The sequence below is a fragment of the Streptomyces sp. NPDC045998 genome, from assembly GCF_056430285.1.
The window spans coordinates 56496-111067 of the sequence record NZ_JBWKLJ010000010.1 but is presented as its reverse complement, the minus strand read 5'-3'; the positions used below and the strand labels follow the sequence as shown (position 1 = coordinate 111067).

Below are 54572 nucleotides of genomic sequence, written 5' to 3'. Positions count from 1 at the left end.
GGAGGGCTGCGACGCCGACCCGGAGAAGGTCGCCTGCGCGTACCCTCACACGCCGCTGCAGAAGTTCCTCAACGCCGACTTCGCCCGGAAGGGCGGGGAGGCGGCCGCCTTCCTGAAGAACTTCCGCTGGACGACGGAGGCGCAGAACGACGTCGCGCTGATGATCGCCGAGGAGAAGCTGTCGCCGGAGGAGGCCGCCGAGAAGTGGGTCAAGGCGAACGAGCCGACGTGGCGGGCGTGGCTTCCGTAACACCGGTCACCGGCGGCGCACCTCGGCCATGAAGCAGCCGAACAGCACGGCGCGGATGTGCACCAGCGCCACCGCCGGGTCGGCGAACACCTCGCGCAGCGCGTGACCCACCTCGTCGGCACGCTCCTGGGGGACCTCCAGGAGCGTGCCCCCGAGGATGTGCCCGCGCGCGTCGTACGCCCGGAGCACCCGCAGCGCGCCGTGCATCTCCACCGGATAGCCCCCGCCCGGGCGCGGCCCCGCGCACTCCTCGGCGTGGATGAACACGGGCCCGCACTCGTCGTACGCCCCCGGCTCGGCCCCGGTCTCCGCCGCCCAGCGCCGCAGGGGCGCGTACGCCACGAGCAGCAGCCGCTCGCCGGCCTCGCTGTGCCGCAGGCAGCAGCGCAGCGGGGCCCCGCCCTCCGTGTCGGTGACGGTCTCGCGCCTGATCCCGGCGTCATCCCGCACGCGCAACTCCCGCAGGACGGCGGGTGGGATGGCCCGTACTTCGTAGGTGGTGGTCATGCCGCCAGCATCGACGGCCCCGCCTCACGGCGCTGGCGGGATTCGGACGTCGCGTAACCGAGCGGAGCGGCCCTTCAGCCTTCGTCACTCTGCTGCGTTGCGGCTTCGTGGGCCGCGAGTTCCTCGGGGGTACCCACGAAGGCGGGACCGCAGCCGGCCGGCAGGCGCTCAACCACCATGGCGATCGCCTCCTGCGCGGTAGCCGCGGGACCCACCGTCTCACTGCGGAGGGGGCCGGAGACCCAGTACGTGCCGCCGAGGGCGGGCTGGATGTAGGGGATGTCCCAGGTCCACCGTTGCCCGGTGCAGCGACTGAAGTGCAGTTCCCCCATCCCGGTCCAGGGGAACGACCGGCGCAGGCGGGGTTCCGCGTACGCCGCTTCCAGCAGTTCGGGCTCCACGCGTCCGTCGTCCCGTACTTTCTGCCAGCCCGCTTCGACGAGTGCGTCGCCCGCTGCGTCCCTGTTCATGGTCCCCATCATGCGGGGGAAGGCTGATCGGTCCCAGCGGGAACGCCGGACGCGAACTACCCGGACACGGGGGCAGGGCCGTATCCCAGCCCCTCCGTGAACGCAGCCCACGCGACGGGAGCGATGCCGAGTATGGGGCCGTCGGGGGCCTTGGAGTCCCGTACGGCGACGGCGCCGGGCACGTTGAGGGCGACCTCGACGCACTCGCCACCGGCGGTGCTGTAGGACGACTTTACGAACTCGAAGCGGCTCACTTGTCTAGCTCTCCTCCATGACGCGCCTGATGAGCGACCGGGAGTCGGTCTGCGCGAGTGCCTGCCGAGCGGCTCGGTCGAAAATGACCGCGTGGTGCGCAGCGTCCTGCTCGCTCTCCAGCCACAGGCTAGAGGAGGGTGTGTCGAGGTGGACCACGTCCATCGCGCCGGAGTCGGCGAACGACATGACGCTGAACGCACCCGCCATCCCAGCGTGTGCACCGGCCAGGTACGGCAGCACCTGAAGCCGGATGTTGGGCTGCTCCGTGAGCTTCAGCAGGTGCGCCAGCTGGGCGCGCATCACCTCGCGGCCTCCCACCTGCTGGCGCACAGCTCCCTCGCTGACGAGGGCCCAGACCTGTATGGGGCGTTCGCCGGTGAGTCGCTCCTGGCGGGCAATGCGTGCTTCCACGTACCGCTCGATCTCGTCCGGGTCCTCCCAGAGGCCGGCGCCGACGTGAAGCGCACGGGCATAGTCAGGGGTCTGGAACAGTCCGGGCAGGACGGCGATCTGAAGTGTCCTGACCCTTACGGCTACGTCCTCCAGCGCGACGTACTCGACCTGTGCACGTAGCTCGGGGTACTGATCCCACCAGCCCCGGGCCTTGCGGCGGTCACGATCCGTTCTGGCAAGGTCGAGCAGGCCCTGAGTGAGCGCGGGGTCTGTGGCGGCATACAGCTCGCACAGTGCCTTGATGTCAGGGTCCCGGACCGGCACCCAGCCGCGCTCCATCTTGACGACCTTCGTCGCCGTCGCGCTCAGCGCCTCGGCGGCCTCGGCCTGCGTCTTGCCCGCCCGTTCGCGCAGGCGCAGCAATTCACCACCGAGCTTGCGCCCCAGGACGGTTGATGTTCCGCCGAGCGCGGGCTGCCGCCTCGGTGCCATGCGGTCACCTCCTTGTGTGGGGGTCAGTGTGCCGGGCGCGTTCCCTCACGGACAAGCCATTCCAATCTCAGGAATATATTCCTGAGAACTACTTGCCTGGCTACTCTCGCTCTCCGTACGGTGTGTAGCGAACCGCTCGCAGAGCGCCATCAGTTGGCGGAAGTGCACCGGCCTGCCCGCGCAGCGCACGGCATCGCCACCGCCTCCCCGACCGCACAAGGAGGTGCGCGTCTATGGATGCGTTGTCCGAGGCTCGTTACGACGTCGCCAACTACCGGCCCCGGCTGGCTTCCGTACCGACCGCCAGACGCCGTGTGGCGCGGCTCGTACGGGAATGGGGCTGCCCAGCGCTCGTCGAGGACGCCGCGCTTCTCGCCTCCGAGCTGGCGACCAATGCCCTGCTGCACGGCTGCTTGCGCGACCGGCTGTTTCGCGTGGAGCTCTTCCTCGCTGGGGCGGTCCTACGGGTCGCGGTGACAGACCCGAAGGGGGAGCGGTTGCCGACGCCGCGAACGACCTGCGCTGAGCAGCAGTTCGGACGCGGGCTGCTCATCGTCGAGTCCGTCGCGGCTCGGTGGGGCGTGGAGGAGCTTACGGTCGGCAAAACGGTATGGGCGGAGCTGGTCTCGGTGCCGGAGGGCTGAGGCTTGGCCCTCGGGGCGGGCCGACTGCGGTTGGTCGCGGTGTGGGCCGCCCTCGCTCCGAGTGTGGCGGGTTCCGTCGGCCCGTCAAGGGCGCTGCGCGTCGGCTGCGCCGATGGGCTTCGCCCACCCCTTGACGGGCCGTCTCCACCCGCCTTTTCACACTCGGTGGGCGGCCCGGGGGAGCGGGCCCGGTGCAGGTCTGTTTGTGGCGGGGCTGCGTTCCCCGGCGGCGGGTGTGTGGGTGGTGGTGCGCGGCATTGGAATGGGGCGGCCCGGGCCGGTTCGGCGACTGCCGCCAGGTGGCGGGCCGGGGCACAGGCTGGTGGCTCGGGTTGGTGAGTGGGCGGGGGCTGGGGTCACGGCACCTATGGCCAAACGCCCCCGTACAGCCGCTCGGGCCATACGGGGGGCGCTCTTTGCGCTCAGGGTCACCGGTCATACCGGCCAGCTGTCCTTGGGATCGTCCAGCCAGGTCCGGTGACCCACGGAGGTGACCGTGAGGCCGAACCGTGTGACGTCCGGCGCGCCCCGGTTAAGCCACCAGCGGTAGGCCGTTTCCACCTCATTCCAGAGCCGACGCGCGCCGGACTGCCAGACCGTGGCCTCTCCCTGGCCGTCCCGGAACATCACGCACGCCCATGACCGGTCGGTCAGCCCGTAGAACCACACGGGGCGTGCCCCGTCTCTCTTCGGGGCGACCACCTGCACGCAGTGCCGGACGCGTAGGCCGAGCACGAACGGCAGGGTCGTGTACTGCCCGGTGACGAACTCCGCCTCCGTCACGGCCGTGGTGGACTTGGCAGCCCTCTCCGTGGCGTCCTCGCCGACGTATTCGGCGTGGTGAGGGCCCGATAGCCGCTGGGTGCGGAGCTTCATGAACTCGACGTGCCGGGTGAAGTGCCCCATTGCTTGCCCGTTCGTGACCGTCAGGCGGGCCACGGCGTCACCGCTGCTGAAGTCGGTTCCCCACGGGGCGACGATCAGCCCCCCGTGCCGGGTCTGCTCGATCCAGGCAGGTGGGACCTTCCGCAGCCCGACGGTGGCGAGGATGCGGTCGTAGGGGCCACCGGCCCCGTGTCCCGCGAAGCCGTCGCCGACGACCACCTCCGGATACAGCCCCGCCCGACACAGCCGTTCCCGAGCATGGGCCGACACCATCGGGTCAACCTCGATCGTGGCCACCTGGTGTGCCCCGCAGCGGTGCGTCAGCGCGCCGGCCGTTTCACCGGTGCCCGTACCGACATCGAGCACCCGCATGCCCTCATCGGCCGCAAGGTCGCCGAGCAGGGAGTAGACGACCGAAGGCATAGAGGAGGAACTGGTCGACAGGTTGCCCGGGGCGCGGCCCGTGTGCCTGCCGTCGTCCCACTGCGTCACGATCGGGGCGTTGCTGTCCGCCGCCGCGTACCAGGAGTCTGGATCCTCCGCCTTGTGGACGGGAACGCTCGTGTGCTGTTCGGTGTCGTACGGCCACAGGAGATCTGGCAGGAACAACGCCCGGTCCACAGCCTCGAACGTCGGAACCCAGTCCGAGGCGAGCGCGCCGACGTGGAGGAGCGCACGCCCCAGCTCCTTTCGGCCGGGGCGCGTCGCCTGTACGTCGATGCCCACTGTCAGCCCTTGGGTGGATTGGGGACGCCGGGGCCGCCATCAGGGGTCGGCGGCTGATGCGGGCCGGGGTAGGGCTCGCCGGGGAGCTTGTCTCCGCCGACGGCCTTCGTGGTCACGCTGAACATGTGCTTCTCCCATCTGTCGAAGTGCTGCATCCGCCCCGCCGCTTCCGTCATAAAGTGCCCGGAGGTATTGCCTGGCGGAAGGCGCGCGGGACCTCATCCCGGTCCAAGCGGTAGAACTCCCCGCGGGCTATGGCGGCGCGGAGCTCCGACTCACCGGTCTCCAGCGGTGTGGTGGCCCTCGCCTCCTGGGTCATGCCACAGGTGTACTCCGTGGCGAACCGGTTACGGAGGGGCATGCAGGGGGGCATTATGTGGTCCATGCCCATCGGACAGCTGATCCGCGACTTAAGAGGCGCACTAGGGTGGACGCAAGCCCAACTTGCCGAAGCGCTGAACACATCAGTCGATGACTCTGGGGGCGCGCCCGGGCGTGACGCTGTCAAGCGCTGGGAATCGGGCAGGGTCATTCCCAGCAACTACTGGTTGCTGCACCTGTCCCAGGTGTTGGATGTCCCTCTTGGCAAACTAAAGACCGAAGCTACGCTCGACCGTGTGAGCCGTCGTTCTTTTTTCGGCCTAGGCGCCCTGGTGGGCGCACATGGAAAGCTGGCGTCGGAGATCGTCTCCAGCATCCCTGGGCGTGACCCGCTCCCTCTCGCCACGGTTCAGACTGGCCACGGCACTGACCTCGTCATCGCCGCCATGGCTGACAAAGCCTCCACAACTCCGCTCAGCCGATGGATGGTTGGCGGAGCCGAGCCGATCCTCCGTGTGAACGCGGCAGGCATTCTGGCCAAGATGCCAGGCGGGTGGCGGCTGCCAGGCAGGATTCCCCCGCCCGAGCCCCGACCAGCCCCAGCCACCAGCTTGGACCCCAACCGGTCAGGGGCCGCACCCGCCGGGACGGCCCCTGCCGCCCCACACCACCACCGCGCACCCACCACCCACCGAAGCGAGGTCTTGAACCTCAACCAACAGACGGTCCGCACCCGCTGAGCCAAGCCGGGACACCCCATTTCGCTGCCGCGCAGCCCACCGCACACCCGGCGCCCGGCAGCGCGCCCGCGCCGCCCACGCACGTCCGCCGCCGGCCCTCACCCCGGGCCGCCCTCCCGAGAGAGAAATCGCGGGTGGAGGCGGCCAGTCAAGGGTGGGCGAAGCCCATCGGCGCAGCCGACGCGACCAACGGGAGCGCCCTTGACGGGGCGGCGGAGGCCGCGACTCTCGGGAAGGAGGGCGGCCACACCTCGCCCCCGCGCGGGCGTCCCTCCCCCGGGGGCCCAGCCCGCCCCCGTACCACGCCACCGACGTCGGCCGCAGGGGCGGATTCCTCCGCCTACGAGGGCGATCCGGTGCCGGGCCGGCGTGCCCGGATCTTCGCCGCCGCGTCGCGGAGCAGGCCGGGTGCCAGCCGGCGGTGGAGGGCGGAAGACGGCGTCCAGATGATCCGGCCGAGGAGTCGTTCATGGCGCAGGACCGTCACCAGGGACACCCGCCCATCGACCGCCCGGATGACGAGGTTGCCGCTGAGAAACCACGACGCCGCCTCGAGCCTGACCCAGTCTTCGCCACGCTCGGCGAGCCGCCAGCCGGCCACGGTGTCCGGCGATCGCCCCCGGCTGAGCCGCAGACCGAGCAGGCCGCGCCAGATCACTCGTGCCGGGAGGCTGGGCACGTCGCCGAACATCGCCCGGGCCCACTCCTCCGGGCTCGCCTCGGCGTCCGCGGTGAGGGTGAACATGTCGACGTAGTCGGCGTCGGGCAACGAACCGAGGGCGAGCACCGACGCCGGGACCGACGCCGGGACGTTGTCCTTCCACACGGCGCTTTCGACGGCTTCCGGGCTGCCGCCTTCCTGAACCGGGCCCCCGCGCTCCCGCCAGGCGCGTTCCCATTGCCGGGTCAGCGCCGGGTAGACGATGAGATGGCGGAACGGCGCGATGGCGGCCATGTACAGCCGGCCCATCAGGCCGTTGGGCTTCACGAGGACCGCCATGCGCAGCTCGTGCTCGCCGCTCGCGGTCGGAACCCATCCGAGATGCATGATCGTGTGAACGGTCTTGTTCGCCAGTTCGCGGGCGCACTCGTCGTCGAGCCCGTACACCGGGGTGAACGGACCGAATGCCGAGCCGGCAGGCACCGCGCGGAGGTCACGCGGCAGGCGGTCGCGCAGCGACGGAACCCGCGCCGCGATACCCGCTTCGGGCTTGTCCAGGCCGAAGAGGGCGCCGAGCTTCCAGCGCACCGCGAAGAGGAACCGGACCACAGGGGACTGGCTCGCGGTTCCGTCGGCCGCCTCCATCGCGGCGAGCATCATGGGGAAGTCATCGGGCCCGGCGCCGGGCGTGCGGTAGGCCCACACGTCCTCCAGCCGGAAGTCTCGGGTGAGTTCGTGGATCCGCCACGGCTGATCGGTGTGGGCTGATTCCGGGAGCCTCATGGCCACTGCCGCCTTCCCTGTCATGGGACATATACGGGTGCGTATAAGTGAGCCTAGTAGAGTTGTACGGCACCGTATATCTCTGGAGTGGTGAGGTGGGACACGTCGTGGGAGCTCCTCGCACGCCGCGTGGCAGGTGGATCGAGGAAGGGCTGCAGGTCCTGGCCGAAGGCGGCCCGGATGCCGTCCGCGTCGAGGCGCTGGCCAAGCGGATCGGCGTGACGAAGGGCGGTTTCTACGGGTACTTCGCCGACCGCGGCGCGCTGCTCGAGGCGATGCTGGACGCCTGGGAGCGGGAGAGTGTCGACGAGGTGCTCGACCGCGTCGAGCGCGAGGGCGGCGACCCCAAAACCAAGATCCAGCGGGCGGGCGCACTCACCTTCTCCAACGACCGTCTGCTGCCCATCGATCTGGCGATCCGCGACTGGGCCCGGCGCGACGAGGCGGTCGCCGAGCGCCTGCGAAGGGTCGACAACGCGCGCATGGCGCTGCTGCGCCAGATGATCGGCACCTTCTGCTCCGACGCGGACGAGGTCGAGGCCCGCAGCCTGCTCGCCTTCTGCGTGGCGATCGGTGAGAACTTCCTCGCCGCCGACCACGGCGGGCGCACCCGGGCCGAGGTCCTCGCCCGCGCCGCCGACCTGCTGCTCAACCGGCCCGCGCCAGGTCGCGCGTGAGCGTGCGGGCGCGCTGGCGGCGCCCAGTGCCCGTCGAGCGCTGGGCTGCGTAAGTCCACGCCGCTCAGGAGAAGTCGCCGACGGCCGGATCCTGCGCAAGGCGCCCCGGCCGTCCGTCGCATCGCCGTCGAATTCCCGTCGAATTCCCCGGTCGCATGCCTGTACGCGCGTCGCCGCGCCGGTGTACCGTCCGGGCCGATGGGTTTTGGGAGCGCTCCCATCGTGCTCGTATCCGCTTCGCACGAGGAGGAACGCGATGAAACGCTTTGTGGCCTTACTCGCCACCTGCGCGACGGCTCTGGGCCTCACCGCACTGGCCGGCTCCCCGGCCGCGGCCGCCACCGGCTGCAAGGTCGACTACACGATCACCAACCAGTGGCAGGGCGGCTTCCAGGCCGGGGTGAAGGTGACCAACCTGGGCGACCCCGTCACCGGCTGGACCCTCACGTTCACCCTGCCGGACGCCGGACAGAAGGTCGTCCAGGGCTGGAACGCCACCTGGTCGCAGACCGGTTCCACCGTCAGCGCCGCCGCCGTCGACTGGAACCGCACCCTGGCCACCGGCGCGGCCACCGACCTGGGGTTCACGGGCTCGTTCACCGGCGCCAACCCCAAGCCCACGGCGTTCGCGCTCAACGGCGTGGCCTGCACGGGCTCCGTCGGAGGCGACGAACCCCCGCCGGACCCGGGCCCGGGCCCCAACCCGGGCACCGGCACCCCCGTGGGCGTCAACGGACAGCTCCACGTCTGCGGTGTGAACCTCTGCAACCAGTACAACCGCCCCATCCAGCTGCGGGGCATGAGCACCCACGGCATCCAGTGGTTCGCCAAGTGCTACAACAACGCGTCCCTGGACGCGCTGGCGAAGGACTGGAAGTCGGACCTGCTCCGCATCGCCATGTACGTCCAGGAGCAGGGGTACGAGACCGACCCGGCGGGCTTCACCGCCCGCGTCAACAGCCTCGTCGACATGGCCGAGGCGCGCGGCATGTACGCCATGATCGACTTCCACACCCTGACGCCGGGCGACCCCAACTACAACCTGGAGCGCGCGAAGACGTTCTTCAAGTCCGTCGCCACCCGCAACGCCGCCAAGAAGAACGTCATCTACGAGATCGCCAACGAGCCCAACGGCGTGAGCTGGGCCGCCATCAAGAGCTACGCCGAGCAGGTCATCCCGGTGATCCGGGCCGCCGACCCGGACGCCGTCGTCATCGTCGGCACCCGCGGCTGGTCCTCGCTCGGTGTCTCGGACGGCTCCAACGAGACCGAGGTCGTCAACAACCCGGTCAACGCCACCAACATCATGTACGCGTTCCACTTCTACGCGGCGAGCCACCAGGACCCCTACCGCGCCGCGGTGAGCCGGGCCGCCACGAAGCTGCCGCTCTTCGTCACGGAGTTCGGCACGGTGACCTACACCGGCGGCGGCGCGGTGGACCAGGCCAGCAGCAAGGCATGGCTGGACCTGCTCGACCAGCACAAGATCGGCTACGCGAACTGGACGTACTCCGACGCCAACGAGGGCAGCGCGGCCTTCAAGCCGGGCACCTGCAACGGCACGGACTACAGCAGCAGCGGCGTACTGACCGAGTCCGGGGCGCTGATGAAGAGCCGCATCAGCACCCCCGACGCCTTCCCGACCAGCTGACCAGCTGACCGGAGGCACGAGAGGAGGGGCTCCGGCCGACCGCCGGGGCCCCGTCCGGCAGCGGTGCGGACCGCTCACGCCCCCGTCGCCCGCAGCAGCATCAGCGCGATGTCGTCGGTGCGGTGGTGCGTGGGCCGGGCGTGGTGGAGGAGCGCGGCCATGACCTGCTCGAGGTCCTCCTCCGCGGCCCGTTCGTCGAGGTGGGCGGCGACCTCGGTGATGGCCTCCTCGATGTCCGTACCGGTGGTTTCGACCAGGCCGTCGGTGTAGAGGGCCAGCAGGGTGCCGGGGTGCAGCGGGATGTCCGTCACCGGGTACGCGGCGTCCGGCGCGACGCCGAGGACCGGACCCGGTGGGACGTCCAGGGGGTGGGCGGCGCCGTCCGGCCGGCGCAGCAGTGGCGGCGGGTGGCCCGCGTTGACGAGGTGGGCGCGGCGGTTCCCGAGGTCGAGGTGGGCGTACAGGCAGGTGGTGAAGAGGCCCGGGTCGAGGTCGAGGAGCAGGCGGTTGGTGCGGGCCAGTACCTCGTCGGGTGCCGCGCCGGCGGTCGCGTGGGTGTGGACGGCCGTACGGACCTGGCCCATGAGCGCGGCGGCGGAGACGTTGTGGCCCTGGACGTCGCCGATGACGGCCGCCGCCGTGGTGGAGTCGAGGCGGATCAGGTCGTAGAAGTCGCCGCCGATGTCCATGCCCCGGGTGGCGGGGAGGTAGCGGGCGGCGACGCTCAGGCCCGTGACGGCGGGCAGCGTGTGGGGCAGCAGGGCCTGCTGGAGGCCGTGGGCGAGCTGGTGCTTGGCGTCGTACAGCCGCGCCCGGTCCAGCGCCTGCGCGATCAGCCCCGCGAGGGAGGTGAGGACGGCGCGCTCCTCGGCGGGGAAGGGCCTCGGGTGGTCGTACGTCAGGACGCAGATGCCGACCGGGCGGCCGGAGATGATCAGCGGCAGGAACGCCCACGCCTGCTTGCCGCTGATCAGCGGCGCCTTCGGGTAGATGCGCGCCATGTCGTCGGGGTGCGTGAAGAACGACGGCACCCCGGTGGCGAGGGCCCGTCCCGCCGGAGTGAGGCGCGTGTCGAGGGGGAGGCCGTCGAGGCGTTCGATGACGTGCCGCGGATACCCGCGCGAGCCGGTGATCCGCAGGCGCCCGGAGTCGGCGGTGGACAGCACCAGACCGTGCGCGCCGAAGGCCGGCATGATCTGGTCGGCGACCAGGTCCACCACGTCCTGCACCCCGACGGCCTCGGTGAGCGTGGCCGCCAGGTGCATCAGCTGGTACAGCTGCCCCGCCCGCGCCGGTGCCGCCGCCGGGAGCGGCTGGTCGGGCTCCGGGCCGGGCTCCGGGCCGGGCTCCGAGCCGGGCTCCCGGCCCGGCGTGGTCTCGGGCGTGGTGTCGGGCGTGGGGCCGGCCGCCGGACGGGGACCGGTGCTCGACGGGGTGATGCGTACGCTGATGCCGCTCGCGTCCGGGTACAGCCGGAAGTCCAGCCACCGGTCGGGCGGGCGGCACGCCGTGAACGACACGGGCCGGCGGCTCAGGACCGCCGCGCGGTAGCGGTCCTCGTACACCGGGTCGTCGAGCCACGGCAGCGACTGCCACGGCATGGTGCCCAGCAGGCTTTCGGCGCCGCGCCCGAGCAGCTCGGCGCCCCGGGTGCTCAGGTACGTCACCCGCCCCTGGAGGTCCAGCCCGCAGCAGCCTTCGGGCAGCCGCTCCGCGAAGTCGGCTGCGGGGAGGGCGGGTTGGGGCGCCACCGGTTCCGGTGCGGCCAGGACGCGCGGCCGCTCGGGTGGCGTCACCGGGCGGCCGGCGTCCGCGGCCTCGTCCAGCAGCCGGGCCAGCCGGCGGCTGCTGGAGGCGATGTGGCCGCGTTCGCGCCGCGTCGTGCGCGGCGGATGGTTCCCCGGCCACATCAGCAGCAGCGTGCCCCAGCAGCGGTCGCCGGTGACGGGCACGGCGGCCAGCGCCAGCGGGTACGGCAGCGCCACCGCGGTCCGCGGATACGTACGGGCCATCTCCTCCTGGCCGCCGACCCAGACGAGGCGGTTCTCCCGGACCGCGTCCGCCACCGGAGCCGGGGCGGCCGTCGCGACCCGCGTCCACGGCCCGACCAGCTCGGCCGGCACACCGCCCACCACGACCAGGCGCAGCACCTGCTCCTGCGGCCGCAGGAGGTAGAAGGCGCCGATGGACGCGCCGGTACGGCGCATGGTCTCGCCGAGCGCCGCGTCCAGCACCGCGTCCGCCCCGGCGGGGTCCATGGCCGGGGCCCGATCTGCGGCCGGGTCCGCGTTCACGGGGTCCTCCCGGCGCTGTCCGGGCCCGCCCAGGGCTCAGCCCAGGTCGTCGAACATGTCCAGCAGCGCATGCTCGTCCGCCTCTGCCTCCGGCGTCGCCCGCCGTTCGGTGTGCGCGACCTGCTCCGCCCACACCGTCTTCCCCTGCGGCATGTAGCGGGCGCCCCAGCTCTTGGTGAACTGCGCCACCAGGAACAGTCCGCGTCCGCCCTCCTCGGTGGTGGCGGCGCGCCGGATGCGCGGGGAGGAGTTGCTGTGGTCGGACACCTCGCAGATCAGCGTCCCGTCGCGCAGCAGCCGCAGCGCCACCGGCCCCGCACCGCCGTACCGCACGGCGTTGGTCACCAGCTCGCTCACCACCAGTCCCGTGGTGAACTCCAGGTGTGCCAGGTCCCAGTCGATGAGTTTGTGGCGTACGAGCGAACGGGCCTCGGCCACCACCGACGGGTCGGCGGGCAGCTCCCAGCAGGCCACCCGGTCCTCGGGGAGCGCGCGTACCCGCGCCAGCAGCAGGGCCACGTCGTCGCGGGGCCCGTCGGGCAGCAGGATGTCCGTGATCCGGTCGCAGGTCCGGTCCAGCGAGCCGTCCCGGTCGCCCAGCGCGGCCAGCAGCCGGTCCGTGCGCGCGTCGGAGACCTCGTACCCGCGCTCCTCCTTGAGCAGGCCGTCGGTGTACAGCGCCAGCAGGCTGTCCGGCGCGAGGTCGACGGAGGCGGACTCGTACGGCTGGAGCCCGCCGAGTCCGAGCGGCGGGCCGGCCGGCAGGTCGATCAGGCGGGCCGTGCCGTCCGGCGTCACCACGGCGGGCGGCGGATGCCCGGCCCTGGCGGCCGTGCAGCGGCACGACACCGGGTCGTACACCGCGTACAGGCAGGTCGCCGCCATGGCGGGGTCCGGCTCCGGGTCGTCCGCCGAGCCGGGGTCCGCCGGTGTGTCCGACGGCGTCCCGGAGGCGCGGCCGACCAGTTCGTCCAGGTGGGCGAGGACCTCCTCGGGCGGCAGGTCCAGCCCGGCCAGGGTGCGTACGGCGGTACGCAGGCGGCCCATGGTCGCCGCCGCCTGCAGGCCGTGCCCGGCCACGTCCCCGACGACCAGCGCCACCCGCATCCCTGACAGCGGGATCGCGTCGAACCAGTCACCGCCCACCCCCACCCCGGTGCCGGTGTCGGCGGGCAGGTAGCGGAAGGCGAGCTCGGCGGCGGTCAGCCGGGGCAGGTCGCGGGGGAGCAGGCTGCGCTGGAGGGTGAGGGAGGCGGTGCGCTCGCGGCTGAAGCGGCGGGCGTTGTCCACGCTGATCGCGGCGCGGGCCGCGAGCTCGCCCGCCAGGGTGAGGTCGTCCTCCTCGTACGGCCTGTCCCGGCCGCGACGGTAGAAGCCCGCCAGCCCGAGGATGGCGCCCCGGGCGCACAGCGGGGCGCCCAGGTAGGAGTGCACGCCCTCGCCGAGGAGCTCGACGGGGTGGGCGCCGCCCACGGAGGCGGCCGCCGCGGCCGCCGCGGGTACCGAGTCGGCGACCGGCCGCCCGGTGCGCAGGCAGCGGGCCTGCGGGGTGCCGGGCGCATAGTGGACGGGCCGGCCGACGCCCCGGGCGGAGTCGTGGCCCCCGGTCCCGGTGGCCCGCACGGCGTCCCCGGCGTCTCCGGCGGCCCCGGCGGCGTCCTCGGCCGACCAGGCGGCGGTACGGGACAGCCCCGCGCCCGGGGCCAGCGGGCCCGGCGGGGGCTCCTCGCCCGCCAGGACGCCGTCGACGAGGTCCACCACGACCAGGTCGGCGAAGCGCGGCACCGCGATCTCGGCCAGTTCCTCGGCGGTGCGCCGCATGTCGAGCGTGGTGCCGACGCGTACGCCGGCTTCGTTGAGGAGGCCCAGCCGCCCGCGGGCCTCGGCGGCGAGGCGGCCGACGCCCGGGTCGCCCACGAGCAGGAGCCACGCGTCCGGACGGCCTCCCGCGGCAGCGCCGGACGGCTCGTGCGGCTCCTTCGGCTCCTGCGGCTCCTGCGGCGGGGGCGGCCCCTGCGGCTCCGGTGGACCGGCGGGGGCGGGCGGCCGGTGGAGCAGCGGCACCTCCCGCCCGTCGGGAGCGGTCGCCATGGGCGTACGGGTGGCCGTGGCGGTCGTACCGGTGGAGCCCGTCGTCGCTGTCGCTGTCGCAGTCGCCGTCGCCGCAGTCGTCGTCGTCATCGGCAGCGACGTACGCCGTACGTCGGGGAGGAAGCTGACCTCGACCGCCGCGCCCTCGGCGTCGCCGTGGCGCAGCTGCCTGCGGCGCAGCGCGGCGATGCGGCCGCCCGCCAGGGTGACCTCGGCGAAGGACTCGTCGTTCGAGGAGATCAGCTGGACCGCGGCCTCCAGCAGGGCGAGCCGCTCCCGGCGGGCCAGCCGGGGCGCCTCACCGCCGGGTCCGGCCAGCTCGCCGGAGTGCAGGTCGAGGCGGGCGTGCCCGCCGCGCTCCCGCTCCCGGAGGAAGGAGCGCATGAGGTCGCGCTCCTTCGCGGAGCTCAGCTCCAGCAGCCGCTCGGCGATGCGTTCGGTGGCGTCCTGGAGCAGGACGGCCATGCCCGGCTCGGCGAGCGACTCGGGGACGGAGAGGTTGACGGCGCCCTGGACCGTACCGCCCACGGGGTCGAACACCGGGGCCGCCATGCAGGTCAGGGACTTGAGGTTGTGCAGGAAGTGCTCGTGGCCGACGACCACGAACGGCGAGCGGGTGCTCAGCACCATGCTGACGCTGCTGGTGCCCATGAAGCGCTCGTCGACGTTGGCGCCGGTGACCAGGGAGGCCTCGTTCATGAGCTCCAGCCCCACGGGGTCGCCCCACCGCTCCACGATGTTCGCGCGGGCGTCCGCCAGCGCCACGGTGACCGGAAGCCCGGCGAACCGGCGGCACAGCCTCTCCAGCACCGGCGTGGCGGCCCTGATCAACCGCGAGTCGGGATCCAGGTCGCCCTCGACGGGCAGTGCCACGCCCTCGGTGTCGATGCCCAGCGACTGCGAGCGCTCCCAGGAGGCGAGGATCTCCGCGCGCACTCCGCCACTGCGGGTCGGATACGAGTCCACAAAACTAGGTTAATCGGGCAAATGGTGCAGTGCTAACGTCGGGCCAAAGCCATGATCACGGGGAAGCCGTGGAACACCCGACGAACCAGCCGCGTCCGGTCACCGTCGTCACCGTCGTCACCGGCGGCAGCCGCGGCATCGGCGCGGCCACCTGCGTCCGGCTGGCGCGCGACGGACACGACCTCCTTCTGGGATACGTCGCCGACGCCGGCGCCGCCGAACGGACCGCGGCCGCCGTACGGGCGGCCGGGGCGCGGTGCGTCACCGTACGGGCCGACACCTCCGTCGAGGCGGACGTGGAGAGGCTGTTCGACACCGCCGCGGCCGCGCTGGGCCCGGTCACCGGCCTGGTGAACAACGCGGGCGTGACCGGCCCGCTGGGCAGGCTCGCCGACGCCCGCACCGAGGACCTGCGGCGGGTCGTCGAGGTGAACCTCCTCGGCTACCTGCTGTGCTGCCGCCGAGCCGCCCGCGACATGGCGGGGCCCGGGCGGTCCGGCGGCGCCATCGTCAACCTCTCGTCGGCCGCCGCCACGCTCGGCGCCCCCGGCGACTACGTCCACTACGCCGCCACCAAGGCGGCCACTGACGCCCTGACCATCGGCCTGTCCAAGGAGCTGGGCCCGGCCGGCATCCGGGTCAACGCGGTCGCCCCCGGCATCATCGACACCGACATGCACGCCGCCATGGGCGACCCCGACCGACCGGCCAAGGCCGCCGCCGCGATCCCCCTCGGCCGCCCCGGCGAGCCCTCCGAGGTGGCCGCCGCCATCGCCTGGCTGCTGTCGCCGGACGCCTCGTACACCACCGGCACGGTCCTGCGGGTCTCCGGCGGCCGGTGAGCGCTCCCTACCCCCGTACCTCCTCCGCGATCCGCCGCACCTCCGCCAGCGTGCGGTGCAGCAGCCCCGGGCCGAAGGTGACGCGGGTGGCGCCCAGGCGGCCGAGCTCCGCGGGGGGCGGGCCGTCCGGCTTGGACAGGGCGTTGACCGGTGCGGTGATCTCGGCGCTCAGCGACCGGAGGTGCTCGGGCGGGATGAGGATCGGGTAGACGCAGTCGGCGCCCGCCTCGGCGTACAGGCGGCTGCGGGTGATCGCGTCCGCCAGGGCCGCCGCGCCCGTCAGGCCGCGTACGTACGTGTCGACGCGGGCGTTGAGGAAGAGCGCGTCGGCCGCCTCCGCCCGTACCTCCGCGAGCCACTCGGCGTGCCGGTGCGGGTCCTTGAGCGCGCCCGCCTCGCTGTCCTCCAGGTTCACGCCGACCGCGCCCGTCTCCAGGGCGCGTGCCACGAGCTCCTTAGGCGGCAGGCCGTAGCCGCCCTCGATGTCCGCCGAGACCGGGACGGACACCGACCGGGCGATCCGGGACACCGCGGCGAACATCTGGTCCGCGGGCGTGGCCCCGTCCTCGTACCCGAGCGACGCCGCGACCCCCGCGCTCGGCGTCGCCAGGGCCGGGAAGCCGGCCGCCTCGAAGGCGCGGGCGCTCGCCGCGTCCCAGGGCCCCGGCAGGACCAGCGGGTCGCCGGGGGCGCGGTCGTGGTGCAGGGCGCGGAACGCGGCGACGGGTGACTGCGGGGACGGCTGCGACGGTGTCAGAGCCATGCGGGGCCTCCAGGCGGGACGCGGCGGGCGACCATCAGACGGTTCCAGCTGTTGATGACGGTGATCAGGGCGATCAGGTGGGCCAGTTCGGCCTCGCCGAACAGCGCGGCGGCCGGCTCGTACACCACGTCCGGTACGAAGCCGTCCGACAGGACGGTCATCGCCTCCGTGAGCGCCAGCGCAGCCCGCTTGCGCGGTGTGAAGAGGCCCTCGGCCTCCTCCCAGGCGGCGACGAGGTCGAGGCGCCGCGCGCTCTCCCCGCCCTTGCGGGCGAGCTCCAGGTGCATGTCGAGGCAGAAGGCGCAGTGGTTGAGCTGCGAGGCGCGGATCATCACGAGCTCGGCGAGGAGGGGATCGCCGAGGCCCTTCTTCGCCGCCGCGCTCGCCGCCGACAGGGACGCGCGGACGTCGGGGTCCAGCTGCCGGGTGCGGAGGGACTCGAGGGAAGATGTCACGGGTCGTCGTCCTCAGCGGTCCTCAGTGGCTGAACTGGCCGGGGGTGTAGTGGCCCGGGACCTGGCGGGTGGCCACGCCGAAGCGGTTCCAGGCGTTGATGACCGTGATCGCCGCGATGAGCTGCGCCAGTTCGGCCTCCTCGAAGTGCTTGGCCGCCTTCTCGTAGACCTCGTCCGGCACGAAGCCGTCCGTCAGGACCGTGACCGCCTCGGTCAGTTCGAGCGCGGCCAGCTCCTTCTCGGTGTAGAAGTGCCGCGACTCCTCCCAGGCGGCGAGCTGGACGATCCGCTCCACCGACTCGCCGGCCGCCAGCGCGTCCTTCGCGTGCATGTCGAGGCAGAGGGCGCAGCGGTTGAGCTGCGAGGCGCGGATCTTGACCAGCTCCAGGAGGTCCGCGTCGAGGCCCCGGCGAGCCGCCGCGTCCAGCCTGATCATGGCCTTGTAGACCTCGGGCGCGTGCGTGGCCCAGTCCAGGCGCGGGGTGTGTTCGGGGGCGTAGTCCTTGGCGTCGTTCGTCGTCATGACAGTGACCGTACGGGCCCGATGGCGCGGGGGTATGGTCCATTTCCATGACGGATCCCTGGGCCAATGCGGCGGCAGCCGCCCGTGTCACCGTCGGCGCCGACCTGCACCTGGAGCTGCGCGGCCCCCGGCTGCGCGCCGGACTCATGGACGCGCTGCGCGACGCCGTGCGCACCGGGCGCCTCGCCCCCGGCACCCGGCTGCCGTCGTCCCGCTCGCTCGCCGCCGACCTGGGCATCGCCCGCAACACGGTCGCCGACGCGTACGCCGAACTCGTCGCCGAGGGCTGGCTGACCGCCCGCCAGGGCTCCGGCACACGCGTCGCCCGCCGCGCCGCCCCGCGCCGGCTGCCCGCGCCCGCACCCGCGCCGGCGGGCGGCAACCAGGGCCGCGCACCGGCGCCGCGCACGGCCGCCCGGCCGCCGGCCCGGCCCCGGCGGGGCCCCCTCCACAGCCTCCACCCCGGCACGCCCGACCTCGGCTCCTTCCCGCGCGGCGAGTGGCTCAAGGCGGCGCGCCGCGCGCTGACGGCCGCCCCGCACGAAGCCTTCGGTTACGGCGACCCGCGCGGCCGGCCCGAGCTGCGTACCGTCCTCGCCGACTACCTCGCCCGGGCGCGCGGGGTCCACGCCCACCCGGACCGGATCGTGATCTGCTCCGGCTTCGTCCACGGGCTGATGCTGATGGCCAAGGTGCTGCGCGGGCGCCGCGTACGGGACGTCGCGGTCGAGTCGTACGGCCTCGACGTCCACTGGAGCCTCCTCACCGACGCCGGACTGCGCACCTCCGTGCTGTCCCTCGACGAACAGGGCACCCGTACCGACACCTTGGGCGCCCAGGGCGCGGTCCTCATCACGCCCGCCCACCAGTTCCCGCTGGGCGGCGCCCTGTCGCCCGCGCGGCGCGCGGCGGCCGTCGACTGGGCGCGGCGCGCCGGCGCGCTGATCCTGGAGGACGACTACGACGGCGAGTTCCGGTACGACCGGCAACCGGTCGGGGCCCTGCAGGGGCTCGACCCGGAGCGGGTGGTCTACTTCGGCACGGCGAGCAAGTCGCTGACGCCGGGGCTGCGCCTGGCGTGGATGGTGCTGCCCGAAGCGCTGGTGGGCGAGGTGGCGGAGGCGAAGGGCCCCATCGACTGGGCGTCCGGCGCGCTGGACCAGCTCACCCTCGCGGAGTTCGTCTCCTCGGGCGCGTACGACCGGCACGTGCGGTCCATGCGGCTGCGCTACCGGCGCCGGCGCGACCAGCTCGTGGCTGCGCTCGCCGAACGGGCCCCGCACATCCGCGTCAGCGGCATCGCCGCCGGGCTCCACGCCGTGCTCGAACTACCGCCGGGCACGGAGCGGTCCGTCGTCCAGGCCGCCGCCTGGCAGGGCCTCGCCCTCCAGGGCCTCGACGGTTTCCGGCACCCGGGGGTCGAGCGCACCCGGGACGGGCTGGTCGTCGGATACGGGACGCCGACCGACAGCGCGTGGGCCGGCGCGCTGGACGCGCTGTGCCGCGTGCTGCCGTGAGCACCGTTCCCGGACCCGCCCTCCCCGGCGCGGGAACCGCCCTCTAATCTGTGCCGTCCATGGTCGTGTTGACGGACGACGAAAACGGACGACGAGAGGGTGGGCGCATGCGCAGGCTGAGGTCGAGCACGGTCGTGCTCGGCGGCATGGGGGTGCTCGCGGCGACGCTGACGTCCTGCGGCTCCGAGCCGGACAAGCGCTGCGCTGACCCCGTCACGCGCGAAAAGCTCCCCAGCTACGAGTGCGAGGACAGCACCCGTACGGGCCAGTACTACTACGGCGGCTCCGTCAACAACGGCAAGGTCTCCGGCGGCAGCTTCGACAAGTCGGCCGTCGAGCGCGGCGGCTTCGGCTGCTCGGGCTCCGGCGGCGGCTGAGCCCCGGGGCACGAGGGCACGAGGTCACCGATGAAGCGTTTCACCATCGAGCCGCGCCCCGACTGGCAGCGGACGGTCGAGGAGCAGGGGCTCGTCTACCCCCTCACCCGCTTCCCCGACGGCTCCCTGCGCCCGTACTGGGACGAGAGCGCCTACTACGTCTTCACGCTGCCCGAGGTGGAGGCGCTGGAGGAGGTCGTCGAGGAGCTGCACGCCATGTGCCTCGCGGCGGCCGCCCACATCGTGGACCAGGACCGCTTCGCCGACCTCGGCATCACCGACCCGCGCCTCGCCGGGCTCGTCGCCGAGTCCTGGCGCCGACGCGCCGAACTCCCCTCCCTCTACGGCCGGTTCGACCTGCGTTACGACGGTACGGGCCCGGCCAAGATGCTGGAGTACAACGCCGACACGCCCACCTCGCTCGTGGAGGCCGCCAGCCCCCAGTGGTTCTGGATGGAGGACCGCTTCCCCGGCGCCGACCAGTGGAACTCCCTCCACGAACGGCTCGTCGACGCCTGGAAGCGGCAGTCCGCCCTGCTGCCGCCGGGCCCGGTCCACTTCGTCCACTCGGACGGCGACGAGCTCGGCGAGGACCTGATGACCGTCGCGTACCTGCGCGAGACGGCCCAGCAGGCCGGGCTCGACACCGAGGCGCTGTCGGTCGAGCGGATCGGCTGGGACCGGCTCTCCGGTCGCTTCGTGGACGACCGGCTGCGCTTCATCCGCAGCTGCTTCAAGCTCTACCCGTGGGAGTGGCTGACGACCGACCCCTTCGGCGGGCACGTCCTCGACACCCTCGACAACGGCGGCGGCACCGGCACCACCTGCTGGATCGAGCCCGCCTGGAAGATGCTCCTCTCCAACAAGGCGCTGCTGGCCATCCTCTGGGAGCTGTACCCGGGCCACCCGAACCTGCTCCCGGCCTACCTCGACGGCCCGCGCGAACTGGCCGCCCCCTCCGGGCCCGGTTACGTCGCCAAGCCGCTCCTCGGCCGGGAGGGCGCCGGGGTCACGCTCCACGGGCCCGGCGCCGAGCCCGTGGTGCGCGAGGAGCCGTGCTGCTACCAGGAGCTCGCCCCGCTGCCCGAGTTCGACGGCAACCGCGTGGTGCTCGGCGCGTGGGTCGTCGAGGACGAGGCGGCGGGGCTCGGCATCCGGGAGTCGTCCGGGCTGGTCACGGACGAGTACGCCCGCTTCCTGCCGCACGTCATCCTGTAGGGGCGGCCGGGGCGCCGGTCAGCGCAGCACCGCGCGCAGCTGCTCCAGCGCCCAGTCCAGGTCCTCCTTGCCGATCACCAGCGGCGGGGCGATCCGGATCGTCGACCCGTGGGTGTCCTTCACCAGGACCCCGCGCTCCATCAGCTTCTCGGAGATCTCCCGCCCGGTGCCGAGCCGCGGCGCGATGTCGACGCCCGCCCACAGGCCCCGCCCGCGGACGGCCTCGACGGCGCCGCCGCCCACCAGCAGGCCCAGCTCGTGGTGGAGGTGGTCGCCCAGCTCGGCCGCCCGCTGCTGGTACTCGCCGGTGCGCAGCATCGCGATCACCTCCAGCGCCACGGCGCACGCCAGCGGGTTGCCGCCGAACGTCGAGCCGTGCTCGCCCGGGCGGTGCACCCCGAGCACCGCCGCGCTCGACACCACCGCCGACACCGGCACCACGCCGCCGCCGAGCGCCTTGCCGAGCACGTACATGTCGGGGACCACGCCCTCGTGCTCGCACGCGAAGGTCCGGCCCGTGCGCCCGAGGCCCGACTGGATCTCGTCCGCGATGAACAGCACGTTCCGCTCGCGGGTCAGCTCGCGGACCCGGGCCAGATAGCCGGGCGGCGGCACCAGCACCCCGGCCTCGCCCTGGATCGGCTCCAGGAGCACGGCCACGGTGTTGTCGGTCATCGCCTCCTCGAGCGCGGTCGCGTCGCCGTACGGGACGATCTCGAACCCCGGCGTGTACGGGCCGTAGTCCGCGCGCGCCTCCGGGTCGGTCGAGAAGCTGACGATGGTGGTCGTCCGGCCGTGGAAGTTGTCCGCCGCCACGATGATCTTCGCGGTGCCGTCGGGGACGCCCTTCACCCGGTAGCCCCACTTGCGGGCGGTCTTCACGGCGGTCTCCACCGCCTCCGCGCCCGTGTTCATCGGCAGCACCATCTCCATGCCGCACAGGTCGGCGAGCTGCTCGCAGAAGTCCGCGAACCGGTCGTGGTGGAAGGCGCGGGAGGTCAGCGTCACCCGCTCCAGCTGGGCCTTGGCGGCGTCGAGCAGCCGTCGGTTGCCATGGCCGAAGTTGAGCGCCGAGTAACCGGCGAGCATGTCGAGGAAGCGGCGCCCCTCGACATCGGTCATCCACGCCCCCTCCGCCGAGGCGATGACGACCGGCAACGGGTGGTAGTTGTGCGCGCTGCGCGCCTCCGCGGAAGCGATCGCGTCCTGCGTTCTCGACACGGGGTCTCCGTTCGTCCTGCGGCTGGGGGCCTGGGTACACCCACATCTATCGTCGCTCGCGATGTGGGCCGGGAAACCTCCGTGCGACGCGCCCGCTAAGGTGGGCCGTACGCACGGCGACTGGCGTACGGGGAAGCGACCCCGGGGGAGTCGTGCGCGGCAGACCGCTCGAGGTGCCGCCCGCCTGGGGACCTCGTGGGATGTGACTGCTGCCGACCCTCCCAGGAGGACGCCATGACCGACGTTTCCCTTCCCCCGCACCACCCGGCCCTGTCCGCCGCCGATCCCGAACTGGCCGCGCTGGTCGGTGCCGAGGAGCGGCTGCAGGCCGAGACCCTGCGCCTGATCCCCAGCGAGAACTACGTCTCCGACGCGGTGCTGGAGGCCTCCGGCACCGTCCTGCAGAACAAGTACAGCGAGGGCTACGCCGGGCGCCGCTACTACGAGGGCCAGCAGAACATCGACCAGGTCGAGCGGCTCGCCGTCGGCCGCGCCAAGGCCCTGTTCGGCGTCGAGCACGCCAACGTCCAGCCCTACTCCGGCTCGCCCGCGAACCTCGCCGTGTACCTCGCCTTCGCCCAGCCCGGCGACACCGTGATGGGCATGGCCCTCCCGATGGGCGGCCACCTCACCCACGGGTGGGGCGTCTCCGCGACCGGCACCTGGTTCCGCGGGGTGCAGTACGGCGTACGCCAGGACACCGGTCTCATCGACTTCGACGAGGTGCGCGACCTCGCCCTCAAGGAGCGGCCGAAGATCATCTTCTGTGGCGGCACCGCGCTGCCCCGGACCATCGACTTCGCCGCCTTCGCGGAGATCGCCCGGGAGGCCGGCTCCGTGCTCGTCGCCGACGTCGCGCACATCGCCGGCCTGATCGCGGGCGGCGCCCACCCCTCACCCGTGCCCCACGCGGACGTGATCTCCACGACCACGCACAAGACCCTGCGTGGGCCGCGCGGCGCGATGCTGATGTCGCGCGAGGAGCACGCCAAGGCCATCGACAAGGCGGTCTTCCCGGGCCTCCAGGGCGGTCCCCACAACCAGACCACCGCGGCCATCGCCGTCGCCCTCCACGAGGCCGCCCAGCCCTCCTTCCGGGACTACGCCCACGCGGTCGTCGCCAACGCCAAGGCCCTCGCGGCCGAGCTGCTCGCCCGTGGCTTCGACCTGGTCTCCGGCGGCACGGACAACCACCTGATCCTCATGGACCTCACGCCCAAGGACGTCCCGGGCAAGGTCGCCGCGAAGGCCCTCGACCGGGCCGGGATCGTCGTGAACTACAACACCGTCCCCTACGACCCCCGCAAGCCCTTCGACCCCTCCGGCATCCGCATCGGCACCCCGTCGCTGACCTCGCGCGGGCTGGGCACCGCGCACATGGCGGCCGTCGCCGACTGGATCGACCGGGGCGTCACCGCGGCCCGGACCGGGGACGAGGACTCCCTGGCCAAGATCCGTGCCGAGGTCGCCGACCTGATGGCCGCCCACCCGGCGCCGGGCCTGCCCGTCTGACGCGTACGAGCCCGCCTGCCTGCCCGCCCGCTCCCTGTGTTCTTCGTCGCAGGGGGCGGGCGGGATCCGTTCCCCGGCTGTCGGCGGCACCTGCGAGAATGAGGGGCATGGCCTCTGAACGTCCTCGTGTGCTCTCCGGAATCCAGCCCACCGCCGGCTCGTTCCACCTCGGCAACTACCTCGGCGCGGTCCGTCAGTGGGTCGCGCTGCAGGAGTCGCACGACGCCTTCTACATGGTCGTCGACCTGCACGCGATCACCGTTCCGCAGGACCCGGCCGAGCTGCGCGCCAACACCCGGCTCGCCGCCGCCCAGCTGCTCGCGGCCGGTCTCGACCCCGAGCGCTGCACCCTCTTCGTCCAGAGCCACGTGCCCGAGCACGCTCAGCTCGGCTGGGTCATGAACTGCCTCACCGGCTTCGGCGAGGCCGGCCGCATGACGCAGTTCAAGGACAAGGCCGCCAAGCAGGGCGCCGACCGCGCCACCGTGGGCCTGTTCACGTACCCGATCCTCCAGGTCGCGGACATCCTGCTCTACCAGGCCCACCAGGTCCCGGTCGGCGAGGACCAGCGCCAGCACATCGAGCTCACCCGGGACCTCGCCGAGCGGTTCAACGCCCGCTTCGGTGAGACGTTCACCATCCCGGCGCCGTACATCCTGAAGGAAACGGCGAAGATCTACGACCTGCAGGACCCGACCGCCAAGATGAGCAAGTCGGCGTCCACCCCGAAGGGCCTGATCAACCTGCTCGACGAACCGAAGACGACGGCGAAGAAGGTGAAGAGCGCGGTCACGGACACCGACACCGTGATCCGCTTCGACCCGGAGGAGAAGCCGGGCGTCAGCAACCTCCTGACGATCATGTCCACCCTCACCGGCACCTCCGTCCCCGACCTGGAGCGGTCGTACGAGGGCAAGCTGTACGGAGCCCTGAAGACCGACCTCGCCGAGGTCGTCGTGGACTTCGTCACCCCCTTCCGGACCCGTACGCAGGAATACCTGGACGACCCGGAGACGCTGGACTCGATCCTGGCCAAGGGCGCGGAGAAGGCCCGGACGGTCGCCGGCGAGACGCTGGCCCGGACGTACGACCGGATCGGCTTCCTGCCCGCGAAGCACTGAGCAAGCCTGAGCAAGCACCGAGCAAGCAGTCGGCGAGCACGGAGCGCGCTCGCGCGGTGGCCCGACGGCTCTGGCCACGCGGCGGGTGCAGCCGCCACACTGGCGCTGCGCCCGCACCGACCGGACGACTGGACTGAGGAGTGAGGAGAACGACGTGGGGACCGTAACGCTCGGCGTTTCGATCGCGGTCCCGGAGCCCTACGGCAGCCTGCTCCAGGAGCGGCGCGCGGGCTTCGGGGATCCCGCCGCGCACGGCATCCCCACCCACGTCACGCTCCTGCCCCCGACCGAGGTCGACGCGGCGCGGCTGCCCGAGGTCCGGGCGCACCTCGCCGCCGTCGCGGCGGCCGGCCGCTCCTTCCCGATGCGCCTCAGCGGCACGGGCACGTTCCGGCCGCTGTCGCCGGTCGTCTTCGTCCAGGTCGTGGAGGGCGCGTCGGCGTGCTCCTGGCTCCAGCAGCAGGTCCGCGACCCCTCCGGGCCGCTGGCGCGCGAGCTGGCGTTCCCGTACCACCCGCACGTCACCGTGGCGCACGGCATCCCCGACGAGGCGATGGACCGGGCGTACGACGAGCTCGCCGGCTTCGAGGCGGCGTGGACCGTCGGCTCCTTCGCGCTCTACGAACAGGGCGCGGACGGGGTGTGGCGGAAGCTGCACGCGTACGAGTTCGGCGCCGGCCGCCCGACGAAGGGCGGCGTGCCCGCGCAGGGCGCACCCGTGGACGAGCCGGCCCCGACGCGCGGCTGACCCGTCCTGCCGGCGGGCCCCTCAGAACGGCAGCCGGCGGAAGACCGGGCGCGGCAGGTGCCGCAGGACCGACATGACCGGCCGCAGCGCGCCCGGCACCCACACCGTCTCCGCGCGCCGCCGCAGACCCTGCTCGACGGCGTGGGCGACCGCCTCCGGGGTCGTCGCGAGCGGCGGCTCGGCGAGCCCGGCCGTCATCCGCGTCCGTACGAACCCGGGCCTGACCACCATGACGTGCACGCCGGTGCCGTGCATCGCGTCGCCCAGGCCCTGGGCGAAGGCGTCGAGGCCCGCCTTGCTGGAGCCGTAGACGAAGTTGGCGCGGCGGGCCCGCTCGGCGGCCACGGAGGAGAGCACGACCAGCGAGCCGTGGCCCTGTGCGCGCAGGGCGTTGGCGCAGGCCAGCGCCGAGGAGACGCCCCCGGTGTAGTTGGTCTGGGCGACCTGCGCGGCGGCCGCCGGGGCGGCCTCGTCACGGGCTTGGTCCCCCAGGACGCCGAAGGCCAGCAGCACCATGTCGACGTCGCCCTCCGCGAAGACCTTGCCGAGCGTCTCCTCGTGCGCGGCGGTGTCGAGGGCGTCGAACGGCACCGTGTGCGCCACGGCCCCGAGCTCCCGCAGCGACGCGGCGGCCGCGTCCAGGGCGGGGGAGGGGCGCCCGGCGAGCCACACGGTCCGGGTGCGCCCGGCGATCAGGCGGCGGGCGGTGGCCAGGGCGATCTCCGACGTACCGCCGAGGATCAGGAGGGACTGGGGGGCGCCGAAGGCGTCCTTCATGGCGGCGTACTCCTTACAGGCCGAGGCGGCGGGCGAGGTCCGAGGTGAAGACGGAGCCGGGGTCCAGGCGGCCCCGCAGGGCGAGGAAGTCGGGCAGCCGGGGGTACATGGCGCGCAGCGTCTCCGGGCGCATCCGGGAGTCCTTGGCGAGGTAGACCCGGCCGCCCGCCCCCGCCACCTCCTCGTCGAGTTCGTCGAGGAACGCGCCGAGGCCCGGCAGCCCGGCCGGGATGTCCAGCGCCAGCGTCCAGCCCGGCATCGGGAAGGAGAGCCACCCGGAGCCGGCCTCGCCGAAGCGCTTCAGCACGGCGAGGAAGGACGGGCAGCGGCGGCGCGCGATCCGGTGCACGATGCGGCGCAGGGCGTCCTCGCGGCCGTACGGGACGACGAACTGGTACTGGACGAATCCGGCGCGGCCGTAGACCCGGTTCCAGTGCGGCACGCCGTCGAGCGGGTGGAAGAAGGCCGGGATCGGCTGGAGCTGCCCGGTGCGGGGGCGGCGCGGGGCCTTGCGGTACCAGAGCGCGTTGAAGGCGCGGACGCCGGTGCGGCTCAGCAGCCCGTCGCGGGAGGGCAGGTGGGGCGGTGGGGGCAGTTGCCCGGTGCGGAAGGCGAGCGGGCGGCGCCGCGCGCGGGCCGGGAGCGCGTCGTACGGGGCGTGGTCGCCGCGCGTGAGGACGGCGCGGCCGGTCGCGGCGCCGCGCGCGAGGAGGTCGATCCAGGCGACGGAGTAGCGGTAGCGGTGGTCGGTCGCGGTCAGACGGGCCATCAGGTCGTCGAGGTCGGCGGCGCGTTCGGTGTCCACGGACATCAGGGACGTCTCGACGGGCAGCAGCCGGACCGTGGCGGCGAGGATCACGCCGGTGAGGCCCATGCCGCCGGCGGTGGCGTCGAACAGCTCGGTGCCGGGCGCCACGGTGCGGATCTCGCCGTCGGCGGTGAGGAGTTCGAGGGCGCGGACGTGGTGGGTGAAGGAGCCGGAGACGTGGTGGTTCTTGCCGTGGATGTCGGCGGCGACGGCTCCGCCGACCGTGACGTGGCGGGTTCCGGGGGTGACGGGGACGAACCAGCCGAGCGGGAGCAGCACCTCCATCAGGTGGTGGAGGCTGACCCCCGCGTCGCAGACGACGACGCCCGCGTCGGCGTCGAGGGAGCGGACGCGGGCGAGGCCGGTCATGTCGAGGACGGCGCCCCCGGCGTTCTGCGCGGCGTCGCCGTAGGCCCGGCCGAGGCCGCGGGCGAGGGCCCCCCGGGCACCGCACGCGCGGACGGCGGCGGCTGCCTCCTCGTACGTGCGGGGCCGTACGACGCGGGCGACGGTGGGGGCGGTGCGGCCCCAGCCGGTGAGGGCCTCCGTGACGGACCCGGTGGCGGGCTCGGCGCGGGACTCCGTGACGGACTCGGTGGCGGGCTCGGTGGGCATGGGGCGACGGTAAGCCGTTCCATGCCGCTTCCAGATGATTTCGAGCGGAATGTACCGCTTATCGCCTGACTCCCCGAAACGGGTGATTAAACGAGTGTCAGGAAAGATGTCCGTGCGATGAGACGCCCGGCGGGCGACAGTCGCCTCCGATGCAGAGGGGTGCAGAAAGGGGTGGCAGATGCGATACGTCGACCACCGGCTGCTCGCCGCCGCACGCGACGCCGGGCGCCGCAGGCCCGCCGTGGCGGTGGCCGCGCGGGTGCTGTCGGCCGGCGGCGAGCACGCGGCGCTGTGGCTGGCCGCGGGCCTCGCGGGCGCGGCGGCCGACCGGGAACGGCGCGCGGCCTGGCTGCGGGCCACCGCGCTCGTCGGTGCGGCGCACGGGGTGAGCATGGGCGCGAAGCGGGTGGTGCGCCGGCCGCGCCCGAGCGACGCGCCCGCGCTGGTCCGCACCGCCGGACGGCACTCCTTCCCCAGCTCCCACGCCACCTCCGCCACGGCCGCGGCGCTCCTCTTCGCCGCCCTCCGCCCCCGCTTCGGCCGGGTGACCGCGCCGCTGGCCGCCGCGATGTGCCTGTCCCGCCTGGTGGTGGGCGTCCACTACCCGACGGACGTGGCGGCGGGCGCGCTGCTCGGCGCCGCGACCGGCCTCGCGGGCGCGGGCTGGGCGAGGGACGGGCGGGCGGTGCGCGATGCGTGAGGCCCGCGGCGGGCTGACACCCCCCGCCCCGCCCCCGCCCCGCACGGCCCACGGCGTCACCGACCCGCCCGGACCGCGCGCGACGGCCCCCCGCCCGGTGCGGCGCCCCGCGCTGCCCACCGTGGGGCTCGGGGTGCTGCGGGCGGCGCGCCCGCGCCAGTGGGTGAAGAACGTGCTCGTCGTCGCCGCGCCCGCCGCCGCGGGCGAGCTCGTCTCACGGCACACCGCGCTCCAGCTCGGCGTGGTCTTCCTGCTGTTCACGGCCGCCGCCTCGGGCGTCTACCTCGTCAACGACGCCCGCGACGCCGACGCCGACCGGGCGCACCCCGCCAAGTGCCGCCGCCCGGTCGCCGCGGGCGAGGTGCCCGTACCCGTGGCGTACGCGGCGGGCGTCGCGCTCGCGGTGGGCGCGCTCCTCGGCGGGGCCGTGCTCTGCAACGCCATGACGGCCGCCCTCCTCGCCGCCTACCTGCTCATGCAGTTCGCCTACTGCCTGCGCCTCAAGCACGTCCTCGTCGTCGACCTCGCCGTCGTCACGACCGGCTTCGTCCTGCGCGCCATGATCGGCGGTGTCGCGCTCGCCATCCCGCTCTCGCGCTGGTTCCTCATCACCACCGCCTTCGGCGCCCTGTTCATGGTGGCGGCCAAGCGGTACTCGGAAGCCGTGCAGATGGCCGGCCGGAACGGCACCACGCGCGCGCTGCTCACCGAGTACACCACCGGCTACCTCCGCTTCGTCTGGCAGCTCGCCGCCGGGGTCGCCGTCCTCGGCTACTGCCTCTGGGCCCTGGAGAACAGCGGCACCTGGCGCCAGCTGTCGATGATCGCCTTCATCCTCGCGGTCCTCCGCTACGCCGTCTTCGCCGACCGCGGCGCCGCCGGCGCGCCCGAGGACGTCGTCCTGCGCGACCGGCCCCTCGCCGTCATCGGCCTCGTGTGGACGGCGATGTACGGGATGGCGGTCGCCGACCTTTGACCCGGACGCGACGACGGGAAGTCCTGGGCTTCCTCGGTGTGGGCGGCGTCGCGTACGCGGCCGACCTCGCCGTCTTCCTCCTGCTGCGCCGCACGGCCCTCGACCCGCTCGCCGCGAAGGCGCTCTCCTTCCTCGCCGGCTGCACGGTCGCCTACCTGGGCAACGCCCTCGGCACCTACCGCCGCAGGGCCCTCGACCTCCGCCGGTACGCGGTCTTCTTCGGCGTCAACCTCGCGGGCGCCGCCGTGCAGGTGGCCTGCCTCGGCGTCTCGCGCCACGGCCTCGGGCTCACCTCCCCGCTCGCCGACACGGTCTCCGGCCTCGGCGTCGGCATGGTTCTCGCCACCTTCCTGCGTTTCTGGGGGACGAGGACCCTGGTCTTCGGGGTACGGGGGTAGGCGGACCCCATGGACTGGCTGACCAAACTTCCCCTCATCGGCCCGTGGGCCGCGCGTCTCATGCGGACGCACGCGTGGCGTTCGTACGAGACCCTCGACCGCGTCCACTGGACGCGCCTCGCCGCCGCGATCACCTTCGTCAGCTTCGTCGCCCTCTTCCCGCTGATCGCCGTCTCCGCCACCGTCGGCGCGGCGCTCCTCAGCGACGAGCAGGTGCGCCGCCTGGAGGGCAGGCTCGCCGAGCAGGTCCCCGGCATCTCCGACCAGCTCGACCTGAACGCCCTCATCTCGAACGCCGGTACCGTCGGGCTGGTCGCCGGCGCCGTGCTGCTGTTCACCGGCATCAACTGGGTCGGTGCCATGCGCGACTGCCTGCGCGCGGTGTGGCGCGTCGACGACTGCGACGAGGGCAACCCCTTCGTCCGCAAGGGCAAGGACGCCGTCATCCTCGTCGGCCTCGGCGCGACCGGCCTCGCCTCGCTCGCCGCCTCCGCCTTCGGTTCCACCGCCGTCGGCTGGACCGCCGAGCGGCTCGGCATCCCCGAGAGCGGCGCCGGCGGCGTCCTCCTCCAGGCCGGCGCCCTCGCGGTCGCCGTCCTCGCCGACTTCCTGATCCTGCTCTACGTCCTGACCCTGCTGCCCGGCGTGGAGCCCCCGCGCCGCCGCCTCGTCGTCGCGGGGCTGATCGGCGCGGTCGGCTTCGAGGCGCTGAAGCTGCTGCTCGGCGGCTACATGAGCGGCGTGGCGGCGAAGTCGATGTACGGCGCCTTCGGCGTGCCGGTCGCGCTGCTGCTGTGGATCAACTTCACCGCCAAGCTGCTGCTGTACTGCGCCGCCTGGACGGCTACCGGCTCCCTGAGTGAGGCGGACGACGACGGCGTACGAGCTCCGGAAGCGGCCAGCGGCGGTTGACCAGGAACACCGCGCCCGCCAGCAGCACCAGCGCCCCGCCGGCCACCGCCAGCGCCGTCCCGGCGCCACCGCCGCCGGTCTGCGACGCGGTGACCGGGGCCTTCGTCGCCGCCTCACCGTTGCCCGTCTCGATCTGCCGCGTGTCCGAGCTGCCCGTACGCGCCGACTTCGGCGGCACCAGCTCACCGACCGGCCGGACCTTCCCGGCCGCCGCGAAACCCCAGTCCAGCAGCCGCGCCGCCTCCTTGTAGACGGCGTGGCTCTCCTTCGCGGACGGGTTCATGACCGTCACCAGCAGCACCTTGCCGTTGCGTTCGGCCACCCCGGTGAAGGTCGCGCCGGCGTGCGTCGTACTGCCGTTCTTCACGCCCGCGATGCCCTTGTACGGCAGGATGCCGAGGTCACCGGTGAGCAGCCGGTTGGTGTTCTGGATCTCGAACGTCCCGCGCTTCTTGTCCCCGGGCTTCAGCTCCCCGGGGAACTGCGCGCGCGGTGTCGAGCAGTACTCCCTGAAGTCCTTCTTCTGCATGCCGCTGCGCGCGATGAGGGTGAGGTCGTACGCGGACGAGACCTGGCCCTCGGCGTCGTAACCGTCCGGTGAGACGACGTGGGTGTCGAGCGCCTGGAGCTCGTCGGCGCGGGCGTTCATGTCCTTGACGGTCTGGGCGATGCCGCCGTTCATCTCGGACAGGACGTGGACGGCGTCGTTGCCGGAGCGCAGGAAGACGCCGAGCCACAGGTCGTGGACGGTGTACGTCTGCTTCTCCTTGACCCCCACCAGGCTGGAGCCCTCGCCCACCTTCGCCAGGTCCTGCTGCGTCACCAGGTGCGACTTCGTCTTGTCGAGCTTGGGGAGCAGCGTGTCCGCGAAGAGCATCTTGAGCGTCGAGGCGGGGGGCAGCCGCCAGTGCGCGTTGTGCGCGGCCAGCACGTCGCCGCTCTCCGCGTCCGCGACGACCCAGGAGCGCCCCGTGACCTCCTTGGGGAGGACCGGTACGCCGGGCGCCAGGTTGACCTGGGTGCCCGGACGGCCGAGCGCCTTGCCGCCGACCGTCGACATGATCGCGGGCGGCTTGGGCTGCTTGTCCTCCTTGGTGTCCGCCGACGCGGGGACAGCCGTGAGGGCGGGGAGCAGCGCGGCGGCGGTGACCGTCAACGCGGTCTTTTTCAGAGCTGACACGATCGAGAACGTACAGGGCACGTTCGCGGTTGGCGCCACCACCCACACCCGCCCCGGCGCACGGCACGCCTTCGGGGGTGGCGATACTGGCTCCATGAAGCTCAGCCGCTCCGCCTCCTGGTTCCTGCTCGCGTTCGGGGTGTGGAGCTGGGTCATCTGGATCACTTTCATCAAGAACCTGTGGAAGGACGCGAGCGGACTCGCCTTCGACGACGCGGGCGACCCGACGGCGTACTTCTGGGTTCATCTGCTGCTCGCCGTGACGTCCTTTGTTCTGGGGACGGTGGTCGGGGTCATCGGGTTGCGCGGCGTCCGCGCACTGCGTCGCGGCTCACGCCGCGCCTAGGGGGTGGGGGCCGTGTCCGTGCTGCTCGTCGTGGTGTCGATCGTCGTGGTGCTCTCTCTGCTGGGCGCGGTGCACTGGTACGTATGGCGGCGCCTGGTGCGCGACGTGACGCGGCCAGGGAGCCTGGCGCGGCGTGCGGGCACGGTCGCCTTGGTGGTGCTGCCGCTGCTGTCGCTCGGAGCCCTGACGGCGGGCCGGGCCGGCGCGCCGTTCTGGCTCCAGCGCGTGCTGGCCTGGCCGGGCTTCCTGTGGCTCGCGCTGCTGCTGTACGTGGTGCTGGCGCTGGTGGTGGGCGAGGCGGTGCGGCCGCTGCTGCGGCGGTGGCTGGAGCGGCGGGGTGCCGCGGCCGCCGAGCCCCCGGTCCGGCCGGAGCCCGCGCCGGCGGAGGCGGCGGGAGCGGCTCTGCCCCGGGTCTGCGGGACCGCCATGGCCGCCGGAGCCGCTCTGGCCGCGGGCGGTGCCGGGGGTGCCCGGCCGACGGACTCCGCCGGAGCCCCGGCGGCCGCCGGAGTCGCGGCACCCGCGCCCGAAGCACCGCCGGCGCCCGCCGAAGCCCTCGCGCCCGCCGCGCCTGCCGCGTCCGGAGCGGGAGGCCCCGGGCCCTCCGCGGCCCTCTCCCGCCGGCTCTTCGTCTCGCGTGTCGTCGGCGGCACGGCGGCCGGCGTCGCGCTGGGCACCGTCGGATACGGCGCCTACGGCGTGCTGCGCGGGCCGCGCGTCAAGCGGGTGACGGTCCCGCTCGCCAAGCTGGGGCGGAGCGCGCACGGGTACCGGATCGCGGTGGTGAGCGACATCCACCTCGGGCCCATCCTGGGACGCGCCCACACCCAGCGGATCGTCGACGCCATCAACGCCACCCAGCCCGACCTCGTCGCCGTCGTCGGCGACCTCGTCGACGGCAGCGTGGAGAACCTCGGCCCCGCCGCCGAGCCGCTGGCGCGGCTCCGCGCCCGCGACGGCTCCTTCTTCGTGACGGGCAACCACGAGTACTTCTCCGGCGCCGAGGAGTGGGTCGACCACGTCCGCGAGCTCGGGCTGCGCCCGCTGCGCAACGAGCGCGTCGAGATCGCGGGCTTCGACCTGGCCGGGGTCAACGACGTGGCCGGCGAGAACTACGGCGACGGCCCCGACTTCGTACGGGCCCTCGGCGACCGCGACCGGGCCCGCGCCGCCGTGCTGCTGGCGCACCAGCCGGTCGTCATCCACGACGCCGTACGGCACGGGGTCGACCTCCAGCTGTCCGGCCACACGCACGGCGGTCAGCTCTGGCCCGGCAACGTCCTCGCGGACCTCGCCAACCCCACCCTCGCCGGGCTCGAACAGTACGGCGACACGCAGCTGTACGTGTCGCGCGGCGCCGGGGCCTGGGGGCCGCCGGTCCGGGTCGGCGCACCCTCGGACATCACGCTGGTGGAGCTGGCTTCGAAGCAGGCGTGACACCGCCCGGCAGGAACTCCTCCAGCACCTCGTGCGCCTGACGCACCAGGGGCCGCAGCAGCCGGAAGCGCGAGAGCGCGATGGCGCGGGCGGCGATGGGCGCGGTGCGCTCGACGAGGCGGCGGCTGCGCTCGGCGCGGTCCGAGCGGTCGTACACCCAGTACAGCACCAGGCCCATGTGCATCAGCCACATCAGGTGGGGGAGGAACTCCTCCAGCTCGGGCGCGGTCTTGGTGTCGGAGCCGGAGAGCACCCGCCGGTGGATGGAGATCACGGCCTCGCGCGCGGCGACCGACTCGGGGGAGAAGGGGCTGAGGGGGCTCTCGGGGTCGGCGGCGTTCTTGAAGAACTGGGCGGCGAAGCGGTGGTACTGCTCCGCGACGTCCAGCCAGGTCAGCAGGGAGTCGCGGATGCGGACGGCCAGCTCCCGGTCGCCCGCGAGGACCGGCTGGACCGCCACTTCGTGCTCGGCGGCCAGCCGGTCGTAGAAGCCCTGGACGAGGTGCTCCTTGGACGAGAAGTAGTAGTACGCGTTGCCGACGGAGACGCCCGCCTCCTGGGCGATGGCCCGCATCGTCGTCTTGTCGTAACCGCGCTCCTGGAAGAGCCGGAGCGCGGTCTCGAGGATGAGGGTGCGCGTCTGCTCACTGCGCGGAGCCTTCGCCTTCGGCGCCTTCGGCGCCTTGGCCGCCTGGCCCGCCTTCGCGCCCCTGGCTTCCGGTGCGCTGGCCTCGGCCGTCACGTCGGTCCCGTCCTTCTTGCGCTTCTCGTCCTTCTCGTCCATCACGGTGACCGAGCCTAACCGGGCGTCCCCGGCACCCCGCACCGCCCGCCCTCGCAGCCGCTCCCGGCCGTCGACGCACGCCACTTGGCGGCGGCGAGGACGGTGGCCCGGGCGAACGGCAGGCCGGCCGGGGTGGCGAGCCAGTGGGCCTTCGGCCGGTGCTCCGCCAGCGCCCAGAGGCAGACGATGAACGCGGCGGTGGAGCGGTAGACCTGCCCGGCGTCCCCGACGACGGTGATCTCGTTCAGGGTCGACCGGTGGTCCAGCCCCGGGAACCGGCGCCGCGCCTCCTCGGAGGCGGCGGGCACCAGGTCCAGCGGGACGAGCTGCGGCTGGCGCAGCAGCCAGTGCCGCAGGTGGACGCAGAGCGGGCACTGCGCGTCGTACAGCACGGTCAGCCGCTTCACGGGGGTGGGCGGTGCCACCCGGTCGGTCGCCACGGCCGGCTCACCAGCGCGCAGTCGGCGCGGTCCAGCCCTGCGGCGGCACCGGCGGCACCGTCTGGCGCTCCATGGTCCCGCGCCGGCGGATCTTGTTGAGCACGTACACATTGCCCAGGTGCATCACGCCGAGCACGAGCAGCACGACCCCGAGCTTGACCGAGAGCGCCTCGAACAGGTGCCGGGCGTCGGTGACGGCCTCGTCCTGGCCGAGGTAGAGGGCGACGAAGCCGAAGTTGACCAGGTAGAAGCCGACCACCAGCAGGTGGTTGACGGCCTCGGCGAGCTTCTCGTCGCCCTTCAGCACATCAGCGAGGAAGATCCGCCCGTTTCGGCTGAGGGTGCGCGCCACCCAGATGGTGAGCGCGACGCTGATCAGCAGGTAGACGACATACGCGACGACAGTGAGGTCCATGCCCCACCCTCCCTTGAACGCGTTCAAAAGCTGGCAGGACTGACTCTAGACCTCTGTTTGAACGCGTTCAACGCGGGGGTCGGTGACCCTCGTCACGCGCCGCACCCCCGGCACCAGAGCCGTGCCGGCGCACAGGGCCGCCACGATCAACGCCGCGGCGACGAGCGGCACTCCGGGCCCCCACAGCGCGGCGGCGGGCGGCGCGAGCGCGTACCCGAGCGGCATGGCGGCGAGCGAGAGCAGCCAGTCGTACGACGTGACGCGGGCCAGCGCGTGCGGCGGTACAGCCCGCTGGACGGTGGTCTCCCATATCGGCGTCAGGAAGCCGAGCCCCATCTGTGCGACGCCGTACGCGGCGATGGTCAGCGGAGCGGGTGCGGCCACGGCCAGCGCCACCAGGGGGACGGCGTACGTGGCGAGGCCGAGGTTCGCCATCAGGACCGGGCGGCGGGGGCGGGCGCGCCCCGCCAGCAGGGAGCCCACGAGCAGGCCGACCGCGCCGGCCTGGAGGAACGCCACCCAGGTGCCGGCGCCGCCCAGCCGGGTCAGCGCGACGGCCGGGCCCAGGGTCGTCAGCACGGCGGCGGCGCCGTTCCAGGCGGCGTGCGCGATCAGGCTGCTCCAGTACCAGTCGCGGCACCGGACCTCCCGCCACCCCTCCCGTAGATCGGTGAGGAAGGGCCGCCGCTCCACCGGTGTGCGGGTGACGCGTACGGCGGCGAGCAGCGCGGCACCGGCCGCGAAGGTCGCGGCGTCCAGGACGAACGCCCAGCCGGGCCCGGCGGTCACGACGAGCAGCCCGGCGAGGGCGGGCCCGCCCAGCCGGGCGGCGCTCTCCGCCGCGCCCATGGCGGCGTTGGCGCGGCCCAGGCCGTCCGGTGCGACGGTCCCCGTGATCAGCGGCGAGATCGTCGGCAGCGCGAACGCCCCGGCCGCACCGCCCACCGCTTGGGCGGTGGCGACGACCCATAGGCTCGGCTGGCCGCCGAGGAGCTGGACGCCGGCGAGGAGCTGGGTGGCGCAGCGTACGAGGTCGGTGGCGAGCGCGACGGTACGCACGTCGAACCGGTCGCCCACCACGCCGCCCAGCGGCAGCAGGAGCAGCTTGGGCAGCATCGCGCAGGCGAGCACGAGCGCGAGCGCGGAGGTCGAGCCGGTCGCCTGGTGGACGGCGATGGCGAGCGCGGCCGGGATGACGGCGTCACCCGTGAGGGACAGGGCCCGTCCGGCGAACAGGAGTTGAAAGGGGCGCGTGCGCAGGGGATGAGGTGGCGGTGGAGAGGGTGGCATGATCGGGAAAGTACTTCGGTGCCGAATAATTCGCCACCGAAATACATGCCGCGTCGTACGATCACCGCATGGAGCCGACGAACCGCGATGACGTCCCGGACCCCGGCCCCGGCCTCGCCCCCGGCCGTGACTGGACCGACGAGCACGTGGCGCGGTGGCTGCCCGTCCTCCCCGGTCTGGACCCGGACATCGAGGGGGCCGTCACACGGATGGCGAAGCTCTCCGTCCACCTGCGCCGCGTGCGCGAGCAGTCGCTCGTCGACTTCGGCCTGGAGCGCCACGAGTTCGACACCCTCCACAAGCTCGCCGGCCGTGGCGGCAGCGCCGCGCCCTCGGAGCTCGCCGCCGACCTGGACCTCGCGCCCGCCTCCGTCACCGGCCGCCTGGACACCCTGGAACGCCGGGGCCTCGTGCGGCGAACCCCGTCCGTCGTCGACCGCCGACGCGTCATCGCCGAGCTCACCGCCGAAGGCCGGGCGACCTGGCGGGGCGCGATGGACGCGGTGGGCCACGAGGAGTACCGGCTGCTCGGCGTGCTCAGCGAGAGCGAACGGGGAAGCCTCAACGACATGCTGCGCCGGATCATGCTGCTCGCCGAGCGGCCCCGCCCCGGGGAGGACGGGACCGCTCCGGCCTCACGGGATCAGTGCTCGCAGAGGGAGAATTCCCGCTCGTAGACCTGGTCGTTGTGCTCGGCCACGAAGAACTTGCGCTCCCGCATGAGCTCTTCGCGGTACGCCTTCGCCTGCTCGAGCGTCATCGTGGAGGTGGCGGACCACGGTTGCTGCGGCGGGACGTCGGAGGTCGAGGCGATCGTCGTCGAGGGGTCGACCAGGAAGAACGCGAGGATCTTGCGGTGCCCCGGGCGGGTGGGGTCCGCGAGGCGGAACGAGCCGACGCGGTGCTGCAGGATGTTCGGGAACGCCAGGCAGCGGCCCGCCGGCGTCGCCGCCGACCCCAGCACCTGGTTGAGCGCGTCCTCGTTCTCCAGGCCGTAGACCTCGCGCACCCCCGCGTCGTCGTTCTGTTCGTAGTACGGGTCGTCGAGCGCCGCGCGGAAACTCAGCCGGCTCTCGGTGATGTTCTCGCTGTCCCAGTAGTAGATGCCGGTCGAGACGATCCGCTCGTTCAGCATCCCCTCGACGTGCCAGGAGCCGCCCGCGTACTCGGGCTTCTCCGGGGTGAGGTGGATGGTGGCGAGCTTGACGATGACCTGGAGGCGGCGGCCGCGCAGGTCGACCCGGTCGGCTTCGCCGGGCGGCTCGGGCGGGGTGAAGTCCGGCGCGTCCGGGACGACCGGGCGACGGTTCTCCCACCAGTCGTCCTGGGCCTTTTCCCACGCGCGTACGGCTTCGGCACGGGCCGCGGCGTCACTGTGGGAAGACGGGTCCGGAAACTCCGGTTCCGAGTCGTACCACCCGTAAGGATCGGCCTCGATCCGCAAGGGCCGCGGACGGCGCAGATCGGTGAGCACGTTCTCCCACAGCGGCAGCATGCGCGCGAAGACGTCCGGCAGGACGGCGGCGAGTGCGTGATGGGCCTCGGGGTGGACGTTGTTGACGTACGAACGGAAGGCGACGTCGCCCTCGTCACTGACGTCGACGTCCGTGGGCAGCCACTGGAACCTCTCCGAGAACTCGTGCTTCGAGTAGTGGTCCGTCGGGTTCTTCCAGGCCCACTCGGGCCCCCCGCTCACCTCCCGCACCAGGCAGAACAGCGAGGGGTGCACCAGGTCCAGCACCTGCCCGTCCGAACCCGGATGCCAGTCGCGTTCCGACTCGGGCACCTCTTCCAGGACCCGGACCGCCTCGCGCAGCCGGGACGTGAGCTCGTCGTCGACCAGCGTGTCCGACTGCCACACCCCGTCGACGGCGGACACCTCGATGCCGGTCCGCCCGTCCCGCAGCGCGGCGTAGTGCCCGAGTTCCGCGAGCACGTACCGGACCTGAGCTTCGGTGAGCCCCTGGGCGACCGCCTCCCGCGTCCACCGCGCGACGATGCCGGCGTCGTGCATCTTGTCGAACCACCCCGGCTTCGCCCGGATGTGGGCGCTGCACTCCATCATCTGCAGCTCCCGCAGCGTGCGGGGTGTCGCGAAGGCTATGGAACGCGAGGCTTGGAAGGGCAGCGGAAAGGCGGAGAGGCCGGACAACTCTGGTCATCCCTACGGTCGGTGAGCGGTCCGGGAAGGATAGCCCGGCGCACCGACACCACAACCGCGGGGCACGGCCGTCCGGCCCGCCGGCCGGGGCCGCTGGGGGCGGGCCCCGGCCGACGGGCCGGTGAGCACGGACGAGCGCGGACGAGCGCGGGCGGACTAGTCCGCGACGGTGATCGCCTGCACCGGGCAGGCGCGGGCCGCTTCGCGGACCAGGGGTTCGCCGGCGCCGTCCTCGGCGCCCGGCATCAGCTCGCCGAAGCCGTCGTCGTCCTGGGTGAAGACGCGGGGCACCGTCAGCGCGCACTGGCCCGCTCCGATGCAGACGTCCTTGTCGATGGAGATTCGCATACCGGACATCAACTCACCAGGTCACGGGGAGTTCCAGCATCCCCTGGATCGTGTCGCCCGGCTTGAACGGGATCTCCTCCGCCGGTGCCGCCAGCCGCAGCCCCGGCAGCCGGTCGAAGAGGGAGGTGAGCGCGATCTCCATCTCCGCGCGCGCCAGGTTCTGCCCCAGGCACTGGTGGATGCCGAAGCCGAAGGCGACGTGATGGCGGGCCGAGCGGTGCCAGTCCAGCGTGTCGGGGTCGGCGTACGCGGCCGTGTCGCGGTTGATGACCGACGTGGAGAAGACGACACCGTCGTTCGCCCGGATGGTCACCCCGTCGACATCGATGTCCTCCGTGGCCACCCGCAGCATCCCGTCCGCGATCGACAGGAACCGCAGCAGCTCCTCCACGGCCGCCGGCATCAGCCCCGGGTCGGCCTTCAGCTCGGCCAGCTGCTCCGGGTGCCGGAGCAGGGTGTACGTACCCAGCGAGATCATGTTCGCCGTGGTCTCGTGACCGGCGACGAGCAGGATCACGGCCAGGTCCACGACCTGCTGCCGGTCGAGGTGCCCCGCCGCGAGCTGCTGCGCCACGAGGTCGTCGATGACGCCGTCCCCGGGATTGGCGCGTTTGCGGTCAACCAGCTCGCCGAGGTAGCCCTCCAGCAGATCGCGGGCCTCCGTGGTGTCCTCGGCCGTCGGGCCCCGCAGCAGCCGGCGCGACTGCGCCTCGAAGAAGTCGTGGTCGGCGTACGGCACACCGAGCAGGTCGCATATGACGATGGACGGCACCGGCAGCGCGAACGCCGACACCAGCTCGGCCGGCGGCCCCTGCTCGACCATCGCGTCGAGCAGCTCGTCCACGGTCGCCTGGATGCGCGGCCGCAGCTCCGCCGTCCGCCGGAGCGTGAAGCCGGGGATGAGCATGCGCCGCTGGGCGTTGTGCTCCGGGTCGTCGTACCCCAGCAGTGCGGCGCGGCGCTGGTCGCGTACGGCGGCGAAGCGCTCCGAGGGGAGGGGGAACGCCTTGTGCGTGGTGTCGGTCGACAGGCGCTGGTCGGTCAGCAGCGTGCGCGCGGCCGCGTGTCCGGTGACGACCCACACCGAGCGGCCGTCGTAGAGCGTGACCCGGGACAGCGGCCGCGCCTCGCGCAGCGGTGCGTAGGCGGTGGGCGGGTGGTAGGGGCAGGTGCGGTCCTGAGGGAACGAGACGGTTTCCGTCATGGTGGCCTCACAAGGTGTATCGGCGACGGAGCGGTCGTGCTCCGTACCGATCTCCACTACATGCCCGAGGCACCTAATCGGTCTACGCGCAGTTCGGCCAAACCACCGGAACGGACGAAGACACCCTCTAGACGCTGAGCGAGCGCGCGTAGTTGAGCTGGCCCATCACGAAGGGGAACGTCTCGGGGCCCGTCGCCGGGATCATCGTGGAGTGGTACCGCCCGCCGCTGCTGACCGTGACCTGGATGAAGCCGACCGTCTGCTTCTCCTTCATCAGCAGGAACAGCAGCCCCAGCAGGCAGAACACGGCGAAGACGACCGCCAGCACGACCGCGTGCGTCGGGATCTTCTCCTCGGTGCGCGACATGTCGGTGGCGTTCCACACCGCGCCCTTGAGCGGCATGGTCCCGGCGGGCGTCACGATCGAGTCCGGCAGGACGGTGATGTCACCGATGGACAGCAGGGGCGCCCCCGCGCCGCCGACCGGGACCGGCGGGTACGGGTGCTGCGGGTAGCCGTACCCCGGAGCGCCGGGGTATCCGTACCCGGGTGCCCCCGGGGGATGCGCCGGGCCCCACGTGTACTCCCCGTCCCTGTACTCCCCGCCCGCGTACGGATTCGGCTCGCTCATCTGTCCCCGTTCCTGACAACCACGAAGGCCCGTTCCTGTACGGAAGAGCGTACAGAAACGGGCCCTCTGACGGTGCGTCAGGCGTGGCGGAGGGTCAGAAGCGACGCGTGATCAGCGCGCGCTTGACTTCCTGGATCGCCTTGGTGATCTCGATACCGCGCGGGCAGGCCTCCGTGCAGTTGAACGTGGTGCGGCAGCGCCACACGCCGTCCTTGTCGTTGAGGATCTCCAGCCGCTGCTCCCCGGCCTCGTCACGCGAGTCGAAGATGAAGCGGTGCGCGTTGACGATCGCGGCCGGACCGAAGTACTGGCCGTCGTTCCAGAACACCGGGCAGGACGACGTGCACGCGGCGCACAGGATGCACTTGGTCGTGTCGTCGAACCGCTCGCGGTCCTCGGCGGACTGGATCCGCTCACGCGTCGGCTCGTTGCCCTTGGTGACCAGGAACGGCATCACGTCGCGGTACGCCTGGAAGAACGGCTCCATGTCCACGACCAGGTCCTTGAGGACCGTCAGGCCCTTGATGGCCTCGATCGTGATGGGCTTCTCCGGGTTGATGTCCTTGATCAGCGTCTTGCAGGCGAGCCTGTTCTTGCCGTTGATCCGCATCGCGTCGGAGCCGCAGATGCCGTGCGCGCAGGAGCGCCGGAAGGTGAGCGAGCCGTCGACGTCCCACTTGATCTTGTGGAGACCGTCGAGCACGCGCTCCTTCGGGTCGATCTCGATCTGGAAGTCCTGCCACTGCGCCTCGTCGGAGATCTCCGGGTTGAAGCGGCGGATCCGGAAAGTGACCGTGATGTACGGCGAGGCGGCCGACTTGGCCACCGCCTCGTCCTTGTCCATGACGGGGGTAGCCATCAGTACTTACGCTCCATCGGCTGGTAGCGGGTCTGGACGACCGGCTTGTAGTCGAGGCGGACGGTCTCGGTGCCGTCGTCGCCGACCTCGCGGTACGCCATGGTGTGGCGCATGAAGTTGACGTCGTCGCGGTTCGGGTAGTCCTCGCGGTAGTGACCGCCGCGCGACTCCTTGCGGGCCAGGGCGGACACGGCCATGACCTCGGCCAGGTCGAGCAGGTTGCCCAGCTCGATGGCCTCCAGCAGGTCGGTGTTGTACCGCTTGCCCTTGTCCTGGATCGCCACGTTCCGGTACCGCTCGCGCAGCTCCGCGATCTTCTCGACCGCGGTCTTGATCGTCTGCTCGGTGCGGAACACCATCACGTTGGCGTCCATCGTCTCCTGGAGCTCCTTGCGGAGTACGGAGACCCGCTCGGTGCCGGTGGAGTTGCGCAGCCGCTCGACCTGCTCCTGGACGAAGGAGGCGGGGTCGTCCGGCAGCTCGACGTAGTCGGCCTTCGCCGAGTACTCGGCGGCGGCGATGCCCGCCCGCTTGCCGAAGACGTTGATGTCGAGCAGCGAGTTGGTGCCCAGGCGGTTGGCGCCGTGCACCGACACGCACGCGACCTCGCCGGCCGCGTACAGGCCCGGCACGACGGTGGTGTTGTCGCTGAGGACCTCACCCATCACGTTGGTCGGGATGCCGCCCATGGCGTAGTGCGCGGTGGGCTGGATCGGGATCGGGTCCGTGTACGGCTCGATGCCGAGGTACGTACGCGCGAACTCGGTGATGTCCGGGAGCTTGGCGTCCAGCTGCTCCGGCGGCAGGTGCGTCAGGTCCAGGTAGACGTGGTCGCCCTCGGGGCCGCAGCCGCGGCCCTCGCGGATCTCCGTGTAGATGGACCGGGACACGACGTCACGCGACGCCAGGTCCTTCATGACGGGCGCGTACTTCTCCATGAAGCGCTCGCCGTCCTTGTTGCGCAGGATGCCGCCCTCACCGCGGGCGCCCTCCGTGAGCAGGATGCCCATGCGCCAGATGCCCGTCGGGTGGAACTGGAAGAACTCCATGTCCTCCAGCGGGATGCCACGGCGGTAGCAGGCGGCCTGGCCGTCACCGGTCAGGGTGTGCGCGTTGGACGTCACCTTGAAGAACTTGCCGGTGCCGCCGGACGCGTAGATCACGGCCTTCGCCTGGAAGACGTGGATCTCGCCGGTGGCCAGCTCGTAGGCGACCACACCGGCGGACTTCTTGACGCCGTCGACCTCGGTGATCAGCTGGTCCAGGACGTAGAACTCGTTGAAGAACTCCACGCCCTCCTTGACGCAGTTCTGGTACAGCGTCTGGAGGATCATGTGGCCGGTGCGGTCCGCGGCGTAGCAGGACCGGCGGACCGGGGCCTCGCCGTGGTTGCGGGAGTGGCCGCCGAAGCGGCGCTGGTCGATGGTGCCGTCCGGGGTGCGGTTGAACGGCAGGCCCATCTTCTCCAGGTCGAGGACGGCGTCGATGGCCTCCTTCGCCAGGATCTCGGCGGCGTCCTGGTCGACCAGGTAGTCACCGCCCTTGACCGTGTCGAAGGTGTGCCACTCCCAGTTGTCCTCCTCCACGTTCGCCAGCGCGGCGGCCATGCCGCCCTGCGCGGCGCCCGTGTGGGAGCGGGTCGGGTAGAGCTTCGTCAGCACGGCGGTACGGCTGCGCTTCGTCGCCTCGATGGCGGCGCGCATGCCCGCGCCGCCGGCGCCGACGATGACGGTGTCGTACTTGTGGATCTTCATGCGGATTTCCTCAGCCCCGTGCCTAGCGGATGTTCGGGTCGAAGGTGAAGATCACCAGCGTGCCCAGAAGGATGGTGAACACCGTGGCGGTGTACAGCAGGCCCTTGAGCCACAGGCGCGTGTTCGGGCGCTCGGCGTAGTCGTTGATCACGGTACGCAGGCCGTTGGCGCCGTGCAGCATCGCCAGCCACAGCATCAGCAGGTCCCAGACCTGCCAGAACGGGGACGCCCAGCGGCCGGCCACGAAGGCGAAGCCGATCTTGGAGACGCCGCCGTCCAGCACCAGCTGGATCAGCAGGTGGCCGATGACGAGGACGACGAGGACCACGCCGGACAGGCGCATGAAGAGCCACGCGGCCATCTCGAAGTTGCCGCGCGTCGACTTCGGCGTCTTCGTGGTGCGCTTGCGCGGCGGCTCGATGAGCGGGGCGGGGTGGTCGACGTCGTAGAGGCTCACGCCCTCGACGGGACCGACCGCGGACTTGGTCAGATCAGTGGACATCTCTGGCGTCAGCTCCCGAACAGTTCACGTGCGGCGTGGCCGAGGACGGGGTAGATGGCGCCCGCCATCAGCACCACCCAGACGACCATCACGGTCCAGAGCATGTGCTTCTGGTAGCGGGTGCCCTTGGACCAGAAGTCCACGGCGATGACGCGGAGACCATTGAGCGCGTGGAAGAGGATGGCCGCGACGAGGCCGTACTCCAGCAGCGCGACGAGCGGCGTCTTGTACGTGGCGACGACATCGTCGTAGGCCTCGGGCGAGACGCGGACGAGAGCGGTGTCCAGTACGTGTACGAACAGGAAGAAGAAGATGAGGACGCCGGTGACTCGATGAGCCACCCACGACCACATGCCTTCCCGGCCGCGGTACAGCGTTCCAGCCGGCACGGAAAAACCCTCCGGGAGCGGGATTGGGGCCGGCCGGCTTCTCTGTCGGTCTGGCCCGGCCGGGTACGGTCCACCGGCCCCGGTCATCGTAGCGACGCTTTGTCGGTTCGCTCGCGCGGGGTCCGCCAGTGTGATCAAACAGGCAATCAAACGAGCACGTACGGGCTACCCGGGCGCCCACAATCCGCCACAAGGCGGGACAATCTGGCGCGAGCCAGACGGCGCAGCTCGTCGGCGGCGACGGCGCGCTCCTCGTCGGGCGCGTGGCCCAGCCGGCAGCGGATTCCGGCCAGCACCTGGTCGACGTGCTCCTCGGGGCGGTAGCCGTCCAGGCAGATCACGAAGGCGTGCCCGAAACGCTGCTCGTACGCGGCGTGGGCGGCCTCCAGGGCGGTGTGCGCGGCCGCGGGCGTGCCGGGCGGCAGCACGGGCGGGGCCTCGTCGGCGAGCGCCTCGACCAGGTCGGCGGCCGACAGGTCGTACCCAGCCTCGTCCGCGGCGGCGAGCAGCGCGTCGAGCGTGGGGTACGGCCGGTGCGCCGCGACCCGCCGCCCCCAGCGGGGGCTGCCGCAGCAGGCGAGCAGCGCGGCCTCGGCGTCCCGGCGCGGGGCGGCGTTGAACCGGGCGAGCCCGTCGGCCGCGGGGCGTGCGCCGGGTATGGCGAGCGGCCGTTTCGGGGTGCCTGCGGTGGATTCGGCGGCCATCGTGGGCTCCTCGAACGGGGCAGGTGTGAGGGGTGGTCACAACGTTACACAGGGTGAGCGGGAGGTGTCCGAGAGATGCAAGAACTTCACCCGGACGGGAGAGTTTCCGTGGAGATGCTGGACGAATGCGACAGGAGATGGTCGCGTGAGCGGCGTGACTCGGCACCTGACGTGGCCCTCGACGGACGCTTCCGGCGGCGGCGCGGCCGCTGACCTGACGGCCCCCGCCGGCAGGGGCGGGACCCGGCGTCCGCCCGGCGCCCCGCCCGCCGTCGCGGGCGCGTCCCGCCGCGGCGCGGCAGCCGGCCCGGCGCACGGTGCGCCGCCCGGCAGCTCGGCCGGCTCCCGACGCGTGTCGGGCGGGGACCGGGGCGGCGCGGGCGGCGACCCGGGCGGTTCGGGCGGCCACCCGGGCGGTTCGGGCGGTCGCGGTGGCTCCGGCGGTTCCGGTACTCCCGGTGGCTCCGGTGGCTCCGGTGGTCGCGGTGGCCTTGGTGGTCGCGGTGGCTCCGGTGGTCGCGGTGGCTTTGGTGGTCCCGGTGGTCGCGGTGGCTCCGGCGGTTCCGGAACTACCGGTGGCTCCGGCGGTTCCGGCGGTTCCGGTGGTCCCGGTGGTCGCGGTGGCTCGGGTGGCTCTGGTCCTTCCGGTGGTTCCCGTACTCCAGGTACGGCCCTCGGGCGTGGCGCGCGCCGTGACGGGCGGGTGCCGCGCTGGGGGGCGGGGCTGGTCGGGGTGGTCGTCGTGGCGCTCGCCCTCGGGGGGTGCGCGGACGGCGACGGCGGGGCCGCCAGCACCACCGGGGCCACCCGGGCGCAGCCCGGGACCCCGACACCCCCGAAGTCGAGGACCCCGTCGCCCTCACCCACCCCCACGCGGAGCTACCCGCTCTCCTCCGAGCCCCGCACCATCCCCGCCGTACGCGACCACGAGCCCGCGCGCGGCCCCGGCTGGAAGCCCCGGGCCGGGAGCGCGGTCGTCGTCGCGCGCGGCAGCGGCGTCCTCGCCGACGAGGCGCGGCTCCTCGCCGGCGAGCTCAAGGTGGAGTACCGGGGCGAGGTGGCGGCCCGCGCCGGGGACGTCGAGCTGGCGCTGCGTTCCGGGCAGAGCGGCGGCGCCGAGTCGTACACGCTCACCGCGCGCGACGACCGCGTACGGATCAGCGGGCCCGACGAGGCGGGTGTCTTCTACGGCACGCGGACCCTGAAGCAGGCGCTGCGTTCCGGCGGGTCCGTGCCGGAGGGCGTCATCCGCGACCGGCCCGGCAAGCCGCAGCGCGGCCTCATGGTCGACATCGCCCGCAAGCACTTCAGCGCCGCGTGGATCGAGGCGCGGCTGCGCGAGATGGCGGACCTCAAGCTGAACCAGCTGGGCCTGCACTTCTCCGACGACCAGGCGTTCCGCATCGAGTCGTCCTCGCACCCCGAGGTGGTCGCCCGCGAGCACCTCACCAAGGCCGAGGTGCGGCGTATCGTTTCGCTCGCCCGGAGCCTGCACATCGAGGTCGTGCCCGAGATCGACTCGCCCGGCCACCTCGGCGCGGTCATCGCCGCCCACCCCTCGCTCCAACTGCGCAGCGCGCAGGGCTCGACGCCGCGCGGCGCGGTCGACATCGCCAACCCGGCCGCCGCCCGCATCGTCGACGAGCTGCTGCGCGAGTACGCGGGGCTGTTCCCGGGCGCGTACTGGCACCTCGGCGCCGACGAGTACGTGGCGCTGATGGCGCGGAACCCCGAGGCGTCCTACCCGGGCCTCGCCGCCGAGGCCCGCCGCAAGTACGGCGCGAACGCGCGCGTGCGGGACCTCGCCACCGGCTGGCTCAACGACCGGGCGGCGGTGGTGCGGCCCACCGGCAAGCGGATGCGTGCCTGGAACGACGGCTTCTTCCCCGGCGGCACGGTGACGCCCGCCAAGGACGTCGACGTCGCCTACTGGACGGGCAAGGAGATCGGCGCACGCCCGCCGGTCGAGTACCTCCAGGAGGGCCGCCGGCTGATCAACTACAACGACGAGTACCTCTATTACGTCCTCGGCGAGCCGAACCAGTTCACGTACCCCACCGGCAGCCGCATCTACCAGGAGTGGACCCCGCTCGTCGTCCGCGGCACCACCCCCGTCCCGGCGCGCTACGCCGGCCAGATCCTCGGCGGCAGCTTCGCCGTCTGGTGCGACCTCGCGAACGCGCAGACCGCCGACCAGGTGGCGGCCGGCATCCGCATGCCGCTGCGCGCGACCGCCCAGAAGCTCTGGGACCCCGACAAACCCCCGCTGACCTGGGAGGCTTTCAGGACCCTGGCGGGCAGGCTGGGCTGACGGACGCTTAAGGTGCGGTGCGCCCCCGGATCGGGGGCGCGCGTTCCGTACCCCGGGGGTCCGCGTGTCCGTCCTTCGTTCGCCCATCGGCCTGAGCCGGGCCGTCGTCGCACTGCTCGGCGTGGTGATCGCCGTCGACTGCTACGCCCTGTACGCCGATCTCGAAGTGCGCCGCCTGATGCAGGGGCAGGTGGCCGCCGGGCAACCGCGCGCCACCGTGGAGGGCGTGGGGGCCGACGTCCTGATGAGCGGGGCGGGTGTGCTGGAGTCGCTGTCCTTCCTCGCCACCGCCGTGGTCTTCATCCTCTGGTTCCACCGGGTGCGGGTGAACGCCGGTGCGTTCGCGCCGGACATGTTCGGCAGCGGCCCCGGCTGGGCGATCGGTGCCTGGTTCATCCCCATCGCCCACGTCGTCATTCCCTGCAAGATCGCCCGCCAGACCTGGCGGGCGAGCCGTCGCGACCCGTACGCCGCGTACGGGAAGGGCGAGCGGCCCACCATTGTCATGGGGTGGTGGCTGGTGTGGCTGTTCTCGGGGTTCGTCGACGCCCTCGCGACCAGGGCGTACGACGACGCCGACCGGGCCTCGGAGTTCGTGACCGCGTGCGAGGCGCTGGCCGTCTCCGAGGTCACGGACGCCGTGGCGGCGGTCCTCGCCATCGTCGTCGTACGCCGCCTGACGGCGATGCAGGACGCGAAGGCGCAGTACGGACCCGTGCTCGCGCCGGCCGCCGTGTAGCCGTATGGGTGCGGTTGCGGAAACGATCTTTCGCGTACACCGCGAGTGACGATTTCCGGACGGGCGGCGCAGTAAGGGGAGTACCGCGACCGCGACGGGAGACGACCCCCATGAGTACTCACCCGAGCACGAACACGAGCACGACCCCCTCCCTGGTGGAGCTGATGGCGCGCGCCGACGAGCGCGCGCTCGCCGGGTCCGCGCTGGCCTGCCTCGACCGCTGCCTCCCCCTCCTCGCCCCGGCGCCCTCCGCCGAGGTCCTCCGCTCCCTGTGGGCCGCCGTCGCGCGCGGTGAGGACGGCTGGGACCGCCGGCTCGCCGAGGCCCGGCAGGCCGTGGCGGAGGGCGGCGCCCCCACGGACGCGACCGGAGCGCTCGTACGGACGATGCTCGACGACGCGCCCTCGGAGTGGTCGCGGACACCGCTCCACGCGTGGGCCGACGCCTGCTCCCGCACGGCGCTCGCCCTCCACCAGGACCTGGAACCCGCCTCCACCGGCGCGCCGGAGCGCTACCGCGCGGGCGAGACCGACGGTGCGGGACCCCTGGTCAGCGGCGAACTGCGGCGGCAAGCCCGGGTGTTGGAGACGATCGCGGCCGGTGGTCCGGGCGGGCTGCGCCTCGCCCGGGACATGTCGGCCGAGGGGCAGCGGGTGCTGCGTGCGGTCGTCTCCCGCCGCGCGCGGACCGCGTAGAAATCGGTTGAACGGGGCAACTCTTTGGCCGCATGGTGAGTCTTCTGGGTGATCACAGGGTGATCGCACTGACGAGGAGTTCATCATTTCAGTCATACGCAAGTCCCTGACCGTCACGGCCGTGGCCACCGCCGTGCTGGCGGGCGTCACCGCCTGCGGCACGGTGGAGCAGCTCTCCGCCGGACAGAAGCTCGACAAGGCCTTCGAGAAGCTCGGCAAGGAGAAGTCGCTCTCCTTCGAACTCGACCTGGACGCCGACGTCGCCACCCTGAAGGCGCTGGACGAGTCCTCCGACCCCGAGCCCGGTGAGGAGCCGCTGCCCGACGAGGCGGCGAAGCTGTTCAGCGGCGCGAAGGTCTCCTTCACCGTGGAGTCGAAGAAGCCGCTGGCCGAGTCCGCCGACGAGAAGGACCTCGTCGGCATGGCCATGAAGGTCAGCAACCCGGACGGCGACCTCGTCGAGTACCGGCTCGTCGGCGACTACGCCTACGTCCGCAGCGACACGAAGGCCCTCTCCAAGGCCTTCGGCGCGCCCATGCCGACCGTCGACGAGCTGCCCCCGGACGCTCCGGAGGCGCTCAAGCACGTGCTCGAAGGCAAGTGGGTGAAGATCAGCGCCAAGGAGATGAAGGAGGCGCAGTCCGAGCTGAACCCGGACACGGCCGGCAAGCCCTCCCCGCAGCCCTCCCTCGACGCCAAGACGGAGGAGAAGCTCCTGGAGGCCCTGCGCGGCGTCTTCGCCCGCGACGTGGACTTCAAGTCCTCCGGCGACAAGGACGGCACCGAGCACATCACCGCCGTGGCGCCCTTCCGCACGCTGGTGACCGACCTGGTCAACCAGGTCCGCAAGTTCGAGAAGGACCTGCCGCCGGGCATGCAGGAGCTGCCGACGGACAAGGAGCTCAAGGAACTTCCCAACGAGAAGGCCTCGGCCGACTTCACGCTCAAGAACGGCGAGCTGACCGAGGTGTACGTCGACCTCGCCAAGCTCGCGGAGAACGCCAAGGTCAAGAAGTTCGGCCTGGTGGTCAAGATGAGCTCGGGCGAGAAGCCGACGGCTCCCGCCGGAGCCACCGAGCTCAACGTCGACGAGGCGATGAGCGGCCTCCTCGGCGCCATGATGCAGGACGAGGAGTTCTCGGAGGAGGAGTTCCCCGAGGACTTCCCGGAGGAGGGCTTCACGGCGGAGGAGCTGCCCGAGGGCGGCACCGCGTAGGCCCGCTGATGCGGGGGACCCGTCGTACAGGTGGGACAGGCCCTGTACGGCGGGAGGTGCGACGCGCATGGCGCGGCGGCGGCGACTGGACCCCGTGGAGATCGTCGTCCGGGTCGGCGACACCGACCCCGACACGGGCGGGAACGAAGAGGCGTACCAGGAGTGGGTGTACCGCGCCCGCGAAGCCGGCTGGGACGTGGCCGAGTCCACCGGCTTCCGCGAGCCGCACGACGGCGGCACGGAATGCGGCCTCGTCGACGTGGAGGGACTCGCCTACCGCATCCACTACGGGCTGAGGGTGCGCGTGGACCTCGCCGAAGGGGAGCAGCCGGTGCTGGGGTACGCGGCGTGGGCCGAGCCCGTACGGGGCGACGACTGACCCGTACAGTCCGTGACTGTACGGGCGCGAAGAGTGGACGGGGTACGTCACGGTCTGTGAACATGGGTGACTCGCCACGGGGGTGGACACCGCGCGAACGACCCGGGGGTCACCGGATGACAGAGAGCACCACCGAACCCGAACCGTCCGAGAGTCTCAAGACCTTCGGCGCCGTACTCCAGGCCTTCCGCGAGAACAGGGGCCACACCCAGGAGTCGCTGGCGCCCCTCCTGGGCTACTCGGCGCACTACCTGGCCTCCGTCGAGCAGGGCAGACGCTTCCCGACCCGGCAGTTCGTGGACAAGGCCGAGGAGGTCCTCGAAGCCTTCGGCGCGCTGCGCAAGGCGTACCGGCACCTCACCCGGAAGCCGGGCCTCGCGGTCTGGTTCCGCAAGTGGGCGCTGCTGGAGGCGTCGGCGCTGAGCCTGGACACGTACGAACCGAGGGTCGTGCCGGGGCTGTTGCAGACGGAGGCGTACGCGCGGGTGCTGTTCCGCGGGCAGCTGCCGCCGCTGAGCGACGAGCAGATCGAGGCGCAGCTCGCGGCCCGGCTGGAGCGCCAGGCCCTGCTGCGGGACCGGCCGAACACGGCGTACAGCTTCATCATCGAGGAGCACCTCTTCCGCCACGAGGTGGGCGGGGCGGAGGTGACGCGGGAGCTGCTGGACCATGTGCTGGAGGTGACGGAGCTTCGGAACGTGGACCTGCAGGTGCTGCCGCTGGCGCGGGGGCATCACGTGGGGTTGGATGGGCCGATAAGGCTTGCAGAGACGCCTGAGCACCAGTGGCTGGCGTACTGCGAAGGGCAGCGAACCGGGCAGTTCATCGCCGACCCGAAAGAAATCAGCGTGCTGCAGATGCGCTATGGGAAACTGCGGTCGCAGGCCCTCACCCCTGAGGATTCCAGGGGCCTGTTGACGCGACTGCGAGGAGCGCTATGAGCACCAACGAACTCGTCTGGTTCAAGAGCAGCTACAGCGGCGGTGACGGCGACGACTGCGTCGAGGTCGCCCTCTCCTGGCACAAGTCCAGCTACAGCGGCGGTAACGGCGACAGCTGCGTCGAGGTCGCCGCCTGCCCCTCCACCATCCACGTCCGCGACTCCAAGGTCCCCTCCGGCCCCCAGCTCGCCCTGACGCCCGGCGCCTGGTCCTCCTTCGTCTCGTACGCGACCACGCGCTGACGTCCGGCCCGTCGCCCACCGCCGTCCACCCGCCGGGTGGGCGGCGGTGGTGCGTGCTGCCCGTGTGACGCTTCCGCCCCCGCCGTCGCTTGGTCTCACATGCAGGGAGACTTCAGCACACTGCCCGGCGCCCAGGACATCCGCGCCCACGTGGCGGGTTTCGTCGCGCGGCTGACCGCGCGCAACCGGCAGCTGCCGCTCGACTACAGCGTCGCCAGCCTGCGGCTCGTCGACTTCATGGTGGACGGGCTGCGGCGGGACCGGCCGGAGCGGGAGCGGGTCGAGGCGGTGCTGCGGGGGCTCGGGGCGTACACCGGCGAGGTCATCGTGCGCCGGGCCGGGGCGCGGTGGGTCGACTTCGACGCGCACCAGCGCGCGTACTTCGGGCAGCCCCTCGGCATCCGCATGCCCGACGGTCGGGTCTGGAACCCGCTCGGCAAGGTGGTGAACCGGTTCGAGGCCGGGCCGGAGGAGTCCGTGCAGCGGTTCTACCTGATGCTGCACGGCCGCCGGGCGGGCCGGAAGGTGGCCGCTGTGACACTTCCGGGCGCGCGCACGCAGAGCTAGGAGGGGGAACGGTCGGCACGAAGAGGGAAGTGTGGGGGCGTACGACGCGTACGACGCGGAGCTCGGTGCTGCCGTCGAGCGCGCCCAGCGCGGCGACGAGGACGCCTTCGCCCGGGCGTACCGGCTGGTCCACCCGGGACTGCTCGGTTACGTGCGCGGGCTCGTCGGCGACGACGCCGAGGACGTGGCCGCCGAGGCGTGGCTGGAGATCGCCCGCGACCTCGGGCGGTTCCGTGGCGACGGCGCCGGTTTCCGGGGCTGGACCGCGACGATCGCCCGTCACCGGGCGCTCGACCACCTGCGCAAGCAGCGGCGCAGCCCTCGCACGACGCTGATCGAGCAGGACGTACTGGACATGCCGGGCGGCCAGGACACGGCCGCCTCGGCGCTGGAGACCCTGTCGACCGAGCAGGCGCTCGCGCTGATCCGCGGCTTGCCGCGCGACCAGGCCGAAGCGGTCCTGCTGCGGGTCGTCGTGGGGCTCGACGGGCCCGCGACCGCGCGGGTCCTGGGCAAACGGCCGGGAGCGGTGCGCACCGCCGCGTACCGAGGACTGCGGAGACTCGCCGGGCGACTGGCGCAGGGCGGAGCAAGGCGATGAGACGGGAACCGGACGAGCCGCCGGAGGCGGCGGCAGCGCTGTGGGCGGCCGCCATGAGAGGCGACGACGCCGTCGATCCGGTCCGCGAGGAGCAGGCGCTTGCGGCCTTCCGTGCCGCGCGTGCCGCGGGTGGCCACGCACACGCACACGCCCACGGCGTCCGCGGGGCCCGGCGGCGTGACGACTGGCGGCCGGGCCGCACCGAGGTGCGGCGCCGCCGTTCGCTGCGGGCGGCGGCCATGGGCCTGGCGGCGACGGTGCTGCTGGGCGGGGTCGCGGTGGCCGCGCAGACGGGCGCGATCCGCGCGCCGTTCGGCGACGGCGACGGGGACGGCGGCCGTGGCGGCTCGGTGCCCCGGCCCTCGTCGGTGCCGACGGCCCCGCGCGAGGTGCCCGCGCCGCCGCTCACGGAGCAGAAGCCCGGGCGGTCGGGCGCGTCGCCCACACCGACGGTGGGTACGCCGGAGGCGACGCGCCCCGGCAAGACCCAGGAGGCCGGGGAGGACGGGGACCGGCCGACGACGGGCGACGACGAGCGGAAGGCGGGGCAGCCGCAGACCGAATCCGGGTCTGGAGCCGGGGCTGCGGCCGGGTCCGGGTCCGGGTCCGGAGCCGATACCGGGCCTGCGGCGAAGCCCGCCAAGGGCGCGGCGAGCGGCGGCGAGGGTACGGCCACCGGCGGCGACACCGGCGGCGAGAGCCGGAGCGGTGGGAAGCCGGCGAGCGGCGGCGGCAAGCGGTCGTGACGGCGGGCCGGCGGTGTGCGGTGCGGCGGATGAGCGACATGCCGCCGCCGCGGGCCCTCTCGCGGCCGTACGGTCCACGCGAGCACCGCCAATAGGCCGCGCACGCCGGGGTATTGGGGAGTGGCGGCGGTAAGCCGCTCATCCCTGAGGAGGTAGGTGCCGTGCACGCCTTCAAGCGCTGGCTCGACCGAAGCCTGATCGCGCAGGCGTTATTGATCTTTCTGGTGGGGGTGGGGATCCGGGCCGCGATGGACCGGGGCGAGCATCCGGTCTGGTGGGTGGTGCACGGCGTGCTGTACACCGCCATCGCGGTCGCGATCCTCGCCGTGCAGCGGCGCAAGACCGCCCGGGCGGTCGGCGCCGACCCGGGCGGGCTGGCCGAGCTCAACCGCAAGATCAGGCACCGGGAGGTGCCGACGGACCCCGGGGAGCGGGCGGCCATGCGCCGGCTGGTCGCCCAGCAACTGGGGCGGATGGAGCGCGCGGGCAGGTGGCTGCCGTACTGGCTGGGCTTCATGGGCCTGTTCGCGGTGGGCATGCTGGTTCTCGGCGCGGTCGGCGGTTCATGGGCATGGCCGCTGGTCTTCGCGATCGGCGTGATCGCGTTCTGCTGCTGGGTCCCCTGGATGCGCCGCCGGTCTCTCGGTGACCATCGCCACATGCGCTCCGCACTGCAGGACTAGGAAGAGCCCGAGAGCCGGAGAGCCGGAAAGACGGAGCGACGACCGGGGCCGCCACCCCCCACAGGAGAGGCCCCGGTCGCCGTCCACGGGTCCGCGGTACGGCCCCGTACTCCTATCAGCGCCACGCGTGCGGTTTCTGTCACACCCCGGTCTGTCAGTGTGATGTTGCAGGCTGTACAAGACATGGACGTAAAGCCGCAGGACCACGTAGCGTGCTGCTTCGCGCTGGGCGGAGCGGCGGTGGTGGCCGGCCGCGAAGACGAACGGGTTGTGGGAGTGCTGGGGGACGACGCGGAGCTGACCGCCGCGGTGCTCGCGGCGCAGGACGGGGACGAAGACGCCTTCCGGACTGTGTACCGCGCCGTGCACCCGCGGCTGCTCGGCTATATACGCACGCTGGTCGGAGACGCGGACGCGGAGGATGTGGCCTCCGAGTCCTGGCTCCAGATCGCGCGTGACCTCGACCGGTTCAGCGGCGACGCCGACCGCTTCCGCGGCTGGGCGGCGCGCATCGCCCGCAACCGCGCGCTCGACCACCTGCGGATGCGGGGGCGGCGCCCCGCCGTCGGCGGCGACGAAACGGAACTCACCGACAAACCGGCCGAGTCCGACACGGCGGATGAGGCCATGGAATCCCTGGCCACGGGCCACACCATGAACCTGATCTCCCAACTCCCGCAGGACCAGGCCGAGGCCGTCATCCTGCGTGTCGTCGTCGG

At 72.6% G+C, this 54572-nt stretch carries 59 protein-coding genes, 1 pseudogene and 1 riboswitch (2 of these 61 cut by a window edge); of the genes and pseudogenes, 31 read left to right on the top strand and 29 right to left on the bottom strand.

Features of this window, described 5'->3' with window-relative positions:
- Positions 1-250, top strand: the end of a protein-coding gene (locus AC07FJ_RS27300; protein ID WP_479051959.1) for an ABC transporter substrate-binding protein. The gene continues 710 nt to the left of window position 1, outside the view; only the last 250 of its 960 coding nucleotides appear in the window; the start codon falls outside the window, past its left edge; the stop codon is at positions 248-250.
- A 6-nt stretch (positions 251-256) separates the two neighbouring features.
- Here the strand turns inward: AC07FJ_RS27300 and AC07FJ_RS27295 are convergent, their stop codons facing one another.
- From AC07FJ_RS27295 to AC07FJ_RS27280, 4 genes are all read right to left on the bottom strand, one after another.
- On the bottom strand, positions 257-757 hold the full coding sequence (locus AC07FJ_RS27295; protein ID WP_479051957.1) for a DUF1203 domain-containing protein: 501 nt from the start codon (positions 755-757) through the stop codon (positions 257-259).
- 74 nt (positions 758-831) lie between these two features.
- A complete protein-coding gene (locus AC07FJ_RS27290; protein WP_479051955.1) occupies positions 832-1227 on the bottom strand; it encodes a DUF6193 family natural product biosynthesis protein in 396 nt (131 codons plus the stop codon).
- 56 nt (positions 1228-1283) lie between these two features.
- Positions 1284-1481: a DUF397 domain-containing protein gene (locus AC07FJ_RS27285; RefSeq protein WP_479051954.1), complete on the bottom strand. Its 198-nt coding sequence runs from the start codon at positions 1479-1481 to the stop codon at positions 1284-1286.
- Between the two features lie 4 nt (positions 1482-1485).
- Positions 1486-2367, bottom strand: a complete 882-nt coding sequence (locus AC07FJ_RS27280) for a helix-turn-helix domain-containing protein (protein ID WP_479051953.1) — start codon at positions 2365-2367, stop codon at positions 1486-1488.
- 233 nt (positions 2368-2600) lie between these two features.
- Here AC07FJ_RS27280 and AC07FJ_RS27275 point away from each other — a divergent pair, with 233 nt between their 5' ends.
- A complete protein-coding gene (locus AC07FJ_RS27275; protein ID WP_479051951.1) occupies positions 2601-3011 on the top strand; it encodes an ATP-binding protein in 411 nt (136 codons plus the stop codon).
- 435 nt (positions 3012-3446) lie between these two features.
- Here the strand turns inward: AC07FJ_RS27275 and AC07FJ_RS27270 are convergent, their stop codons facing one another.
- On the bottom strand, positions 3447-4622 hold the full coding sequence (locus AC07FJ_RS27270) for a protein-L-isoaspartate O-methyltransferase family protein (protein WP_479051950.1): 1176 nt from the start codon (positions 4620-4622) through the stop codon (positions 3447-3449).
- Between the two features lie 2 nt (positions 4623-4624).
- On the bottom strand, positions 4625-4747 hold the full coding sequence (locus tag AC07FJ_RS27265; protein WP_479051948.1) for a hypothetical protein: 123 nt from the start codon (positions 4745-4747) through the stop codon (positions 4625-4627).
- A gap of 129 nt (positions 4748-4876) precedes the next feature.
- On the opposite strand from AC07FJ_RS27265, the gene AC07FJ_RS27260 reads away from it, so the two are divergent.
- The gene (locus tag AC07FJ_RS27260) at positions 4877-5683 is read left to right on the top strand and encodes a helix-turn-helix domain-containing protein (RefSeq protein WP_479051947.1); all 807 of its coding nucleotides are present in this window, start codon (positions 4877-4879) and stop codon (positions 5681-5683) included.
- A gap of 865 nt (positions 5684-6548) precedes the next feature.
- On the opposite strand, the pseudogene AC07FJ_RS27255 reads toward AC07FJ_RS27260, so the two are convergent.
- Positions 6549-7127, bottom strand: a pseudogene (locus tag AC07FJ_RS27255) (DUF2867 domain-containing protein); the annotation flags it as partial.
- Between the two features lie 107 nt (positions 7128-7234).
- On the opposite strand from AC07FJ_RS27255, the gene AC07FJ_RS27250 reads away from it, so the two are divergent.
- Positions 7235-7804, top strand: a complete 570-nt coding sequence (locus tag AC07FJ_RS27250) for a TetR/AcrR family transcriptional regulator (RefSeq protein WP_479051946.1) — start codon at positions 7235-7237, stop codon at positions 7802-7804.
- 256 nt (positions 7805-8060) lie between these two features.
- Entirely contained in the window at positions 8061-9455 is a 1395-nt protein-coding gene (locus AC07FJ_RS27245; protein WP_479051945.1) for a cellulase family glycosylhydrolase, read from the top strand.
- Between the two features lie 74 nt (positions 9456-9529).
- On the opposite strand, the gene AC07FJ_RS27240 is transcribed toward AC07FJ_RS27245, so the two are convergent.
- A complete protein-coding gene (locus tag AC07FJ_RS27240) occupies positions 9530-11713 on the bottom strand; it encodes a SpoIIE family protein phosphatase (RefSeq protein ID WP_479052132.1) in 2184 nt (727 codons plus the stop codon).
- A 72-nt stretch (positions 11714-11785) separates the two neighbouring features.
- A complete protein-coding gene (locus AC07FJ_RS27235; RefSeq protein WP_479051944.1) occupies positions 11786-14806 on the bottom strand; it encodes a SpoIIE family protein phosphatase in 3021 nt (1006 codons plus the stop codon).
- A gap of 68 nt (positions 14807-14874) precedes the next feature.
- Here AC07FJ_RS27235 and AC07FJ_RS27230 point away from each other — a divergent pair, with 68 nt between their 5' ends.
- Positions 14875-15648, top strand: a complete 774-nt coding sequence (locus AC07FJ_RS27230) for an SDR family oxidoreductase (RefSeq protein ID WP_479051942.1) — start codon at positions 14875-14877, stop codon at positions 15646-15648.
- Positions 15649-15655: 7 nt separating this feature from the next.
- On the opposite strand, the gene AC07FJ_RS27225 is transcribed toward AC07FJ_RS27230, so the two are convergent.
- Genes AC07FJ_RS27225 through AC07FJ_RS27215 form a run of 3 tightly spaced genes read right to left on the bottom strand, consistent with a single transcriptional unit; the run spans position 15656 to position 17389 of the window.
- Positions 15656-16411, bottom strand: coding sequence for an isocitrate lyase/PEP mutase family protein (locus tag AC07FJ_RS27225; protein WP_479051940.1), 756 nt, complete (start codon positions 16409-16411; stop codon positions 15656-15658).
- Complete coding sequence (locus AC07FJ_RS27220; RefSeq protein WP_479051939.1) at positions 16402-16866, bottom strand: carboxymuconolactone decarboxylase family protein; 465 nt, start codon at positions 16864-16866, stop codon at positions 16402-16404. Before AC07FJ_RS27220 ends, AC07FJ_RS27225 begins: the two co-directional genes overlap by 10 nt.
- Positions 16867-16888: 22 nt before the next feature.
- Positions 16889-17389: a carboxymuconolactone decarboxylase family protein gene (locus AC07FJ_RS27215; RefSeq protein ID WP_479051937.1), complete on the bottom strand. Its 501-nt coding sequence runs from the start codon at positions 17387-17389 to the stop codon at positions 16889-16891.
- A 47-nt stretch (positions 17390-17436) separates the two neighbouring features.
- Here AC07FJ_RS27215 and pdxR point away from each other — a divergent pair, with 47 nt between their 5' ends.
- The 3 genes from pdxR to AC07FJ_RS27200 all read left to right on the top strand — a co-directional run bounded on the left by pdxR (position 17437) and on the right by AC07FJ_RS27200 (position 20501).
- Positions 17437-18906 (top strand): MocR-like pyridoxine biosynthesis transcription factor PdxR, encoded by a 1470-nt coding sequence (gene pdxR / locus AC07FJ_RS27210; RefSeq protein ID WP_479051936.1) that lies wholly within the window; start codon positions 17437-17439, stop codon positions 18904-18906.
- A gap of 107 nt (positions 18907-19013) precedes the next feature.
- Positions 19014-19283, top strand: a complete 270-nt coding sequence (locus AC07FJ_RS27205; protein ID WP_479051934.1) for a hypothetical protein — start codon at positions 19014-19016, stop codon at positions 19281-19283.
- 30 nt (positions 19284-19313) lie between these two features.
- The gene (locus AC07FJ_RS27200) at positions 19314-20501 is read left to right on the top strand and encodes a glutathionylspermidine synthase family protein (protein WP_479051933.1); all 1188 of its coding nucleotides are present in this window, start codon (positions 19314-19316) and stop codon (positions 20499-20501) included.
- Between the two features lie 18 nt (positions 20502-20519).
- Here AC07FJ_RS27200 and rocD read toward each other — a convergent pair whose 3' ends face one another.
- Positions 20520-21722, bottom strand: a complete 1203-nt coding sequence (gene rocD / locus AC07FJ_RS27195; RefSeq protein WP_479051931.1) for an ornithine--oxo-acid transaminase — start codon at positions 21720-21722, stop codon at positions 20520-20522.
- A 106-nt stretch (positions 21723-21828) separates the two neighbouring features.
- Positions 21829-21919: riboswitch (ZMP/ZTP riboswitch) on the top strand.
- Between the two features lie 37 nt (positions 21920-21956).
- Between rocD and AC07FJ_RS27190 the strand changes: the two genes are divergently transcribed.
- The 3 genes from AC07FJ_RS27190 to AC07FJ_RS27180 all read left to right on the top strand — a co-directional run bounded on the left by AC07FJ_RS27190 (position 21957) and on the right by AC07FJ_RS27180 (position 25103).
- Positions 21957-23234 (top strand): serine hydroxymethyltransferase, encoded by a 1278-nt coding sequence (locus AC07FJ_RS27190; protein WP_479051929.1) that lies wholly within the window; start codon positions 21957-21959, stop codon positions 23232-23234.
- Between the two features lie 107 nt (positions 23235-23341).
- On the top strand, positions 23342-24355 hold the full coding sequence (gene trpS, locus AC07FJ_RS27185; RefSeq protein ID WP_479051928.1) for a tryptophan--tRNA ligase: 1014 nt from the start codon (positions 23342-23344) through the stop codon (positions 24353-24355).
- A gap of 154 nt (positions 24356-24509) precedes the next feature.
- The gene (locus tag AC07FJ_RS27180) at positions 24510-25103 is read left to right on the top strand and encodes a 2'-5' RNA ligase family protein (protein ID WP_468294631.1); all 594 of its coding nucleotides are present in this window, start codon (positions 24510-24512) and stop codon (positions 25101-25103) included.
- A 21-nt stretch (positions 25104-25124) separates the two neighbouring features.
- On the opposite strand, the gene AC07FJ_RS27175 is transcribed toward AC07FJ_RS27180, so the two are convergent.
- Both AC07FJ_RS27175 and AC07FJ_RS27170 read right to left on the bottom strand, forming a co-directional pair.
- Positions 25125-25880 carry a decaprenylphospho-beta-D-erythro-pentofuranosid-2-ulose 2-reductase gene (locus AC07FJ_RS27175; protein ID WP_479051926.1) on the bottom strand — a complete coding sequence of 252 codons (756 nt, stop codon included), beginning with the start codon at positions 25878-25880 and terminating at the stop codon, positions 25125-25127.
- Positions 25881-25893: 13 nt separating this feature from the next.
- Positions 25894-27303 carry an FAD-binding protein gene (locus AC07FJ_RS27170; protein ID WP_479051925.1) on the bottom strand — a complete coding sequence of 470 codons (1410 nt, stop codon included), beginning with the start codon at positions 27301-27303 and terminating at the stop codon, positions 25894-25896.
- 178 nt (positions 27304-27481) lie between these two features.
- On the opposite strand from AC07FJ_RS27170, the gene AC07FJ_RS27165 reads away from it, so the two are divergent.
- Genes AC07FJ_RS27165 through AC07FJ_RS27150 form a run of 4 tightly spaced genes read left to right on the top strand, consistent with a single transcriptional unit; the run spans position 27482 to position 30289 of the window.
- Complete coding sequence (locus AC07FJ_RS27165) at positions 27482-28003, top strand: phosphatase PAP2 family protein (protein ID WP_479051923.1); 522 nt, start codon at positions 27482-27484, stop codon at positions 28001-28003.
- The gene (locus AC07FJ_RS27160; RefSeq protein ID WP_479051921.1) at positions 27996-28979 is read left to right on the top strand and encodes a decaprenyl-phosphate phosphoribosyltransferase; all 984 of its coding nucleotides are present in this window, start codon (positions 27996-27998) and stop codon (positions 28977-28979) included. Before AC07FJ_RS27165 ends, AC07FJ_RS27160 begins: the two co-directional genes overlap by 8 nt.
- Complete coding sequence (locus AC07FJ_RS27155; protein ID WP_479051920.1) at positions 28976-29377, top strand: GtrA family protein; 402 nt, start codon at positions 28976-28978, stop codon at positions 29375-29377. Before AC07FJ_RS27160 ends, AC07FJ_RS27155 begins: the two co-directional genes overlap by 4 nt.
- A gap of 9 nt (positions 29378-29386) precedes the next feature.
- Positions 29387-30289, top strand: coding sequence for a YihY/virulence factor BrkB family protein (locus AC07FJ_RS27150; protein ID WP_479051919.1), 903 nt, complete (start codon positions 29387-29389; stop codon positions 30287-30289).
- On the opposite strand, the gene AC07FJ_RS27145 is transcribed toward AC07FJ_RS27150, so the two are convergent.
- Entirely contained in the window at positions 30222-31469 is a 1248-nt protein-coding gene (locus tag AC07FJ_RS27145) for a D-alanyl-D-alanine carboxypeptidase family protein (protein ID WP_479051918.1), read from the bottom strand. The two genes, AC07FJ_RS27150 and AC07FJ_RS27145, sit on opposite strands and share 68 nt — an antisense overlap.
- Positions 31470-31563: 94 nt before the next feature.
- Between AC07FJ_RS27145 and AC07FJ_RS27140 the strand changes: the two genes are divergently transcribed.
- On the top strand, positions 31564-31815 hold the full coding sequence (locus AC07FJ_RS27140) for an SCO4848 family membrane protein (protein WP_355363835.1): 252 nt from the start codon (positions 31564-31566) through the stop codon (positions 31813-31815).
- A gap of 18 nt (positions 31816-31833) precedes the next feature.
- Complete coding sequence (locus AC07FJ_RS27135) at positions 31834-33252, top strand: metallophosphoesterase (RefSeq protein ID WP_479052131.1); 1419 nt, start codon at positions 31834-31836, stop codon at positions 33250-33252.
- Here AC07FJ_RS27135 and AC07FJ_RS27130 read toward each other — a convergent pair.
- From AC07FJ_RS27130 to AC07FJ_RS27115, 4 genes are read right to left on the bottom strand one after another with little or no spacing between them, the layout of a single operon-like run.
- Positions 33218-34036, bottom strand: coding sequence for a TetR/AcrR family transcriptional regulator (locus AC07FJ_RS27130; protein WP_479052130.1), 819 nt, complete (start codon positions 34034-34036; stop codon positions 33218-33220). The genes AC07FJ_RS27135 and AC07FJ_RS27130 overlap by 35 nt on opposite strands.
- A gap of 14 nt (positions 34037-34050) precedes the next feature.
- Entirely contained in the window at positions 34051-34476 is a 426-nt protein-coding gene (locus tag AC07FJ_RS27125; protein WP_479051916.1) for a thiol-disulfide oxidoreductase DCC family protein, read from the bottom strand.
- 7 nt (positions 34477-34483) lie between these two features.
- Positions 34484-34891 (bottom strand): hypothetical protein, encoded by a 408-nt coding sequence (locus AC07FJ_RS27120; RefSeq protein ID WP_479051915.1) that lies wholly within the window; start codon positions 34889-34891, stop codon positions 34484-34486.
- Between the two features lie 45 nt (positions 34892-34936).
- The gene (locus AC07FJ_RS27115; RefSeq protein WP_479051913.1) at positions 34937-36181 is read right to left on the bottom strand and encodes an MFS transporter; all 1245 of its coding nucleotides are present in this window, start codon (positions 36179-36181) and stop codon (positions 34937-34939) included.
- 68 nt (positions 36182-36249) lie between these two features.
- On the opposite strand from AC07FJ_RS27115, the gene AC07FJ_RS27110 reads away from it, so the two are divergent.
- Positions 36250-36858 (top strand): MarR family winged helix-turn-helix transcriptional regulator, encoded by a 609-nt coding sequence (locus AC07FJ_RS27110; RefSeq protein ID WP_479051912.1) that lies wholly within the window; start codon positions 36250-36252, stop codon positions 36856-36858.
- Here AC07FJ_RS27110 and AC07FJ_RS27105 read toward each other — a convergent pair.
- The 9 genes from AC07FJ_RS27105 to AC07FJ_RS27065 form a co-directional block, all read right to left on the bottom strand.
- Positions 36825-38333 carry a DUF4246 domain-containing protein gene (locus AC07FJ_RS27105; protein WP_479051911.1) on the bottom strand — a complete coding sequence of 503 codons (1509 nt, stop codon included), beginning with the start codon at positions 38331-38333 and terminating at the stop codon, positions 36825-36827. The genes AC07FJ_RS27110 and AC07FJ_RS27105 overlap by 34 nt on opposite strands.
- Positions 38334-38498: 165 nt before the next feature.
- Positions 38499-38690, bottom strand: a complete 192-nt coding sequence (locus AC07FJ_RS27100; RefSeq protein WP_479052129.1) for a ferredoxin — start codon at positions 38688-38690, stop codon at positions 38499-38501.
- A gap of 13 nt (positions 38691-38703) precedes the next feature.
- Positions 38704-39894 carry a cytochrome P450 gene (locus tag AC07FJ_RS27095; RefSeq protein WP_479051909.1) on the bottom strand — a complete coding sequence of 397 codons (1191 nt, stop codon included), beginning with the start codon at positions 39892-39894 and terminating at the stop codon, positions 38704-38706.
- Between the two features lie 127 nt (positions 39895-40021).
- Positions 40022-40525: a hypothetical protein gene (locus AC07FJ_RS27090; RefSeq protein WP_479051908.1), complete on the bottom strand. Its 504-nt coding sequence runs from the start codon at positions 40523-40525 to the stop codon at positions 40022-40024.
- 94 nt (positions 40526-40619) lie between these two features.
- Positions 40620-41384 carry a succinate dehydrogenase iron-sulfur subunit gene (locus AC07FJ_RS27085; RefSeq protein ID WP_361420972.1) on the bottom strand — a complete coding sequence of 255 codons (765 nt, stop codon included), beginning with the start codon at positions 41382-41384 and terminating at the stop codon, positions 40620-40622.
- Positions 41384-43138: a succinate dehydrogenase flavoprotein subunit gene (gene sdhA, locus AC07FJ_RS27080; RefSeq protein ID WP_361420969.1), complete on the bottom strand. Its 1755-nt coding sequence runs from the start codon at positions 43136-43138 to the stop codon at positions 41384-41386. The genes AC07FJ_RS27085 and sdhA overlap by 1 nt, the downstream gene beginning before the upstream one ends.
- A 22-nt stretch (positions 43139-43160) precedes the next feature.
- Positions 43161-43640: a succinate dehydrogenase hydrophobic membrane anchor subunit gene (locus AC07FJ_RS27075; protein ID WP_361420966.1), complete on the bottom strand. Its 480-nt coding sequence runs from the start codon at positions 43638-43640 to the stop codon at positions 43161-43163.
- Between the two features lie 8 nt (positions 43641-43648).
- The gene (gene sdhC / locus AC07FJ_RS27070; RefSeq protein WP_361420963.1) at positions 43649-44029 is read right to left on the bottom strand and encodes a succinate dehydrogenase, cytochrome b556 subunit; all 381 of its coding nucleotides are present in this window, start codon (positions 44027-44029) and stop codon (positions 43649-43651) included.
- Positions 44030-44175: 146 nt separating this feature from the next.
- Positions 44176-44733: a 2-oxo-4-hydroxy-4-carboxy-5-ureidoimidazoline decarboxylase gene (locus AC07FJ_RS27065; RefSeq protein WP_479051905.1), complete on the bottom strand. Its 558-nt coding sequence runs from the start codon at positions 44731-44733 to the stop codon at positions 44176-44178.
- Between the two features lie 703 nt (positions 44734-45436).
- Between AC07FJ_RS27065 and AC07FJ_RS27060 the strand changes: the two genes are divergently transcribed.
- From AC07FJ_RS27060 to AC07FJ_RS27005, 12 genes are all read left to right on the top strand, one after another.
- A complete protein-coding gene (locus AC07FJ_RS27060; RefSeq protein ID WP_479051904.1) occupies positions 45437-47044 on the top strand; it encodes a beta-N-acetylhexosaminidase in 1608 nt (535 codons plus the stop codon).
- A 64-nt stretch (positions 47045-47108) separates the two neighbouring features.
- The gene (locus AC07FJ_RS27055) at positions 47109-47783 is read left to right on the top strand and encodes a DUF4328 domain-containing protein (protein ID WP_479051902.1); all 675 of its coding nucleotides are present in this window, start codon (positions 47109-47111) and stop codon (positions 47781-47783) included.
- A gap of 110 nt (positions 47784-47893) precedes the next feature.
- Complete coding sequence (locus AC07FJ_RS27050; RefSeq protein WP_479051901.1) at positions 47894-48478, top strand: hypothetical protein; 585 nt, start codon at positions 47894-47896, stop codon at positions 48476-48478.
- 121 nt (positions 48479-48599) lie between these two features.
- Positions 48600-49694: a hypothetical protein gene (locus tag AC07FJ_RS27045; RefSeq protein ID WP_479051900.1), complete on the top strand. Its 1095-nt coding sequence runs from the start codon at positions 48600-48602 to the stop codon at positions 49692-49694.
- Positions 49695-49761: 67 nt separating this feature from the next.
- Positions 49762-50073, top strand: coding sequence for a hypothetical protein (locus AC07FJ_RS27040; RefSeq protein WP_479051899.1), 312 nt, complete (start codon positions 49762-49764; stop codon positions 50071-50073).
- Positions 50074-50189: 116 nt separating this feature from the next.
- Complete coding sequence (locus AC07FJ_RS27035; protein ID WP_479051897.1) at positions 50190-51014, top strand: helix-turn-helix domain-containing protein; 825 nt, start codon at positions 50190-50192, stop codon at positions 51012-51014.
- Positions 51011-51256 carry a DUF397 domain-containing protein gene (locus AC07FJ_RS27030; protein ID WP_479051896.1) on the top strand — a complete coding sequence of 82 codons (246 nt, stop codon included), beginning with the start codon at positions 51011-51013 and terminating at the stop codon, positions 51254-51256. The genes AC07FJ_RS27035 and AC07FJ_RS27030 overlap by 4 nt, the downstream gene beginning before the upstream one ends.
- A 99-nt stretch (positions 51257-51355) precedes the next feature.
- Positions 51356-51823: a hypothetical protein gene (locus AC07FJ_RS27025; RefSeq protein ID WP_479051895.1), complete on the top strand. Its 468-nt coding sequence runs from the start codon at positions 51356-51358 to the stop codon at positions 51821-51823.
- A 31-nt stretch (positions 51824-51854) separates the two neighbouring features.
- On the top strand, positions 51855-52424 hold the full coding sequence (locus AC07FJ_RS27020; RefSeq protein WP_361420937.1) for an RNA polymerase sigma factor: 570 nt from the start codon (positions 51855-51857) through the stop codon (positions 52422-52424).
- Positions 52421-53170 (top strand): hypothetical protein, encoded by a 750-nt coding sequence (locus AC07FJ_RS27015; RefSeq protein ID WP_479051894.1) that lies wholly within the window; start codon positions 52421-52423, stop codon positions 53168-53170. Before AC07FJ_RS27020 ends, AC07FJ_RS27015 begins: the two co-directional genes overlap by 4 nt.
- Before the next feature lie 161 nt (positions 53171-53331).
- Entirely contained in the window at positions 53332-53853 is a 522-nt protein-coding gene (locus tag AC07FJ_RS27010) for a hypothetical protein (protein WP_479051893.1), read from the top strand.
- A 276-nt stretch (positions 53854-54129) separates the two neighbouring features.
- Positions 54130-54572, top strand: partial view of an RNA polymerase sigma factor gene (locus AC07FJ_RS27005; protein ID WP_479052128.1) — the 5' portion only. 220 nt of this gene lie beyond the right edge of the window; only the first 443 of its 663 coding nucleotides appear in the window; it begins with the start codon at positions 54130-54132; the stop codon falls past the right edge of the window.

Coding starts and splice junctions, on each gene's coding strand:
- AC07FJ_RS27295 (WP_479051957.1), bottom strand. CDS start 757: ATGACCACCACCTACGAAGTACGGGCCATCCCACCCGCCGTCCTGCGG.
- AC07FJ_RS27290 (WP_479051955.1), bottom strand. CDS start 1,227: ATGAACAGGGACGCAGCGGGCGACGCACTCGTCGAAGCGGGCTGGCAG.
- AC07FJ_RS27280 (WP_479051953.1), bottom strand. CDS start 2,367: ATGGCACCGAGGCGGCAGCCCGCGCTCGGCGGAACATCAACCGTCCTG.
- AC07FJ_RS27275 (WP_479051951.1), top strand. CDS start 2,601: ATGGATGCGTTGTCCGAGGCTCGTTACGACGTCGCCAACTACCGGCCC.
- AC07FJ_RS27265 (WP_479051948.1), bottom strand. CDS start 4,747: ATGTTCAGCGTGACCACGAAGGCCGTCGGCGGAGACAAGCTCCCCGGC.
- AC07FJ_RS27260 (WP_479051947.1), top strand. CDS start 4,877: ATGGCGGCGCGGAGCTCCGACTCACCGGTCTCCAGCGGTGTGGTGGCC.
- AC07FJ_RS27245 (WP_479051945.1), top strand. CDS start 8,061: ATGAAACGCTTTGTGGCCTTACTCGCCACCTGCGCGACGGCTCTGGGC.
- AC07FJ_RS27240 (WP_479052132.1), bottom strand. CDS start 11,713: ATGGACCCCGCCGGGGCGGACGCGGTGCTGGACGCGGCGCTCGGCGAG.
- AC07FJ_RS27225 (WP_479051940.1), bottom strand. CDS start 16,411: ATGGCTCTGACACCGTCGCAGCCGTCCCCGCAGTCACCCGTCGCCGCG.
- AC07FJ_RS27215 (WP_479051937.1), bottom strand. CDS start 17,389: ATGACGACGAACGACGCCAAGGACTACGCCCCCGAACACACCCCGCGC.
- pdxR (WP_479051936.1), top strand. CDS start 17,437: ATGACGGATCCCTGGGCCAATGCGGCGGCAGCCGCCCGTGTCACCGTC.
- AC07FJ_RS27205 (WP_479051934.1), top strand. CDS start 19,014: ATGCGCAGGCTGAGGTCGAGCACGGTCGTGCTCGGCGGCATGGGGGTG.
- AC07FJ_RS27200 (WP_479051933.1), top strand. CDS start 19,314: ATGAAGCGTTTCACCATCGAGCCGCGCCCCGACTGGCAGCGGACGGTC.
- AC07FJ_RS27190 (WP_479051929.1), top strand. CDS start 21,957: ATGACCGACGTTTCCCTTCCCCCGCACCACCCGGCCCTGTCCGCCGCC.
- trpS (WP_479051928.1), top strand. CDS start 23,342: ATGGCCTCTGAACGTCCTCGTGTGCTCTCCGGAATCCAGCCCACCGCC.
- AC07FJ_RS27175 (WP_479051926.1), bottom strand. CDS start 25,880: ATGAAGGACGCCTTCGGCGCCCCCCAGTCCCTCCTGATCCTCGGCGGT.
- AC07FJ_RS27170 (WP_479051925.1), bottom strand. CDS start 27,303: ATGCCCACCGAGCCCGCCACCGAGTCCGTCACGGAGTCCCGCGCCGAG.
- AC07FJ_RS27165 (WP_479051923.1), top strand. CDS start 27,482: ATGCGATACGTCGACCACCGGCTGCTCGCCGCCGCACGCGACGCCGGG.
- AC07FJ_RS27160 (WP_479051921.1), top strand. CDS start 27,996: ATGCGTGAGGCCCGCGGCGGGCTGACACCCCCCGCCCCGCCCCCGCCC.
- AC07FJ_RS27150 (WP_479051919.1), top strand. CDS start 29,387: ATGGACTGGCTGACCAAACTTCCCCTCATCGGCCCGTGGGCCGCGCGT.
- AC07FJ_RS27140 (WP_355363835.1), top strand. CDS start 31,564: ATGAAGCTCAGCCGCTCCGCCTCCTGGTTCCTGCTCGCGTTCGGGGTG.
- AC07FJ_RS27130 (WP_479052130.1), bottom strand. CDS start 34,036: ATGGACGAGAAGGACGAGAAGCGCAAGAAGGACGGGACCGACGTGACG.
- AC07FJ_RS27120 (WP_479051915.1), bottom strand. CDS start 34,891: ATGGACCTCACTGTCGTCGCGTATGTCGTCTACCTGCTGATCAGCGTC.
- AC07FJ_RS27115 (WP_479051913.1), bottom strand. CDS start 36,181: ATGCCACCCTCTCCACCGCCACCTCATCCCCTGCGCACGCGCCCCTTT.
- AC07FJ_RS27110 (WP_479051912.1), top strand. CDS start 36,250: ATGGAGCCGACGAACCGCGATGACGTCCCGGACCCCGGCCCCGGCCTC.
- AC07FJ_RS27100 (WP_479052129.1), bottom strand. CDS start 38,690: ATGCGAATCTCCATCGACAAGGACGTCTGCATCGGAGCGGGCCAGTGC.
- AC07FJ_RS27095 (WP_479051909.1), bottom strand. CDS start 39,894: ATGACGGAAACCGTCTCGTTCCCTCAGGACCGCACCTGCCCCTACCAC.
- AC07FJ_RS27090 (WP_479051908.1), bottom strand. CDS start 40,525: ATGAGCGAGCCGAATCCGTACGCGGGCGGGGAGTACAGGGACGGGGAG.
- AC07FJ_RS27085 (WP_361420972.1), bottom strand. CDS start 41,384: ATGGCTACCCCCGTCATGGACAAGGACGAGGCGGTGGCCAAGTCGGCC.
- sdhA (WP_361420969.1), bottom strand. CDS start 43,138: ATGAAGATCCACAAGTACGACACCGTCATCGTCGGCGCCGGCGGCGCG.
- AC07FJ_RS27075 (WP_361420966.1), bottom strand. CDS start 43,640: ATGTCCACTGATCTGACCAAGTCCGCGGTCGGTCCCGTCGAGGGCGTG.
- AC07FJ_RS27065 (WP_479051905.1), bottom strand. CDS start 44,733: ATGGCCGCCGAATCCACCGCAGGCACCCCGAAACGGCCGCTCGCCATA.
- AC07FJ_RS27050 (WP_479051901.1), top strand. CDS start 47,894: ATGAGTACTCACCCGAGCACGAACACGAGCACGACCCCCTCCCTGGTG.
- AC07FJ_RS27040 (WP_479051899.1), top strand. CDS start 49,762: ATGGCGCGGCGGCGGCGACTGGACCCCGTGGAGATCGTCGTCCGGGTC.
- AC07FJ_RS27035 (WP_479051897.1), top strand. CDS start 50,190: ATGACAGAGAGCACCACCGAACCCGAACCGTCCGAGAGTCTCAAGACC.
- AC07FJ_RS27030 (WP_479051896.1), top strand. CDS start 51,011: ATGAGCACCAACGAACTCGTCTGGTTCAAGAGCAGCTACAGCGGCGGT.
- AC07FJ_RS27025 (WP_479051895.1), top strand. CDS start 51,356: ATGCAGGGAGACTTCAGCACACTGCCCGGCGCCCAGGACATCCGCGCC.
- AC07FJ_RS27015 (WP_479051894.1), top strand. CDS start 52,421: ATGAGACGGGAACCGGACGAGCCGCCGGAGGCGGCGGCAGCGCTGTGG.